The sequence below is a fragment of the Micromonospora sp. NPDC049049 genome, from assembly GCF_040649115.1.
Lineage (GTDB): Bacteria > Actinomycetota > Actinomycetes > Mycobacteriales > Micromonosporaceae > Micromonospora.
The window spans coordinates 57,672-115,342 of sequence record NZ_JBEZEX010000005.1; the positions used below are offsets into that span (position 1 = coordinate 57,672).

The 57,671-nt window shown below is 70.7% G+C and carries 45 protein-coding genes and 2 pseudogenes (2 of these 47 cut by a window edge); 19 read left to right on the top strand and 28 right to left on the bottom strand.

Going from position 1 to position 57,671, the window contains the following annotated elements:
• The 4 genes from AB0B68_RS07525 to AB0B68_RS07540 form a co-directional block, all read right to left on the bottom strand.
• Positions 1-2,627, bottom strand: partial view of a S8 family serine peptidase gene (locus tag AB0B68_RS07525; RefSeq protein ID WP_357258339.1) — the 5' portion only. The gene continues 1,087 nt to the left of window position 1, outside the view; 2,627 of the gene's 3,714 nt are visible here — the first part of the coding sequence; it begins with the start codon at positions 2,625-2,627; its stop codon lies beyond the left edge, outside the window.
• Between the two features lie 290 nt (positions 2,628-2,917).
• Complete coding sequence (locus AB0B68_RS07530; RefSeq protein ID WP_357202874.1) at positions 2,918-3,523, bottom strand: bifunctional 4-hydroxy-2-oxoglutarate aldolase/2-dehydro-3-deoxy-phosphogluconate aldolase; 606 nt, start codon at positions 3,521-3,523, stop codon at positions 2,918-2,920.
• 67 nt (positions 3,524-3,590) lie between these two features.
• Entirely contained in the window at positions 3,591-4,616 is a 1,026-nt protein-coding gene (locus AB0B68_RS07535; protein ID WP_357258342.1) for a sugar kinase, read from the bottom strand.
• A gap of 84 nt (positions 4,617-4,700) precedes the next feature.
• Positions 4,701-5,564 carry a S1 family peptidase gene (locus AB0B68_RS07540; RefSeq protein WP_355006735.1) on the bottom strand — a complete coding sequence of 288 codons (864 nt, stop codon included), beginning with the start codon at positions 5,562-5,564 and terminating at the stop codon, positions 4,701-4,703.
• Between the two features lie 170 nt (positions 5,565-5,734).
• Here AB0B68_RS07540 and AB0B68_RS07545 point away from each other — a divergent pair, with 170 nt between their 5' ends.
• Entirely contained in the window at positions 5,735-6,913 is a 1,179-nt protein-coding gene (locus tag AB0B68_RS07545) for a low temperature requirement protein A (protein WP_357258346.1), read from the top strand.
• A 10-nt stretch (positions 6,914-6,923) separates the two neighbouring features.
• Here AB0B68_RS07545 and AB0B68_RS07550 read toward each other — a convergent pair whose 3' ends face one another.
• The 12 genes from AB0B68_RS07550 to AB0B68_RS07605 form a co-directional block, all read right to left on the bottom strand.
• Positions 6,924-7,496: a nucleosidase gene (locus tag AB0B68_RS07550; protein WP_357202886.1), complete on the bottom strand. Its 573-nt coding sequence runs from the start codon at positions 7,494-7,496 to the stop codon at positions 6,924-6,926.
• Positions 7,497-7,533: 37 nt separating this feature from the next.
• Positions 7,534-10,272, bottom strand: coding sequence for an Hsp70 family protein (locus AB0B68_RS07555; RefSeq protein ID WP_357258349.1), 2,739 nt, complete (start codon positions 10,270-10,272; stop codon positions 7,534-7,536).
• Between the two features lie 102 nt (positions 10,273-10,374).
• Positions 10,375-10,833: a GNAT family N-acetyltransferase gene (locus tag AB0B68_RS07560; RefSeq protein WP_357202892.1), complete on the bottom strand. Its 459-nt coding sequence runs from the start codon at positions 10,831-10,833 to the stop codon at positions 10,375-10,377.
• Between the two features lie 10 nt (positions 10,834-10,843).
• A complete protein-coding gene (locus AB0B68_RS07565) occupies positions 10,844-11,656 on the bottom strand; it encodes a TetR/AcrR family transcriptional regulator C-terminal domain-containing protein (protein ID WP_357202895.1) in 813 nt (270 codons plus the stop codon).
• 42 nt (positions 11,657-11,698) lie between these two features.
• The gene (locus AB0B68_RS07570; protein WP_357258353.1) at positions 11,699-12,250 is read right to left on the bottom strand and encodes a DinB family protein; all 552 of its coding nucleotides are present in this window, start codon (positions 12,248-12,250) and stop codon (positions 11,699-11,701) included.
• Between the two features lie 52 nt (positions 12,251-12,302).
• Positions 12,303-13,025 carry a dihydrofolate reductase family protein gene (locus tag AB0B68_RS07575; protein WP_357258356.1) on the bottom strand — a complete coding sequence of 241 codons (723 nt, stop codon included), beginning with the start codon at positions 13,023-13,025 and terminating at the stop codon, positions 12,303-12,305.
• Positions 13,022-13,714 carry a GTP cyclohydrolase II gene (ribA, locus tag AB0B68_RS07580; RefSeq protein WP_357258360.1) on the bottom strand — a complete coding sequence of 231 codons (693 nt, stop codon included), beginning with the start codon at positions 13,712-13,714 and terminating at the stop codon, positions 13,022-13,024. The genes AB0B68_RS07575 and ribA overlap by 4 nt, the downstream gene beginning before the upstream one ends.
• 58 nt (positions 13,715-13,772) lie before the next feature.
• Complete coding sequence (locus tag AB0B68_RS07585) at positions 13,773-14,711, bottom strand: lysylphosphatidylglycerol synthase transmembrane domain-containing protein (RefSeq protein ID WP_357258363.1); 939 nt, start codon at positions 14,709-14,711, stop codon at positions 13,773-13,775.
• A 67-nt stretch (positions 14,712-14,778) separates the two neighbouring features.
• Positions 14,779-15,597, bottom strand: a complete 819-nt coding sequence (locus AB0B68_RS07590; protein WP_357258366.1) for a class I SAM-dependent methyltransferase — start codon at positions 15,595-15,597, stop codon at positions 14,779-14,781.
• Positions 15,594-16,640, bottom strand: a complete 1,047-nt coding sequence (locus AB0B68_RS07595; protein WP_357258369.1) for a glycosyltransferase family 4 protein — start codon at positions 16,638-16,640, stop codon at positions 15,594-15,596. The genes AB0B68_RS07590 and AB0B68_RS07595 overlap by 4 nt, the downstream gene beginning before the upstream one ends.
• Entirely contained in the window at positions 16,637-17,035 is a 399-nt protein-coding gene (locus AB0B68_RS07600) for a 6-carboxytetrahydropterin synthase (RefSeq protein ID WP_357202916.1), read from the bottom strand. The genes AB0B68_RS07595 and AB0B68_RS07600 overlap by 4 nt, the downstream gene beginning before the upstream one ends.
• 2 nt (positions 17,036-17,037) lie before the next feature.
• Positions 17,038-18,021, bottom strand: a complete 984-nt coding sequence (locus AB0B68_RS07605; RefSeq protein WP_357258372.1) for a zinc-binding alcohol dehydrogenase — start codon at positions 18,019-18,021, stop codon at positions 17,038-17,040.
• Between the two features lie 343 nt (positions 18,022-18,364).
• Here AB0B68_RS07605 and AB0B68_RS07610 point away from each other — a divergent pair.
• Both AB0B68_RS07610 and AB0B68_RS07615 read left to right on the top strand, forming a co-directional pair.
• Positions 18,365-19,333, top strand: a pseudogene (locus AB0B68_RS07610) (choice-of-anchor A family protein); the annotation flags it as partial.
• Positions 19,334-20,059: 726 nt separating this feature from the next.
• Entirely contained in the window at positions 20,060-23,068 is a 3,009-nt protein-coding gene (locus tag AB0B68_RS07615) for a hypothetical protein (protein WP_357258632.1), read from the top strand.
• A 296-nt stretch (positions 23,069-23,364) separates the two neighbouring features.
• Here AB0B68_RS07615 and AB0B68_RS07620 read toward each other — a convergent pair whose 3' ends face one another.
• Entirely contained in the window at positions 23,365-25,188 is a 1,824-nt protein-coding gene (locus AB0B68_RS07620; protein ID WP_357258376.1) for a glycoside hydrolase family 35 protein, read from the bottom strand.
• A gap of 82 nt (positions 25,189-25,270) precedes the next feature.
• Here AB0B68_RS07620 and AB0B68_RS07625 point away from each other — a divergent pair, with 82 nt between their 5' ends.
• The 6 genes from AB0B68_RS07625 (at position 25,271) to AB0B68_RS07650 (ending at position 32,008) form a co-directional block, all read left to right on the top strand.
• Positions 25,271-26,284, top strand: coding sequence for a substrate-binding domain-containing protein (locus AB0B68_RS07625; protein WP_357202925.1), 1,014 nt, complete (start codon positions 25,271-25,273; stop codon positions 26,282-26,284).
• Positions 26,285-26,438: 154 nt separating this feature from the next.
• Positions 26,439-27,761 carry a carbohydrate ABC transporter substrate-binding protein gene (locus AB0B68_RS07630; protein ID WP_357258379.1) on the top strand — a complete coding sequence of 441 codons (1,323 nt, stop codon included), beginning with the start codon at positions 26,439-26,441 and terminating at the stop codon, positions 27,759-27,761.
• Between the two features lie 69 nt (positions 27,762-27,830).
• Complete coding sequence (locus AB0B68_RS07635) at positions 27,831-28,805, top strand: sugar ABC transporter permease (RefSeq protein WP_357200199.1); 975 nt, start codon at positions 27,831-27,833, stop codon at positions 28,803-28,805.
• A gap of 11 nt (positions 28,806-28,816) precedes the next feature.
• Positions 28,817-29,695, top strand: coding sequence for a carbohydrate ABC transporter permease (locus AB0B68_RS07640; protein ID WP_357200196.1), 879 nt, complete (start codon positions 28,817-28,819; stop codon positions 29,693-29,695).
• Positions 29,696-29,714: 19 nt separating this feature from the next.
• On the top strand, positions 29,715-29,894 hold the full coding sequence (locus AB0B68_RS07645; RefSeq protein WP_357200193.1) for a hypothetical protein: 180 nt from the start codon (positions 29,715-29,717) through the stop codon (positions 29,892-29,894).
• Between the two features lie 146 nt (positions 29,895-30,040).
• Positions 30,041-32,008, top strand: coding sequence for a discoidin domain-containing protein (locus tag AB0B68_RS07650; RefSeq protein ID WP_357258383.1), 1,968 nt, complete (start codon positions 30,041-30,043; stop codon positions 32,006-32,008).
• 948 nt (positions 32,009-32,956) lie between these two features.
• Here the strand turns inward: AB0B68_RS07650 and AB0B68_RS07655 are convergent.
• Positions 32,957-33,622: pseudogene (locus AB0B68_RS07655) on the bottom strand (hypothetical protein); the annotation flags it as partial.
• A 9-nt stretch (positions 33,623-33,631) separates the two neighbouring features.
• Positions 33,632-34,495, bottom strand: a complete 864-nt coding sequence (locus AB0B68_RS07660; RefSeq protein ID WP_357200187.1) for an alpha/beta hydrolase — start codon at positions 34,493-34,495, stop codon at positions 33,632-33,634.
• Positions 34,496-34,693: 198 nt separating this feature from the next.
• Here AB0B68_RS07660 and argJ point away from each other — a divergent pair, with 198 nt between their 5' ends.
• On the top strand, positions 34,694-35,854 hold the full coding sequence (argJ, locus tag AB0B68_RS07665; protein ID WP_357258386.1) for a bifunctional glutamate N-acetyltransferase/amino-acid acetyltransferase ArgJ: 1,161 nt from the start codon (positions 34,694-34,696) through the stop codon (positions 35,852-35,854).
• A gap of 66 nt (positions 35,855-35,920) precedes the next feature.
• Here the strand turns inward: argJ and AB0B68_RS07670 are convergent, their stop codons facing one another.
• From AB0B68_RS07670 to argH, 4 genes are read right to left on the bottom strand one after another with little or no spacing between them, the layout of a single operon-like run.
• A complete protein-coding gene (locus AB0B68_RS07670) occupies positions 35,921-36,766 on the bottom strand; it encodes a DMT family transporter (RefSeq protein WP_357200182.1) in 846 nt (281 codons plus the stop codon).
• A gap of 28 nt (positions 36,767-36,794) precedes the next feature.
• Entirely contained in the window at positions 36,795-37,739 is a 945-nt protein-coding gene (locus AB0B68_RS07675) for a methionyl-tRNA formyltransferase (protein WP_357258389.1), read from the bottom strand.
• 22 nt (positions 37,740-37,761) lie between these two features.
• Positions 37,762-38,943: an argininosuccinate synthase gene (locus tag AB0B68_RS07680; protein ID WP_357258392.1), complete on the bottom strand. Its 1,182-nt coding sequence runs from the start codon at positions 38,941-38,943 to the stop codon at positions 37,762-37,764.
• Positions 38,940-40,493 (bottom strand): argininosuccinate lyase, encoded by a 1,554-nt coding sequence (argH, locus tag AB0B68_RS07685; RefSeq protein ID WP_357258396.1) that lies wholly within the window; start codon positions 40,491-40,493, stop codon positions 38,940-38,942. Before argH ends, AB0B68_RS07680 begins: the two co-directional genes overlap by 4 nt.
• 870 nt (positions 40,494-41,363) lie before the next feature.
• Between argH and AB0B68_RS07690 the strand changes: the two genes are divergently transcribed.
• From AB0B68_RS07690 to AB0B68_RS07705, 4 genes are all read left to right on the top strand, one after another.
• Positions 41,364-42,140 (top strand): enoyl-CoA hydratase/isomerase family protein, encoded by a 777-nt coding sequence (locus AB0B68_RS07690; RefSeq protein ID WP_357200170.1) that lies wholly within the window; start codon positions 41,364-41,366, stop codon positions 42,138-42,140.
• Between the two features lie 190 nt (positions 42,141-42,330).
• Complete coding sequence (locus tag AB0B68_RS07695) at positions 42,331-43,602, top strand: asparagine synthase-related protein (RefSeq protein WP_357200167.1); 1,272 nt, start codon at positions 42,331-42,333, stop codon at positions 43,600-43,602.
• Between the two features lie 59 nt (positions 43,603-43,661).
• Positions 43,662-44,480 (top strand): TauD/TfdA family dioxygenase, encoded by an 819-nt coding sequence (locus AB0B68_RS07700; RefSeq protein WP_357258400.1) that lies wholly within the window; start codon positions 43,662-43,664, stop codon positions 44,478-44,480.
• Entirely contained in the window at positions 44,470-45,906 is a 1,437-nt protein-coding gene (locus tag AB0B68_RS07705; protein WP_357200161.1) for a class I adenylate-forming enzyme family protein, read from the top strand. The genes AB0B68_RS07700 and AB0B68_RS07705 overlap by 11 nt, the downstream gene beginning before the upstream one ends.
• 44 nt (positions 45,907-45,950) lie before the next feature.
• Here AB0B68_RS07705 and AB0B68_RS07710 read toward each other — a convergent pair whose 3' ends face one another.
• Complete coding sequence (locus AB0B68_RS07710) at positions 45,951-46,547, bottom strand: helix-turn-helix domain-containing protein (protein WP_357200158.1); 597 nt, start codon at positions 46,545-46,547, stop codon at positions 45,951-45,953.
• A 76-nt stretch (positions 46,548-46,623) separates the two neighbouring features.
• Between AB0B68_RS07710 and AB0B68_RS07715 the strand changes: the two genes are divergently transcribed.
• Entirely contained in the window at positions 46,624-48,198 is a 1,575-nt protein-coding gene (locus tag AB0B68_RS07715; protein ID WP_357258403.1) for a bifunctional NAD(P)/FAD-dependent oxidoreductase/class I SAM-dependent methyltransferase, read from the top strand.
• Between the two features lie 266 nt (positions 48,199-48,464).
• Positions 48,465-50,195 carry a hypothetical protein gene (locus tag AB0B68_RS07720; RefSeq protein WP_357200152.1) on the top strand — a complete coding sequence of 577 codons (1,731 nt, stop codon included), beginning with the start codon at positions 48,465-48,467 and terminating at the stop codon, positions 50,193-50,195.
• A gap of 82 nt (positions 50,196-50,277) precedes the next feature.
• On the opposite strand, the gene AB0B68_RS07725 is transcribed toward AB0B68_RS07720, so the two are convergent.
• Positions 50,278-50,751, bottom strand: a complete 474-nt coding sequence (locus tag AB0B68_RS07725) for a hypothetical protein (RefSeq protein WP_357258406.1) — start codon at positions 50,749-50,751, stop codon at positions 50,278-50,280.
• Positions 50,752-50,962: 211 nt separating this feature from the next.
• Here AB0B68_RS07725 and AB0B68_RS07730 point away from each other — a divergent pair, with 211 nt between their 5' ends.
• Entirely contained in the window at positions 50,963-52,357 is a 1,395-nt protein-coding gene (locus tag AB0B68_RS07730; protein ID WP_357200146.1) for an FAD-dependent oxidoreductase, read from the top strand.
• Between the two features lie 27 nt (positions 52,358-52,384).
• On the opposite strand, the gene AB0B68_RS07735 is transcribed toward AB0B68_RS07730, so the two are convergent.
• Genes AB0B68_RS07735 through AB0B68_RS07745 form a run of 3 tightly spaced genes read right to left on the bottom strand, consistent with a single transcriptional unit; the run spans position 52,385 to position 55,011 of the window.
• Entirely contained in the window at positions 52,385-53,152 is a 768-nt protein-coding gene (locus AB0B68_RS07735) for a nucleotidyltransferase domain-containing protein (protein WP_357200143.1), read from the bottom strand.
• 36 nt (positions 53,153-53,188) lie between these two features.
• A complete protein-coding gene (locus AB0B68_RS07740; protein ID WP_357258409.1) occupies positions 53,189-54,529 on the bottom strand; it encodes a hypothetical protein in 1,341 nt (446 codons plus the stop codon).
• Positions 54,530-54,534: 5 nt separating this feature from the next.
• Positions 54,535-55,011: a hypothetical protein gene (locus AB0B68_RS07745; RefSeq protein ID WP_357258412.1), complete on the bottom strand. Its 477-nt coding sequence runs from the start codon at positions 55,009-55,011 to the stop codon at positions 54,535-54,537.
• Between the two features lie 103 nt (positions 55,012-55,114).
• On the opposite strand from AB0B68_RS07745, the gene AB0B68_RS07750 reads away from it, so the two are divergent.
• Complete coding sequence (locus AB0B68_RS07750) at positions 55,115-55,981, top strand: copper resistance protein CopC (RefSeq protein WP_357258415.1); 867 nt, start codon at positions 55,115-55,117, stop codon at positions 55,979-55,981.
• A 319-nt stretch (positions 55,982-56,300) separates the two neighbouring features.
• On the top strand, positions 56,301-57,671 hold the 5' portion of the coding sequence (locus AB0B68_RS07755) for a ricin-type beta-trefoil lectin domain protein (RefSeq protein WP_357200131.1). Its footprint extends 1,035 nt past the window's final position; the window shows 1,371 of its 2,406 coding nt (coding positions 1-1,371); the start codon lies at positions 56,301-56,303; the stop codon falls past the right edge of the window.

Genomic DNA, 57,671 nt, shown 5'->3' on the forward strand with positions numbered 1-57,671 from the left:
CTCTCCGGGCTCCACGGCGCCTCGTCCCACGGCTGGAGCCGACCGATGCCGTCGTTCACCACGAGCAGCAGCTTCGCCCCGGCCGCAGCGGCGGCCTGCGCCTGGGTGGCGATGTCCACACTGTCACTGCGGCGCACCACCACGGCCCGGTCCCGGACCGGCCGCTTGGCCAGGCCCGTCGCCGACGCGTCGGCGACGTACACCGCGTCCAGCTGACGCCGGCCGGCCGGCAGCGCCGGGGTCGCCCGCTTCACCAGCAGATCGTCGTACGAGCGACCGCCGGCCGAAACGGTCAGGGCCGGCTGCTCCAGCCGCCACCGGGCACCGAACTCGAACTCGCCGTCGGTCACCGGACGGCTCGTCGGCAACGCCCACATGCTGTCGTACGAGTCGTCGGGCAGCACCTGGCTCTCGGTGAGACCGTTCTTCGTGGAGCGGTGGATGTCCATCCGCAGCGCGCTGGCGGCGGCCTCCTGCGGCACCCGGGCCTGCACCTGTCGGGCGGCCCGCGCGTCCAGGGTGACGGTGCGGTCACGGTCCAGGTTCACGTCGGTGAAGCTGAGCATCGCCATGCCCTTGGAGTGCGGCCCGTGCACACCCCGCACGTCCGCGGAGATCCAACCGTTCCACGAGCCCACCGGCAGCCGCAGCGTGGCGGTGCCGCTCTCGGGCAGGTCCACGGCGGTGAAGAGAGTGTCGGCGGTGAGGATGACCTTGCCGACGAGCGGCTTGCCGTCGCGGTCCTTGGCAACCAGCGTCAGGTTCTGCCGCTGACCCTCCTTGCCGGCGCCGATCAGGGTGCGCCCACGCACCGCACCGGTCCCGTCGGTGGCGACGATCATGCCGCTGACCTGCTTCTCCACCGGCAGCTTGTCGTACGCGGCGGTCACCGTCACGGTGGCGGTGCCGCCCGCGGGCACTGTCACCCGGTCGGCGGAGAGCGCGAACAGTCCGGCCGGCGCGGTGGCCGCGTCGAGGGCCAGCCTCAGGTCGACCGACGCGCCGCCGAGGTTGGTGTAGGTGACCGTACGGTCGACGGTCGCGCCCGCCTGCTGCGGCCACGCCTGGAAACCGGAGTAGGCGCTCGGGGTGGCGAAGACGGTGGCGTGCGCGGCGGCGACCGCGTCGACCCGGCCGGCACCCGCCTGGTACGGGGTGTACCCGGGGGTGGCCTTGACCGTGCTGACCAGCGCTTCCTTGATCCGCTGACCGGTCCAGTCCGGGTGCGCGGCGGCGACCAGCGCGGCCGTGCCGGCCACGTGCGGGGTGGCCATCGACGTGCCGCTCATCAGCGTGTAGTCGCCGGAGCCGCCCCGCACGAGGTGCGAGCGGGCCGCCAGGATGTCCACGCCGGGGGCGGTGATCTCGGGCTTGAGCCCGCCGTCGCCGGCGCGTGGCCCCTGGCTGGAGAAGTCGGCGAGGTGATCGGTGTTGTCGACGGCGCCCACTGTGAGCGCGAAGTTGGCGGCACCCGGGCTGCCGATGCTGGCCGGGCCGCTGTTGCCGGCGGCGATCACGAAGAGGGCGCCGGTCTCGGCACTGAGTCGGTCGACCGCCTGGCTCATCGGGTCGCTGCCGTCGGTGGCCTCACCGCCCAGGCTCATGCTGACCACCCGGGCCTTCTGCTCACGGGCCGCCCACTCCATGCCGGCGATGATCCACGAGTCCTGTCCGCTGCCCTCGCTGTTGAGCACCTTGCCGATGTGCAGCCGGGCACCCGGGGCGACGCCCCGCTCCGCGCCACCGGACGCGGCGCCGGTGCCGGCGATCGTCGAGGCGACATGCGTGCCGTGGCCCTTGTAGTCGAGGATGTCGGGCTCTTCGGGGACGAAGCTGCTGGACTCGGCGATCTGCCCGACGAGGTCCGGGTGTTCGGCGTCCGCACCCGAGTCGAGCACCGCGACGTCGACACCGGTCGCGGTGTTGCCCTCGGCCCACAGCTCAGGCGCGCCGATCTGAGCGGTGGATTCGGCCAGGTCCGCGTGCACCCGACCGTCCAACCAGACCTTGGCGATGCCGTTCGCCAGGGTCGGGGCGTCACCCGTACGCCGGGCCGAACCGGCGGTCAGCGCGGTCCAGAACCGGTCGGCGGTGGCGCGCTGGCGGGTCAGCGCCGCGCCCTGCACGCTGTCCAACTGGCGGACCAGCGTGGCGCCGTCGACTAAGGGGCGGGTGCGGTTGCGGGCCGCCGCGTCGGTCATCGTCACGATCAACGGAAGCGCGTCGGTGCGCGCGTCGTCGTAACCGTCGGCGATGAGGTCGGTGACGTTGAACAGTTGCCGGTCCAGCACGCCGCTCGTCACATAGGACAGCGCGGCGTCCGGGTAGACGTAGGTGTCGCCGTCGCGCACGGTGCGGTGGAAGCTCGGGGTGCTGCCGTCCGGCCGACGCACCGTCGACACCGTGCTGCCGTCCGCCGCGGTGGTGACGGTGACCGTGTCACCGGTGATCAGGGTGACGGTGGACGCGCGTCCGGCGGCGGCCGGGGGTATGCCCGCCGGGCGGTCGGGGTTGTTCGGCGGGGCGGCGGACGCTCCCGCGCCGGGTGGGGTGAACCCGGCCGCCAGGGTGAGGGCGGCGCCGAGGGCGATCAGCCCGGATCGGCGGCGCCGGTGAGACAGAGCCACGATGACCTCTTTGTGTCGAGAAGTGGTACGCACCACAGCATCGACGCAGATCCCACCCCAACCACGCCCCACCCCCCGACGCACCTACGCCATGGCACAACCCCGCCACCCCTGGCGCCGCCCTCCCCGCCCCGCACGCGCCCCGACCCACCCTCCCGGCGTCGATCTTGCACTTTCTGTCGCGACCAAAGTCGCGAATCGGGACGCATCGACAACCGCAAGTGCAAGATCGACGCCGGGAGGGAGGGTGCGCGGGAGGGGGCGCGGGAGGGAGGGAGGGAGGGAGGGGGTTAGGCGGGGCGGGTCAGTTTGGCTAGGGCGTCTAGCTGGGTGGGGTCGGAGAGGGCGGAGCCGACGGCCACCACGCGTACGCCCGCTTGCAGGAACGCGTCGGCGTTGCTGGCATCCAGGCCGCCGGTGGCGACGAAGCGCAACTGCGGCAGCGGGCCGGCGACGGCCTTGAACCAGGCCGGCCCGAGGGCGATCGCGGGGAACGCCTTGAGCCAGGTGAGGCCGTGCCGCAGTGCCTGCTGGGCCTCGGTCGGGGTGGCCACACCGGGCAGGTGCGGCAGGCCACGTGCGGCGGCGGCGTCGGCGATCGCGAGGTCCAGGCCGGGCGCGACGGTGAACCGGGCACCCGCGTCGGCCGCCGCGGCGACCTGGTCGACGTCGAGCACGGTGCCGGCACCGACGATCCGGTCGCGCTCGGCCCCCGCCTCGACGGCAGCCCGCAGCGCCGGCACCGCGTCGGCGGTGGCCACCGGAACCTCCACCACGTCGATGCCGAGGTCCCAGGCGCGCTCGGCGAGCCGAACGGTCTCGGCGACCGGCAGGCCGCGCAGGATCGCCATCACCCGGGCGCCGCCGAAGATGTGATCGAAGTCCGGTGCGGTCATGGTGCACTCCATCCGATGTCGCGGTGGGACTGTTGCTGCTGGTCGGGTCGCAACCCGGCGGCCGGGCTCAGGTCGTCGCCCCCGGCTGGGTCAGGTCGAGCGGCGACCAGGCGTCGGCGGGGGCGTCGATGAGTTTCTCGAACCAGGTCCACGGCGGTACGGGGGCGTTGTCGCCGCTGCTCGTCAACGCCTGGGCGGCGAGGAGGTGGCCGAGGCGCAGCCGCCGTACTGGGTCGAGGCCGCGTAGCAGCCCGGCCAGGTAACCGGCGGCGAACGCGTCTCCGGCGCCGACCGGCTCCACCACTGTCACCCGGGGCGCGGGCACGAAGACCGGTTCGGCGTCGCGGACCAGTGCGGTGGCGCCCACCGCGCCGTCCTTGACCACCACCGTCTGCGGATCGGGCAACACCTCGCGTACGGCGGTCGGGTCGGTGGTGCCCCACAGGGTCTCCGCCTCGTCCTGCCCGACGAAGACGAGGTCGCAGCGGTTGGCGAGGTCGCGTAGCACCGGTGCGGCCTGCTCGGCGGACCACAGTCGGGCCCGGTGGTTGACGTCGAAGCTGACCAACGCCTGCGCCAGCGGCCGGTCGGTCACCGCGTGCTCGACAAGCGCCCGGCAGGACGCGGAGAGCGCCGGGGTGATTCCGGACAGGTGCAGCACCCGGGCACCGGCCAGCGCCGGGGCCGCCAGCGTGGCGGGGTCCATCCGGGCGGCCGCCGAACCGGCCCGGTAGTAGTGCACGGCGGTCCCGTCCGGGCCGGGGTCCTTGACGTACAGGCCGGTGGGGGCGGTCGGGTCCACGCAGACCTGGTCGACGCGGACGCCGGCGGCGGCGACGTGCCGGACGACGGCCCGACCGAAAGGGTCGTCGCCGACCCGGCTCACCCAGGTCGTCACGTGTCCCAGGCGGGCCAGGTAACCGGCCACGTTGGACTCGGCCCCGCCGACCGAGATGCCGACCCGCTCGGCGCGCTCCAGCGGCTCACCCGGCGCGGGGCAGAGCACCACCATCGTCTCCCCTACCGCTGCCACCTCGATCGACGGAAGGCCGGCCGGGACACTCGGCTGGTCAGGTCGGGGGGCGGTCGGCATCGGGCACACGTCCTCGCGGCGGGGGTGCTGGGCGTCGCCGAGCCTAGGTGTCCCGCGCGGGACGGGCAAGCGGTGTCCCGCTGGTCAGGGCAACGTCAACCCGTACGCGGCCAACACCTCCGCGATCGGCTGGTAGTAGGTGGTGCCGCCGGCCGTGCAGTTGCCGGTGCCGCCGGAGAGGATGCCGAGGATTTTGCCGGTGGAGGCCACGTAGAGCGGTCCGCCGCTGTCCCCCGGTTCGGCGCAGATGTTGGTGCGGATCAGGCCGTAGATCACGCCGGTGGCGTAGTTGACGGTCTGGTTGAGACCGGTGACGGTGCCGCAGCGCACGCCGGTGGTGCTGCCGCTGCGGCACACCGCCTGACCGATGTACGCGCTGCCGGGGCCATTGATGGTCACCAGGCCGGGGTAGGTGTAGACCGCGCTCGGGTGGGCGATCCGGCCGGTGTAGCGGATCAGCCCGTAGTCGTTGGTGGGGTAGCTGGTTGCGGTGCGGGTACCGAGCACCGTGGTCTGGGCGCTGTCGGTGTACCAGGTGGCGGCGGCGGTGGTGCAGTGCCCGGCGGTGATCACGTAGTAGGTGCTGCCGCTGCGCGCGTTCGCGCCGAGCGAGCAGCGCGCGCCGCCGCCGCCGTAGATGCCCTGCCCGCCGGCGATCAGCGGGCGCAGGGTTCCGGGTTCGCGGCGCAGCAGCACGCCGGCCCGGTCGGTCACCAACCGCAGCGCGGCCACCTCGCTGGGGGCCACTGTGTCGTCGACGGTGAGGGTCATCCGGCCGGTGGCGGGGTCGAGACCCCAGGCGGTGCCCGCGGTGCGTACCCCGGTCAGCGTGGCCGTCGGGTCGGCGGCGGGCGCGGCGGCCCGGTCGGGGACGGCGGCCTGCGCCGCGCCAGGAGCGACGAGCAGCAGGGCGGTCAGGACGAGGGCGACCAGCGGGGAGCGGCGCATCCGAACCTCCGAAGAGATCGAAACTATTGGATGCGGTCAAGCATCGCCCGGCCTCCGACGCCCTGGCAACCTCCGGCCGCCCGCTTCCCCGACCGGCGGGAATCGCCGATCCGGGGACGGGCCGCGCCGGCACCGCCGATAATCCTCGAAGACACGGCGGGAGGCCGGGCATGAGCACCGGAGGCACCGCGGCACTGGTACGCCGGCCGGACGGGTCGACCCGGGCCACGTTGCTGGAGTTGCTCTTCGACGTGGTCTTCGTGGCGGCCCTCGCGCTGACCTCGACGCTGTTGACCGAGAACCTTTCCTGGTCCGGCGGCGCGAAGGTGCTGCTGATGTTGACGGCCATCTGGTGGACCTGGTCGGTCACCTCCACCACCACCGAGTTCTACGACCCGCAGCAACGCCCCATCCAGGCCATTCTGATGATCGCCATGGTCGGCTCGGTGGGGATGGCGGCGTCCCTGCCGATGATCACCGACGGGCACGCGATGATCTTCGCGGTCGCGTACGTCGGTACGCACATCTCTCGCGGGATCATCCTGATCACGACGTTGCTCCGGCAGCGCCACCGGGCGGCCACGATCCGGGCCACCCGGTTCCTGTTCTGGTTCGTGGTGTCCGGCGTCTTCTGGATCACCGGCGGGGTGACCGGCGACGTGAACTGGCCGCTCTGGACCATCGCCATCACGATCGACCTGCTCTCCGCGGCGGCCCGCTACCCGACACCCCGGCTGGGCCGGGTGCCGATCGACCAGTACGAGCGGACCACCGGGCACCTGGGCGAGCGGTACCAGCAGTTCGTCATCCTGGCCCTCGGCGACATCATCCTGGTGCCCACCATGCGGGTCAGCCGCACCGATCTCGACGGCATCCGGGTCACCGCGTTGTTCTGCGCCTTCGGCCTCATGCTGCTGATGTGGCAGGTCTACGTCTTCCGGGCCGGCGAGTTGCTGGAAGCCGGGGCGAGGGCGGGCCGGCCGACGCGGGTGGCCCCGTACACCCATCTGGTGATGCTGGCCGGCGTGGTCGGCACGGCGGCGGCGTTCGACCTGGTCGTCTCGCGGCCGACCGGGACGACACCGGCGCGGTGGCTCCTGCTGATCATCGGCGGCCCGATCCTGTTCGTGGTCGGCCGCGCGCTGTTCACCCTGCTCGTGTCGACGAAGATGCCGTGGTGGCGGTTGAGCTGCCTGATCCTGCCGCTGCTGGTGCTGCCCTGGGCCGGCCACTGGCCGCCGGTGCTGGTCACCGTGGTCGTGGGGCTGGGGCTGGCGGCTCACGTCCTGCTCCCCGGGGCGGCCCGGGAGACCACGCCGGGCCTGCGGTTTCGACAATCCGGCGACTGACCCTGCTCACTCAGGCGACGTGTCGGGCGGCCCACTCGGCGAGGTCCCGGGCGCACGCGTCCACCGACTCCTGCCAGCTCCGGGCCGCGCCGTCGCCCGCCTCGTCGCTGACCTGCTTGACCAGCCGGCACGGCACGCCGGCCTGCGCCGCGGCCCACGCCACCGCGTACCCCTCCATGTCGACCAGGTCGGCGCGCTGCGCCAACCGGTCCCGCTCCGCGTCGTCGGCCACGAAGGTGTCACCGGTCGCGAGCACCGCGCCCTCGGCGGCCAACGTCAGCGGCGCCCCGTAGGTCTCGCCGGTGAGCGTGCGCAGCAGGTCGGTGTCCAGGTCGTGCTGGAGCACCGTGGCGACCTCGTGGATGCCGACCAACCCGGGGCGCAACGCGCCCGCCGTACCCAGGTTGAGCAGCAGGGCAGGGCGCGGCCCGGCGGCCAGCACCGCGGCCACCGCGCTGGCGGCGTTCACCTTGCCCATGCCGGTGAGCAGGACCGGCAGCTCGGGCGGCAGGTAGCGGGCCTCCTCCCCCACGGCAAGAACCACCAGCGGACGATCGGCGCGGACCGTACCTCGAAGATTCACCGGAGCATCGTACGAGCCGACCGGTGGGCCGTCGACGTCAGTCGTCGGTGAAGCGGTACAGCACGAAGTCCTTCTCCGCGCCACAGGCGATCACGCGGGTGTTCCACGAGCAGGAGGAGCTGCGCACGTCCTTCAGCTCACCCAACTCGTCGACCTCCCCGGACTCGGCCCACACCCCGGCCAGCACCCGGTTGTCAGCGACCACGCTGGGCGCCTTGGCGAAGACCAGCAGGTTGCCCGCGTCCAGGCGGACCGCCACCCCGCCCCGGTCCCGCAGCACTGGCTTGCCGGCGGCGTCGAAGACGGTGACGGTCGGCTCCGGCAGCTCCCGTTGGGCGAGCACCTGCTCACCCAACGGGATTAGACCGGTCACGCCCGGCGCCGGCCAGCTGATCATGCGCTCGCCTTCGGTGACCGCCACCACCTCGGTGCGCGCGACGTCATTGTTCGGCACCTGCAACAGGCAGGCCCGCCGCTCACCGCAGGCCACCAGTTCCTTCGGGCGGTACTCGTCGTTGCCGGAGCGGTGCAGCACCACCGGCTCGGCGTCGGAGTTCAGGTCGTACGCGAGCAGCTGGTAACCACCCTCGTTGGCGGCCACGTACAGGCGGTCCTCGTGGGCGACCACGAGGTCATCGGGGTCGGCGACGCTGCCCCACTGGCGCAGCACGGCGCCGGATGCCATGTCGAGCAGCCGCACCGACCGGTCCGCACCCACCTGGACGAGTCGCCGCCCCTTGCTCGCCCACGGGTTGCGGGGCGTGCCGTCGAGAAAGGCCGGCCCGCCCGCCGCCGCGTCGGTGCCGACCGGTCGGACCACGGTACGGCCGCCGGCGTACTGGCCGCGGGGGTTGGGCTCGGTCCACTTCGCCGAGCCGTTGGTCAGGCGCAGACCGACCAGTTCGTCGGCGGTCCGGTCCACCAGCACCGCCGTGTCGTCGGCGAAGTAGACGTCGTCGTCACCACGCAGAACGCGCTGCCAGCGCTGCTCGCCGGTGCGGCCGTCGAGGACGGCCAGCGGTCGGGGGGTGCTGTCGCCCGGCGCGTCGGCGAGGACCGCGACCGCCCCGGGGACGGCGATGATCGCCTCCCAGTCGTTGGCCCGCACGTCGGTCTGCTCGCGCCACAACTCGCGGCCGTTGCCCGCGTCGACGGCCACCACCTCCAGCCGGTCGTCCGGCAGCGCAAACGCCAGGTAGGCCCGGTCGTCGAGCACCGCCGTCCACATGTCGAGCGGCCGTTCGGTGCCGGCTGACAGGCGGGACAGCTCGCGCAGCGAGGCGAACTCCAGGTTCGGATAGCGGTCCCGGGTCAGGTAGAGCGTCGCCGCGGTGGCCACCCCGGCCAGGGCCAGCACCGCGCCGAGCACCACCCAGCGCGCCCGAGGCCAGCGGGTCGCGCCGGCCGGCGGGGTCGGGGTGGCGCCGGCCAGGCCCGGCCCCGGGGGCGGGCCCGCCGGCGGGGTGGATCCCGGCCAGGGCTGCGACGGTACGACCGGCGCGAGGGCTCCGGCCGGGGCGGGCGAGCTGACGGGGCTCGGCATCGGCGGGCTCACGGGGCGCGGCGCGGGCGGGCTCACCGGAGAGGGCGCGGGTGGTGCGAGCGGCAGGCCCGCGTACGCCGGGGCGGGGAGCGGCTTGCGTAGCGGCAGGTCGGTCAGGGCACCCTCGGCCACCGGCAACTCGGGCTGGTCCAGCACCGTCGGCGCGATGCCCAGCTCGGCGTGGAGCATGCGGGCCACCAGCGGGATCCGTGACGACCCGCCCACGAGGAACAGCCCGTCGAGCTGATCGGGGCGCAGCCCGGCGGCGGCGATGACCTCCCGGGCCCGCTGCACCGCCCTGCGCAGCAGGGGCGTGGCCACCCGCTCGACATCCGCCCGGGTCAGCTGGATCGTCTCGGCCACTCCGGGCACCGCGACCGGGGCGACAGCAGACCGGGACAGGGTTTCCTTCGCACCACGTACCTCGTCCCAGAGCCGGACCTGGTCGCGGCGCTGCGCCGGATCAGCCGGTCGGGTGAGCCGGTCCCACTGCCCGGCGTGCCGCTCACCGACCAACTCGCCGACCCGCCGCACCAGCGCGGCGTCGAGGTCCAGCCCGCCCAGGTCGGGCAGGCCACCGTCGGCGACCACGCTGAAGCCTGAGTCGCCCCAGGGGTCCGCGCCCTCGTTGCGCAGCACGGCGACGTCGAGCGTCCCGCCACCGAAGTCGAACACCGCGATCGCCCCACCGACCGGCACCGGACGGTGCAGCACCTGCGTGTAGTACCGGGCGGCGGCCACCGGCTCCCGCAGCAGCCGGGTGCCGGGCGGCGTCGGACCGGCGAGGGTGTGCTCTGCCGCCTGCGGCCAGCCCGCCCGCAGCAGCGCGTCGGCGAGGACCTGCCGCCGCGTCGCGTCCCACGCGGCCGGGCAGGTGACCACTGCCGGCGGCAGGAAACCCACAGCGTTCACCGCCGCCCGGCCGACCGTCGCCAGCACCGCGGCGAGCAGCTCGGCCGGCGGGTAGGCGCGGTCACCGAGCTGCACTGTCGGCTCGTCCACCCGACGCTTGGGGTTCGCCTCGAACCGGGCCGGGTCGGCCTGCGCCAACCGGCGGGCGTCCCAGCCGGTGTGCAGGGTGCCGTCCGGGTCGGCGTAGACGGCGGACGGACTGAGCGGTTGACCGTCCATCAGCAGCGGACGGGTCCGCCCGTCCGGCCAGCGCAGCACCGCCACAGTGTTGGACGTGCCGAGGTCGATGCCGAGGGCGAAACCCTCGTGCTGGCCTGCCATTGCCCGATACCTCCGCCGCGACGAGGGGAACTCGACCCCGCATCGTACGCAGGCCCCGCCGCACCGCTGATCACTCGGTCCGGGGTGGTCGACGGCGTCCGGTCAGTCGGTGGAGTGGACGCCCACCACCTCGTCCTCGCTGGTCTCCCCAGTGAGCTGGAACCCGAGTTTCAGGTAGAACTGCTCCGGGCCGTCCGGCCCCGGCTTCCACGTCGTGTAGACGCGGTCGTGCCCACGTCGGCGGGCCTCGTCGCGGACGGCCTGTACCGCGAAGCGGCCGTACCCCCGGCCCTGGTGCTCGGCGGCGATGTTCAGCCGCCACAGGCCCGAGCGCCTGTCGTCCGACTGGGCCGGATCCCACACGATGTCGAAGAAGCCCATCAGGAAGCCGACGATCTCGTCATCCTCGACGATCAGACGCGGCCACGCGATCTCGGGCTGCACGTACGCCTCGGCGAGGGACCAGGCGACCGGAGAGGAGAACTTCTCCTGGTCGGGCCGCACGCTCACCCGGCACGCGGCCTCCACATTGTCCTGAGTGATCGTCTCCAGTCGCGGCACGCCGGTCAGCCTACCGAGCGGGGCTGTGCAGCAGGCCGTCGAGCAGACCGCGCAGACCGAACTGGAACCAGGTGTCCAGGTCGGTGTCGGGTCTGGTCTGCCCTGCCGCGGCCAGCCACTGTCGGTCCCGGGTACGGCCGGTCCGCTCCAGCCGGGTGCGGGTCGCCGACCACCAGGCGTGGTAGGTGGTGTCCCCGGGGTCACGCCGGATGAGCAGGGCCATGCCCTGGACGTAGCCGCTGAGCGCCAGGTAGGCGCGGAACGCCTCGGCCGGTGCATATCCGGCGCTGGTGAACGCCGCCACCACCCGGTCGACCATGGCGAGTACCGCCGGCCCCGTCGGCGGCCGGTCGGTGGCGAGGATGGCCAGCAGCCAGGGATGGCTGCGGTACATCGCCCACTCGTCCCCGGCCAACCGTTCGAGCCGTTGGCGCGGATCGCGCGGTAGTGGCGCGGTGCCGGGCGGATGAGTGGCGGTGATCCGCTCGGCCATCGCGGCGAGGAGGTCGGCCCGGTTCCGGACGTGCCGGTACACGCCGTGGGCGGGCAGGCCGGCGCGTTGGGCGAGGACCCGCAGCGAGACGGCGTCCAGGCCGCCGGCGTCCGCAAGCTCGACCGCGAGGGCGACCAACCGGTGGCGCGGGTCGCCGCCGGTCGGCGCGGGCAGGTCCCGAATCCGACGCGGGCCGCTGGTGGGGCCGTGCTCACGACGTCTCCGGTACGCGCGGGCCTGACAGCTCCGGGAGCAGTAGCGGCGCGGGCGCCCCCGGCCGGGGCCGACGGGCAGTTCGGCCTCGCACTCGACACACCGGACACTGAGCACGCCGCCTCCACTTTCGTCACGGCACTCCGTGTGACGAAACTACTACGGTCGAGCAGCCGGGCTGTCCGGATCGGTTCGTGTGGCGCGGAGCAGCCGGAGCTGACCGATCTCCGCGACGTTCTTCATCAGCTCCGAGTTGACCCAACCGATCGTGTGCGTGACGGTGTGGTCGGTCCCGTCCGGCCAGGGGAACGTCGCGATGCGGTCGAGGTCGCTGTCGCTGAGCTGGTCGAGAAGCTCCAACCATTCGGTGCGTAGACCACGCAGCCAGGCGACACTCGGCTCGCCCGCGCCCGGCCAGACAACGGCCGTGCGCTGCCGCGCTGATCCACCCCGGAGATGGTCCATCGCCACTGTCCACCACCAGCCGACGTGCCAGGTGAGCCAGCCGATCGTCGGCACCGGGACCGGGTCGGGTTCGGTGTCGGCCCAGTCCGGAGTCCAGGTGCCGTCGGTGCTCTGCCGCACCGACCAGCAGTGTGTGGCCGGCTCCCAGAGGAAGTCAGCGGGATCGAGTCGCTCCAGGTGGTACTCGAACAGCGACCACGTCAGGTCGAACTGCCAGCGCAGGAGGGCCAGAGGCGCTACGGACATCCGGAGATCCTCCCGGAACCCCACCCCCGCCGGCCACAGATTAACGCCAACCTCATGATCGACCGATGGGGTCGGCGGGGCAGCGGTCGGAGAGGGCGTAGCGGAGCAGCACCACGTCGCCGATCTGACGGGCCTCGGCCAGGCGGGCACGTCGACCCGGGTGCCAGGGGAAGCTACCCTCCCCCACGAACCGGGGCGCCCGACCGTCGCCGACGAAGAACGGGGCGACCACCAGGTGCAGTTCGTCGGCGAGACCGGCGGCGAGGAACTGGGCGTGCACCGTCCCGCCGCCCTCCACCATCAACCGCTGTACGCCCCGCGCGGCCAGGTCGGTCAGCAGCCACCCCGGGTCGACAGGCTCACCCGCGTCGATCACGGTGGCCAGCCGGCCGACCCGCTCCTCGGTCTTCTCGAGCGCGCCCGTGGCGCAGTAGACGAGCCGGGCCGAATCACCGGCGGTGAAGAAGCGGGCGGTCGGGTCGAGGTCACCCTGTGCGGTCAGGGTGACCTTGGTGGGTGAGGCAGGCCGACCGGCCGCCACCCGCTCGTCGCGGCGACTCGGCGAGCGCACCAGCAACCGAGGGTCGTCTCGTCGGACGGTGCCGGCGCCGACCAGAATGGCGTCGCAGCTGGCCCGAACCGCATCGACACGGTCCAGGTCCTCCTCGTTGGACAGCAGTAACCGCTGCTCGGAGGCATCGTCGATGTACCCGTCGATGGAGGCGGCACAACTCAGCAGCACGTACGGCCGCGTGTGCCCCGGCCGCCAACTCATCGGGAGACGGGCCGCTCAGGAGTACGACCCGCGAGCACATCGGCCGCCTCGACCGCCTCGACCTCCGCTGCCTTGGCGGCCTTGGCCGCCAGGTAGCCCGCGTTGGCCGGCGAGAGGAAGACGCTGGTGAGCACCCGTTCGGCGACGTCCACGCCCAACCGGGTCAACTGCTCGGCCTTGTCCGGGTTGCTGCTGAGCAGTCGGACCCGCGGCACACCCAACGTGGCAAGCATCTGCGCGGCGACGGTGTAGTCCCGCTCGTCCTCGCCCCGGCCCAGCGCGACGTTGGCCTGGTAGGTGTCCAACCCGGCGTCCTGCAACGCGTACGCGTCGAGTTTGGCGTACAGGCCGATGCCCCGGCCCTCCTGGCGGAGGTAGAGCAGGAAACCGCCGGTCTCGGCGATCCGCTGGACCGCCTCGCGCAGTTGCGGCCCGCAGTCGCAGCGTTGGCTGCCGAACACGTCGCCGGTCAGGCACTCGCTGTGCGGGCGGACCAGCGGGGCTGCTCCCCCGGCGGTGACCTGGTCCAGGGCGCCCGCCCAGTCGCCGAGGCCGAGGGCCAGGTGCTCCCGGCCGTCCACCAGACCCTTGAAGGTGAACACCCGGGCCGTCGTGGTGTAGCCGTCCGGGAACGCCAACGGCACCGTGACCTGCGTGCGGATCGTGGCAACGGGCAATGCTTCGGGCATGGGACTCCTCTGTCCGGCGCCACCGTCGTCCGGCGACGCAAACCGTCTCACAACCGACTCAACATCCGCCGCCGGAGGCGGCTTCCCGGGCGGCGACCGGAATTCGACGTCGACGGGCCAGCAACACCGCAGCCCCGGGCAGGCTGGCCACCAGGATCAGCGCGCCGTAGACGGTGGCGGTGGCGACGCCCTCGGCCGCGCTGAGACCGGCCGCGCCGAAAACCCATGCCGCCACCCCTTCGCGGGGCCCGAAACCGGCCACGTTCAACGGTAGGCCCATCGCGAGCAGGGCGAGCAACGTCAACGGCAGCAGGCGGGACAGCGGGGCGTCCGACCCGGCGGTGCGCGCCGCCACCAGGAAGGTGGCCAGGTGACCGGCGACCATCACGGCCGAGGCGACCAGCACTCCGAACCAGGTACGCCGCGCCAGCAGCCCCGACCGTACGTCCGCCACGGCGGTGCGCAGTGCCGTCGCCCAGCGCGAGCCGCCACCGTTCGGGAGGAGCCGAGCCAACAGCACGACGGCCAGCCCACCGGCGACGAGCAGCGCGGCGGCGACCGGCAGGTACGGGCGGACCGGGGACGGGAAGGCGGCGAGCACCACCAGCGCGACCCCGACCAGGACCACCTGCCCGGCGGTGCGTTCCCAGACCACCGCGCGGATGCCCCGGCTGACGTCACCGGCGTCGCGGCCGTGGCGTACCGCGCGGTGCACGTCGCCGAGCACCCCGCCGGGCAGTGTGGCGTTGAGGAAAACGGCCCGGTAGCAGTGCGCCACAGCGGTCGCCAGTGGCAGGCGTACGCCGAGACCGCCGGCGACCAGGCTCCACCGCCACGCCGCGCAGACCGTGGTGAGCACACCGATGACCAGCGCCGCTGCCAACGCCGGCGCGTCGATCAGTCGTACTCCGGCGAGGAACGGGCCGGTGCCCACCTGCCACAGCAGGACGGCGAGCAGACCCACCCCGCCGACCACTCGTGCCCAGGCCCAGAACATCGGCGCCGGCCCTCCCCTTTGAAGATCGTCCACTTGCCCTAGTCCACGTACCCAGGGCGTGAACGGTTCATCCACCGGCGAGGAGGTCAGTGTGTTCGACGAGCACCGTGAGCCGGCCGGCCGCCGCGTCGGCCAGCCGACGGCGGGCGTACGCCTGGGCGGGTCCGGCCAGGTCGGGGCGCTGCTCGCAGGCGGCCCCGACCCATCCTCGGAACCATTCGGCGGTCAGGTCGGCCTGTTCCGGGCCGAGACGCCACGGGCTGGGCCGTTCCCGCACGTCGACGCCGCGCCGGACGAACGCGGCGGCGGTGGCGGCGGCGGCATCCGGGCCGAGCAGCCGCCGGCCCTCGACGGTACGCCGCTGGTGGTCGTTGAACGCGGCCTCGACCGCCTCGTCGAGCGGGTCGGCCGGGGTGAACCGGACCCGCCCGGTCACCGAGATGGCGAACAGGGCCGGTCGGCCGACACACGCCGCCACCACCCGCTCGACCTCCTCGGCGGTGAGCATGTCCAGCAGCGCGGACGCGGTGACCAGGGAACCGTCCGCGAGGTCGGCGGCGGTCAGCCGGGTGAGGTCGCCACAGCGGGTGTGGACGGTGACCGGGGCGCCGTCGGCGGCGGTCACTCCCCGCATGCCCTCGGCGGCCCGGGCCAGCAGGTCGGCGTCCCGGTCGTGCAGCACCCAGTGCTGAGGTCCAGGTAGCCGGGTGGCCAGCCAACGACTCATCGACCCGGTGCCGCTGCCCAGGTCGTGGATCACCGTCGGGGTGTCCCCGGTCAGCCGGGCCCGGACGGCATCGACCAGGTCCTCGGCACGCGCCGCCGCGTCGGCGGGTTCACGCAACCGCAGCCAGTCGGCGAACGGCAGGGTCTCCTCGGCGGTCATTCCGCCACCTCCTTCAGCACTCCGGCCAGCAACGCGGTGGTCACCGGCCAGTCGGTCAGGGTGTCGCGCCGGGCGAGAGCGGCACGACGCAGCCGGGCGCGCAGCCCGTCATCGTCGAGCCAGCGGATCAGAGCGGCGGCCAGCGCCGCCGGGTCACCGGGTGGGACCAGCAGTCCCGGGCGTTCACCGTCGGGCGCGTGACCGAGCGCCTCCGGCAGCCCGCCCACCTCGGTGGTCACCACCGGCAGGCCGCGGGCCAGCGCCTCGGTGACGACCATGCCGTACGTCTCGCCTCTCGACGGCAGCACCAGCAGGTCGGCGGCGGCGTAGGCGTCGTCCAACGCCGCGCCGGTCACCGGGCCGACCAGTCGTACCCGCTCGGTGAGGCCCGCCCCGGTCAACCTGTCGCGCAGCCGGTGCACGAGATCCGGTTCCCGGGCCAGAGAGCCCGCGCAGACCATCGTCCAGGACCTGCCGACCAGCGTGGCCAACGCGTCGACCAGCACGTCGTACCCCTTGTGGTGGGTGACCGCCGCGACGCAGAGCAACCGGTTGCCGGCCACCGAGCCGACCGCGGGCGGCGCGGGTCGCACCCCGGGCGGCGCGGCCCGGACCCGGCCGGCGAGGGCCGGGTGGCGGGCCAGCAGGGCGCGGCGGGTCCACTCGCTGGTGGTGACGACGGCCCGGGCGGTGGCCAGGGCGCGGGCTTCCGGCTCGTCGTCCAACGGCAGGTGCACCAGCAGCACCAGGCGCAGCCGACGGGCGTGCGGGGTGAGCAGGTCCGGCACGGCCGAGGCGATGAGGCCGTCGATCAGCACCACGGCGTCGTCGGGCGCGGCGGCGAGCACCGCGCCCAGCGTCGCCCGGTCGGGCGGGTCGGGGTGCGGCCACGCACCGGGCACCGGATGCTCGCGCACCGACCACCCGCGCTCGCCCAGCCCCGCGCAGATCCGCCGGTCGTAGGAGTTGCCGCCGCTGGGCGTGGCCGGATCGTCGATGTCACCGGGCAGGACGACGTGCACCGCCCGGCCCGCATCGGTCACAACGACCGCTCGTAGCTCGCCCAGGCGATGTGCGACTCGTGCAGGGTGACAGTGATGCCGCTCAGATCACGCGCCCCGGCGCCCAGCTCACCGGCGTGCACCCGCTCGACCAGCCGGTCCGCGACCGTACGGGCCAGCACCTCCGTGGTGGTGTTCACCCCGGCGAAGGCCGCCTCGTCGTCAAGGTTGCGGTAGGTCAGCTCGCTGAGCACGGCCCGCAGCTGCTCGGTGGCCAGGCCGATGTCCACAACGATCCCGTCGGCATCCAGGTCGGGCCGGCGAAACGTCGCGTCGACGACGAACGTCGCGCCGTGCAGGCGTTGGGCGGGCCCGAACACCTCGCCTCGGAAACTGTGGGCGATCATCATGTGGTCCCGAACGGTCACGCTGAACACTGTCACTCTCCGTCTTCGTAGGTGATGAGGTGGCAGAGCGCGGGCAGGTCGCCCGAGGTCAGTCTGGCGAGCACGTCGGGCAGCTCCGCGAAGCGCGACGCGCCGGTGATCAACGCGTCGAAGGCAGGGTCGTCGAGCAGGTCCAGGGCGAGCGCCAGTCGGTCGGCGTAACTGCGCCGTCCCCGTCGGGCGGGTGCCACCATGCCGACCTGGCTGCTGCGGACGCTGAGTCGACGGGAGTGGAACGCACCGCCGAGTGACACCTGCACCGGGCGGTCGCCGTACCAGCTCAGCTCGATGACCGTGCCCTCCGGGGCGAGCAGGTCCAGCGACTGTTGCAGGCCGGCCGCGGTGGCGCTGGCGTGCACGACCAGGTCCCGGTCACCGCGGGCGTCGGCCGGGCTGGCGAAGTTGACACCGAGGGCCCCGGCCACGCCGGCCCTGCGCGCGTCGGTGTCGACCAACTCGACGTGCACGCCGGGGAACCGGGCCAGCAGCGTCGCGACGCAACAGCCCACCATGCCCGCGCCGATCACGGTGACCCGGTCGCCGACCAGCGGCGCGGCGTCCCACAGCGCGTTGACGGCGGTCTCCACAGTGCCGGCGAGCACCGCTCGGGCGGCCGGCACCCCCTCCGGCACGGGCACCACGGCGGTGGCGGGCACGACGTACGCGCTCTGGTGCGGGTGCAGGCAGAACACCGTTCGCCCGAGCAACTCCGGCGGGCCCTGCTCGACGACGCCGACACTCAGGTAGCCGTACTTGACCGGGCCGGGGAACTCGCCCTCCTGAAACGGCGCGCGCATCGTGTCGTACTGGTCGGCGGGCACCCGGCCGGCGAAGACCAGCGTCTCGGTGCCCCGGCTGACACCGGAGTACCGTGCCCGGACCAGCACCTCGTCGGGGCCCGGGGCGGTCAGCGACACCGGCTGGATCTCGGCAACGCCGGGTTCGCGCACCCAGCAGGCGGACGCCTCGCGGATCACCGTCGCGCACCTCAGCTCTGCTCCGGGGCCGAATCGATCGGCCGTGTCGGGCCCCCGGTCGGGGGTTGTCGATCATAAACACGGAAGTTCGGTACGCACAGTTCGAAGCTCGCCCACCCCGTCCGCCATTCGGACAAAACCGATATAGGGGTGCTTTTGCCCCTATACGCTCCCCTGGCACATTCGAACCAACGGGGGCGTGATGAGTATTTCGTGGTGGGGTAGCCGCAGATCACGGGCGACGGCGCTGACAGCTGTCGCGGGTGTGCTGGCGCTCAACGGTCTGCTGGTGCCGGCTGGCCCCGACCGGATCAACCCGGTGCTGGCCGCCGTCGACGAGGCCGTCGGGCCGGTCGACCCGGTCGCCGAGGCGCTGAGCTTCGGCGTGATGACCGAGGGCAACGCCATTGTGAACAACGACGAGAACGAGGGAACCCTCGCCGTCGGCGGTGACCTCACCTTCGGCAACTATCAGCTCGCCGGGGCGACCGCCGGATCGTTCGTGGTGCCCGGCGACGCCAACCCCAGCGCCCTGGTCGTGGGTGGACGGGTCAACTTCGCCGGCAGCGTCGGCGGCAGCCGCCTCCAGGTGCTCTCCAACGGCTACGCCAAGGTCGGCAACCTGACCGGCACCTTCGTCCGCAACACCGACAACAACGGCGCCCAGGTCAACACCCGGATCCTGCCGACGAACGACTACGACGCCTCGCCCCGGGTGGAGCTGGTCACCCGGCAGCCGGTCCCCAGCGTCGGGCCGACCTCGCCGATCAACTTCGCCGGCGCGTTCACCGCCTTCCGGAACACCACGGCCGGCCTCGCCACCTGCGACAACACGGTCGTGCTGCGGACGCCCAACGGTGACGTGCTGCCCCGACCGATCCCGCCGGGCAGCAACGCCGTCGTCACGTTGACCCCGGGCGTGACGAACGTGCTCAACCTGAGCGCCGCCGACCTGGCCAACATCCAGATCCTGACCTTCGCGAGCCAGCCGACCGCCGCCACGCCACTGCTGGTCAACGTGGACACCAGCGGCGTCGGCAACACGTTCGCCTGGACCGCCCCGAACTTCGCCGGGATCGGCGGGCAGCAGGCGCGCTACGTCCTGTTCAACTTCCCGACCGCCACCGCGCTCACCCTCACCCCGAACGCCGCCACCGTCGAAGGCACCATCTACGCCCCCAACGCCAGCCTCACCGACCTCTCCTCCAGCAACACCGAGGGCAGCGTCATCACCCGTACACTGGACCACCGCGGCGGCGAGATCCACTACTTCCCGTTCAGCACCACGCTCGCCTGCGAGGGTGCCACCCCGGCCGACATCGCCCTGATCAAGTCGTCGACCACCGCGCTGATCACCAGCGTTGGCCAGCAGGTGCCGTACTCATTCCACGTGGTCAACACCGGCGGAGTCCCGCTGACCACCATCTCCGTCACCGACGTGCAGACCCCACCGTCGTCGAACGCCAACCTCGGCCCGATCACCTGCGCCGCCACGACACTGGCGCCCGGAGCGCAGACCGCCTGCACGGCCACCTACACCGTCACGCAGGCCGACCTGGACAACGGCGGGGTCACCAACGTCGCCACCGCACAGGGCAACCCACCGACCGGTCCACCTGTCGTATCCGACCCGAACTCCCTGACCATCCCGGCGCAGGCGCTCACCGCCGCCGTCACAGTGGTCAAGTCGTCCCCCACCACGTCGATCACCACGGTCGGGCAGCAGGTGCCGTACCGGTTCCTGGTCGCCAACACCGGCGGCCTGACCCTGACCAACGTCGCCGTCACCGACGTGCAGACCCCGCCGTCGTCGAACGCCAACCTCGGCCCGATCACCTGCGCCGCCACCACCCTCGCCCCCGGCGCGAGCACCACCTGCACCGCCACCTACACAGTCACCCAGGCCGACCTCGACAACGACGGGGTCACCAACGTCGCCACCGCGCGGGGCACCCCGCCCCGCGGCGGTACGCCGGTCACGTCGCCGCCCTCGACGCTGACCATCCCCGAGGCCGGGCTGCTGGCGTCGATCGCCATCATGAAGACCTCGACCACCACGTCGATCACTGCTGTCGGCCAACAGGTGCCGTACCAGTTCCACGTGCTGAACACCGGCGGGTTCACCCTCACCGGCGTGAACGTGACCGACGTGCAGACCCCGCCGTCGTCGAACGCCAACCTCGGCCCCATCACCTGCGCCGCCACCACCCTCGCGCCCGGCGCGCAGACCCTGTGCACGGCCACCTACACCGTCACCCAGGCCGACCTCGACAACGACGGCGTCACCAACGTCGCCACCGCACACGGCACCCCGCCCAGCGGCGGCCCTGTCGACTCGACGCCAGCGACGCTCACCATTCCGGAAAGCGGTCTGCTCGCCTCCATCGCGATCCTGAAGTCGTCCACCACCACATCGATCACCACTGTCGGGCAGCAGGTCCCGTACCGGTTCGACGTGGTCAACACCGGCGGGTTCACCCTCACCGGCGTGAACGTGACCGACGTGCAGACCCCGCCGTCGTCGAACGCCAACCTCGGCCCCATCACCTGCGCCGCCACCACCCTCGCGCCCGGCGCCACCACCACCTGCACCGCCACCTACACCGTCACCCAGGCCGACCTGGACTTCGGCTCGGTCCGGGACAGCGCGACAGCGCAGGGAACACCGCCCGGCGGTCGGCCGCCCGTGCAGTCGCCGCCCGCGACGCTGACGATTCCGAGCGACGTGGTCGTCCCCGGCATCTCACTGGTGAAATCGTCCACCACCACGCAGATCAGCAGCGTCGGCCAGCAGGTGCCCTACCGGTTCCTGGTCGCCAACACCGGCGGCGTGACGCTCAACGGCGTGAACGTGACAGACGTGCAGACCCCGCCGTCGTCGAACGCCAACCTCGGCCCCATCACCTGCGCCGCCACCACACTGGCACCGGGCGCGAACACCACCTGCACCGCCACCTACACCGTCACCCAGGCCGACCTCGACAACGACGAGGTCACCAACGTCGCCACCGCACACGGCACACCGGCCGGCGGTGAGACGCCCATCGACTCGGCACCCTCGACGCTGACCATCCCGGCGGCAGACCTGATCCAGTCGATCTCGCTGCTGAAGTCGTCCACCACCGTCTCGATCAACACGGTCGGGCAGCAGGTGCCCTACCGGTTCCTGGTCGCCAACACCGGCACCGTGACGCTGTCCAACGTGAACGTGACAGACGTGCAGACCCCGCCGTCGTCGAACGCCGACCTCGGCCCCATCACCTGCGCCGCCACCACCCTCGCGCCCGGCGCGAACACCACCTGCACCGCCACCTACACCGTCACCCAGGCCGACCTCGACAACAACGGGGTCACCGACGTCGCCACCGCACACGGCACACCGCCCGGCAGTGAGACGCCCATCGACTCGGCGCCGGCGACACTGACCATCCCGGACGCGGGGATCGTCGCCAGCATCCAGGTGGTGAAGACCTCCACCACCGTGTTGATCAATGCGGTCGGGCAGCAGGTTCCGTACCGGTTCCACGTGGTCAACAACGGTGGGCTCACGCTGACCAACGTCAACGTGACAGACGTGCAGACCCCGCCGTCGTCGAACGCCGACCTCGGCCCGATCACCTGCGCCGCCACCACCCTCGCCCCTGGGGCGAGCACCACCTGCACCGCCACCTACACGGTCACCCAGGCCGACCTCGACAACGACGGCGTCACGAACGTCGCCACCGCGCACGGCACACCGCCGGGCGGGGGTACGCCTGTCGACTCCCCGCCGTCGTCACTGACCATCCCGCAGTCCGGGCTCGTCGCCAACATCGAGGTGATCAAGGCGACCAGCACGGTGGCGATCGCCGCGCCGGGTCAGCAGGTGCCGTACACCTTCCTGGTCGTCAACAGCGGCGGTCTCACCCTCACCGACGTGACAGTCAACGACACTGTGCTGCCGCCGTCCGTCCGCGGCGTGCTCGGGCCGATCACCTGCGGTCCAGACAACATCCCGAACGGCGCGGTGACGTTGTCGCCGGGCGCCTCCATCCAGTGCCGGACGACCTACACGGTGACCGCCGAGGACTTCACCGGCTCGTCGCTGCGCAACGTGGCCACGGCCACCGGTACGCCGCCGTTCGGGCCGCCGCCGGTCTCCCCGCCGTCGCCGGTGGACATCCCGATCCCGCACCCGGCGATCGCCATCACCAAGTCGGTGACGCCCACGGTGGTGTCCGCGGCCGGTGACGTGGTCACGTACCGGTTCGTGGTGAGCAACACCGGCACCACGTCGCTCAGCGCGGTGACGGTCGACGAGACGGACTTCTCCGGCACCGGGACGCCCGGGGCCATCACCTGCGGCACGCCGCCGGTCGCCAACGGCACTGTCACCCTGGCCGCCGGGGAAAGCACCACCTGCACGTCGACCTACGCGGTCACCGCCGCGGACATCGAGACCGGCCGGATCACCAACACCGCGGTCGCGGTCGGCACGCCCCCGACCATTCCCGGCCAGGAGCCACCCGCACCGGTACGCTCCGCGCCGGCCTCAGCAGAGGTCACGGCCACCCGGGGCGCAGCGATCACGGTGGTGAAGTCGAGCAGCACCAACAAGATCGTCCGGCCGGGGCAGCACGTGCCGTTCCAGTTCGTGGTCACCAACACCGGTCAGGTGCCGCTGACCGGCGTGACGATCACCGACGCCCTGACCGCACCGGCCTCGGCGGCCAACCTCGGCCCGATCACCTGCGGTCCGGAGCGGACGCCGAACGGCACCGTCACCCTCGCCGCTGGCGCGGCCGTGACCTGCACGGCGACGTACACGGTCAGCAAGGCGGACTACCACCACGGGTCGCTGCGCAACACCGCGACGGCGACCGGCACTCCGCCGGACGGACCGGCGCCGATCTCACCCGAGTCCACGATCACCATTCCGGTGAAGGGCAAGCTCCCGGTTACCGGAACGTCGTTCCCGGCCGGACTCTGGATGGGTGCCGGCGTGCTGGCGGTGCTCCTCGGCGCGGCCCTGCTGCTGGTCGTCCGGCAGCGCAGACTCCGCGCCTGACGCGGACCTGATCGCGGGGGCCGGACCGGAGGGGAACCGGTCCGGCCCTCGCGGCACGTCACCCCCACGGCGGCAAGCAATCCGCTCCACCGCGCGATCAGTGAGCTCGGCTCCGCAGAGCTCACCGCCGCCGGCGGCCGCTCGACCACCCTGCCGCTCGCCGCCGCCGGCGGTGCCGTCCTGCTGGCGGCCGGCGTGGGGGTCCTCCTGCTGAAGCGTCGCCGCAAGCGCGCCTGACCGGCCTGTCGGGCCCCGGTCGCCCGCTCGCACGGCGGGCGACCGGGGCGGTCAGACGGTCATTCGAACTCCTCCACGTACTCCTCGGTGGGGCCCAGCTCGGGCTGGTCGCGCAGCTCCAGGACCGGGCCGAGGCGGTCGGTCTCCAGTACGACGATCGTGTTCTCGCCGGTCCGCAGCAGTGGCGCGGGGCAGTAGAGCGTCACCTGCGGGCCGATGTCCCAGTAGCGGCCGAGCAGGAATCCGTTGACCCAGACCAGGCCGTGCACCGAGCCGGGCAGTGCGAGGAAGGTGTCGGCCGGCTCCTCGATGTGCATCCTCGCCACCGCGAAGCCGGCACCGGTGCTGGCCGGTCCGGCAGCGGTGGCGAGGCGCAGGTCGTCCGGTGTCCACTCGGCCAGGGCGATCGGCGAGCTGGTCCAGCCGTGCACGATCCGGCGGTCGACGAGCACCGGCCCGAGCAGACCCTTGTGCTGGCCGACCAGTGGGCCGTAGTTGATCCGGCCGAGATTCTCCACCAGGATCTCCAGGCGCACGGCCGCGCCGGTGCCGTTGATGGGTATCTCCGGATGCTCGGCGTCGGCGACACCGATCGGTACGCCGTCGGCGAGGACGATCGCCCGGTCACGTACGTCGGTGAGGACGATGGTGTGCGCGCCCGTGGGGATTTTCGGGTGAGCGGTGAGCAGCACCATCCCGGCGTCCAGGCCGAGCTGCTCGAAGGTGGCCGGCCGTGGACCGGTCGACTCCGGCGTGCGCACGGCGCGCAGGCCGCTGATCAGGTCGGCGCGGTGGGTCAGCGGCACCTGCGTCGGCGGGAGCACCGGCATCCGTTCGGGCACTCGCAGCTGCCCGGTCGCGCCGAGGGCCGCGCGCATGGCGTGGAACTTGGCGGTCAGTGTTCCGTCCTCGGCGATCGGCGCATCGGAGTCGTAGCTGGTGATGGTGGGCTGAAGCCGGCCTCGGTCCGCGTTGGCACCGGCCCACAGGCCGAAGTTGGTGCCGCCGTGTGCCATGTAGAGGCTGACGCTTCCGCCCTCGCCGATGATGGCGTCGAAGGTGCGGACGGCGCTGTCCACCGAGCGGACGTGGTGCCGCTCGCCCCAGTGGTCGAACCAGCCGTTCCAGTACTCGGCGACCACGAATGGTTCGTCGGGCCGGCGCTTGGCGAACAGGGCACGGGCGGCCTCGGGCTTCGAGCCGAGGGTGGCCGCGGCGAGCGTCCCCGGCACCGTGCCCGCGTCGTGCATCAGCTCGGTCGGGCCGTCGGCGGTGAACAGCAGTTCGGTGATGCCGCGCTCGAGCAGGGCGGAGCGAATCCAGGGCAGGTACGCCCCGTCGTCGCCGTAGCTGCCGTACTCGTTCTCGACCTGCACCGCCACGACCGCCCCGCCGGCATGCGTCTGTTGCCGCGCGATGCGGGGGATCAGCTCGTCGAACCAACGTTCGACCGGCCCGGTGTACGCCGGATCGGAGCTGCGCAGGACCACGTCGCGGGCGGTGAGCCAGGCTGGCAGGCCGCCATTCGACCACTCCGCGCAGATGTACGGGCCGGGACGCAGGACGACGTCGAGGTCCTCATCACCGGCGAGTGCGATGAACGCCTCAAGGTCGCGCCAGCCGTCGAAGCGCGGCGCGCGGCCCGCGTGCGGCTGGTGGAAGTTCCAGGGCACGTACGTGTCGAGGGTGTTGAGGCCGAGGTCGGCCAGCCGCCGGATCCGGTCGCGCCACAGCTGCGGGTGGACCCGGAAGTAGTGCAGGGCGCCGGAGAGGATGCGGTGCGGGACGCCGTGCCGGTGGAGCTGACTGTCGCTCCAGCCGAGCGCGGGCGAGGGCGTGGTCGACGGTGTCACTGTGTTGCCCGGCCGGTTCGTCTCGATCATGGCGGAAGCCTATGTTACCCGTGCCATCTGTAACAATGGCGCTAGGATGCCGCCGTACCGGGTTCTCAGGAGGGCGGGGCGGATGACCGAGGCGACGATGCGTGGCAAGCAGCCGAGCATGACCGACGTGGCACGCGCCGCCGGTGTGTCCGCGCAGACGGTCTCGCGCACGCTGCGCGACTCGCCGAACGTCAACGCGGAGACCCGACGTCGCGTGCTCACCGCGGTCGAGCAGCTCAAATACCGGTACAACGGCGCCCCGCGGCTGCTCTCCTCGGGGCGGAGCTTCACCCTCGGCCTGGTCCTGCTCCAGGCCGGCGGGTACTACTCCCGCTCGGGGGTCACCGCCGGGGTGGAGGCCGCGGCCGGTCAGGCGGGCTACTCGGTGAGCATCGCGACCATCGCCGAGCTGGACACCGCGTTGATGGAGAAATCCCTGCTCAAGCTGTCTGATCAGGGTGTCGACGGCATCATCATCGCGGTCCCGCTGATCTCCGTGACCCAACGGATGGAGGACATCACCCGGGACATCCCGACCGTCACGGTGGACGGCTCGCGCACCACCGGCGCGCGGGTGCTGGGCATCGACCAGCACGAGGCGGGGCGCGCGGCGACCCAACACCTGCTGGACCTGGGGCACCGCCAGGTGTGGCACGTGGCCGGGCCGGATGAGTGGATCGAGGCACGGCAGCGTCGGCAGGGCTGGCAGGAGTGCCTGGCCGCCGCCGGGATCGACGCGCCGCCAGCCCTGGAGGGCGACTGGTCACCCGAGTCGGGCTACCGCCTGGGGCAGGTTCTCGCGATGATTCCCGAGGTCACCGCCGTCTTCGTGGCCAGTGACGAGATGGCCTTCGGTGTGATCAAGGCGCTGCGGGAGCGCGGGCGGTCGGTGCCGCAGGACGTGTCGATCGTGAGCGTGGACGACATCGAGCTGGCCTCCTACTGCCACCCACCGCTCACCACCGTTCGCCAGGACTTCTACCGCTCCGGGTCGGCCGCGGTCGCACTCCTGCTCGACACCCACGCAGAGGGCGAATCGCTGACGCCGGCGACCCTGATCGTCCGGGAGTCCACAGCGGCGCCGCGGACCCACTAACCGTCGTGCCGTCGGTAGATCGTTCTTGACGGGTCATGTTACGGGTGCCACAGTAACAACGCGCGGCCCACCTCAGTGATCTAGCGGACCGCGCCTCGTGCACGCCGTCAACTCCCGCACCGTTGTGCGCACCCGCCCACGGAGGACCACCCCCATGTTGAGAAAACCCATCGTCCTGGCTGTCGCCGCAGCGACAGCGATCAGTTTGCTCGCGGGTTGTTCCGGAGGCGACGACAGCGCCGACGGTAAGAAGACCCTGAAGGTCGCCGCCTTCGAGGGCGGCTACGGCCGGGACATGTACCTCCAGGTCGTCGAGGCCTACCGGGCGAAGCACCCCGACGTGGACGTTCAGCTACAGCTCTCGAAGACCCTTGAGGACGAGATCAGCCCCAACATGAAGGCTGGCAAGTTCCCCGACGTCGTGGTGCTGCCTCAGGGCCGCAAGGCCGCGCTCGCCGAGACGCTGGTCAAGGACAAGGCGCTGGAGGACCTCACCGGAGTCCTGGACATGACAGTGCCGGGCGAACAGTCCACCGTGCGGTCCAAGCTCGCCGACGGGATCGTCGGCAACCTCAACACCAACCCGTATAACGACGACAAGACCTACCTGATGCCGATGTACTACGCGCCGACCGGCCTGGTCTACAACAAGGGCCTCTTCGCGCAGAAGGGTTGGCAGGTCCCGACCACCTGGGACGACATGTTCAAGCTCGGCGACGCCGCCAAGGCCGAGGGCATTGCGCTGTTCACGTACCCGACCGCCGGCTACCTGGACTCGTTCTTCTTCGCGCTGCTCGCTGACGTCGGCGGTGAGCAGTTCTACAAGGACGCCATGACGTACTCCGAAGGTGTCTGGAAGACCCCCCAGGCGCGTCAGGTCCTGGACATCACCGCCAAGCTGCTGACCTACGCGTCGAAGACCACCGTCGGGTACGCGAACGAGCAGGACTTCACCAAGAACCAGCAGTCTCTGCTCGACAACAAGACCCTGTTCATGCCGAACGGCACGTGGGTCGTCGGCGAGATGAAGGACGCGCCGCGCGCCACCGGCTTCGAGTGGGCGATGGCCCCGCTGCCGGCGGTCAGCGCCGGTGGCAAGCGCTACCTGACCACCATCGTCGAGTCGGTCTGGGTCCCGAGTGGCGCCCAGAACAAGGACGCCGCGAAGGACTTCGTCGCGTACCTCTACTCCGACGAGGCCGCCGGCATCTTCGCGAAGGCCAACGCGATCCAGCCGATCAAGGGCAAGGCCGCGACGCTGGCCGCCGAGATCGCCCCGTTCTACCAGCTCTACGAGGACCCGACCATCTCCGCCCTGGTCGGTGGCTTCGCCAGCACCGCGCCGGTCGAGGGCGTGAACATCAAGGGCACGCTCTTCGACACCGCGAACAGCATCATCAGCGGCGACAAGACCGTCGACCAGTGGCAGACCGCACTGAACGACGCCAGCGAGAAGTTGCGGCAAGCGGGCAAGTGACGCCCTGGCGGCAGCCCGGGGACGGGCTGCCGCCGATCCTTCCCCGCGAGAGCCAAGGACTCATCAACGGTGACGACGACCCTCACTCCCCCAACCCCGGGCGCCAACAAGCGAGCGCCCGGTCGATCCCCAACGCCGAGGCGCGGTACCGCCGCCCGCGGTCGGCCCGGCGACGGCCGGTTCGTCGCCGTCTGCCTGCTACCGGCGTTGGCACTGTTCGCGCTGTTCATGATCTGGCCGACGGTGAGCGTGTTCCGGATGTCGCTCTACACCTGGAGCGGCTATTCGGCACAGATGCGGTTCGTCGGCCTGGACAACTTCAGCAAGCTGATCGACGACGAGCAGTTCCTGCGCGCATTCCAGAACACAGTCGCGCTGCTCGTGGTCGTGACCGTGGTGACGATGGGGATGGGCCTGTTCCTCGCGGCCGTCATGACCCGCCAGAAGCTGCGCGGCCACACCTTCTACCGGTTCGTGCTCTACATCCCGAACGTGCTCTCGGTCGTCGTCATCGCGGCCATCTTCTCGGCCGTCTACGACCAGGAGAACGGCCTGCTCAACGGCACACTCCGGGCGCTCTCGCTGGACGGCCTGCAGCAGGTGTGGCTGGGTGACCAGAAGCTGGTGCTCTACTCGGTCGCGATCGCGATGCTGTGGCAGTCACTGGGCTACTACATGGTCATCTACATGTCCAGCATGGCGAGCATCCCGGAGGAGTTGTACGAGGCCTCGGCGCTCGACGGCGCGGCGGCCACCCGGCAGTTCTTCGCCGTCACGCTGCCGCTGATCTGGCAGAACCTGCGCACGACGCTGACCTTCTTCATCCTCAGCGCGGTCAACCTCAGCTTCGTACTGGTTCGGGCGATGACCGGTGGCGGCCCGGACGGCGCCTCCGAGGTGCTGCTCAGCTACATGTACAAGCAGGCGTACACGAACTCGGCCTACGGCTACGGCATGGCCATCGGCGTGGTGATCTTCGCTTTCTCGTTCCTCGTGTCGCTCCTGGTGAGCCGCGCGACCCGGCGTGAGCCCCTCCAGTTCTAGAGGACACTCCCATGACCACGATCAACAAATCCGGTCCGCGGCCCGGCCGTGGCCTCACCCACCTGCTCGTCGGTGGGATCACCCTGCTCATCATGATCCCGGTCGGCTGGGTGCTGGTGGCCTCGCTGAAGCGCAAGAGCGAGTTCTTCGGCAGCCCCTGGACCCTGCCCGAAGGCCTGCACCTGCAGAACTACGTCGACGCGTTCGGCGGCGCCCAGATGGGCCGCTACTTCGCCACGTCGGTCCTGGTCACCCTCCTCGGCCTGGTCTTCGTGCTGGCGGTCTCGGTGCCGGCGGCGTACGTCGTCGCCCGGTACGAGTTCCGTGGCAAGAGCATCGTCGAGGTGGCGTTGCTCGCCGGACTCTTCGTCAACGTCAACTACATCGTGGTGCCGATCTTCCTGATGCTTGTCGACTGGGACCGTGCGTTGGTCGACGTGTTCCCGGACGGGTTCTTCCTCGACAACCCGGCGGTGCTCTCGCTGGTCTACGCGGCGACCTCGATCCCGTTCACGATCTACCTGTTGAGTGCGTACTTCCGGTCGATTCCAGGGGACTTCGAGGAGGCCGCACTGCTGGACGGGGCATCCCGGTTCCGGATCATGACGCGGGTGATGCTGCCGATGGCCCGACCGGCGGTCACCACGGTGATCCTGTTCAACTTCCTGGCCTACTGGAACGACTTCGTCATCGCGCTGACGCTGCTGCCCGGCGAGGGCAAGACGTTGCAGGTCGGCCTGCTCAATCTGATGGCCGCCCAGAAGGCGGCTGCGGACCCTGGGCGGCTCTACGCCGGCATGGTCATCGTCATCGTGCCGGTGCTCCTCCTGTACGCGCTGATCCAGCGACGCCTGATCCAGGGCATGGCCGCCGGTGGTGTCAAGGGCTGAGGCCCGAGAAAGGGATGTCATGAAGGAACCGACACGTGCCGCTCTGCTCGTCGTCGCCCGGCTGCTGCTCGCGCTCGCCTGTGTCGTCACCGTGGTGGTCGTCCGACCCACGGTCGGGTGGGGCAACCTCGCGATCATGCTCGTGGCGCTCGCCGTCCTGATCGGTCTTCTCGCGGACTACAACAGAAAGTTCCGGTGAGCCGCGGCGTGCGGCGGGCCCGAGCTCCGCCGGGGGCGTTCCCTCCCGGCGTACGAACGAGACAGCGCAAGGAATTGAAAGACTCCCCCACCCCCCGACCACGCCCACGGTTAGGACTCTCGATGCGCCTGTTCAGGTCCTCGTTGGTGGCTTTGACCACGCTAGCCACCGCAGTACTGGTCGCCGCGCCCCCCGCCGCGGCAGCCGCCACGAACTACTACGTCGACTGCTCCGCGAGCACATCGGGCAGCGGCACCCAGGCCAGCCCCTGGAACAGCTTCACACCGGTGAACGCCAAGACGTTCGCCGCCGGAGATCAGATCCTGATCCGGCGGGGCACGACCTGCGTCAACCAGCAACTCTTTCCCAAGGGTTCCGGCGCGGCCGGCGCACCGATCATCATCGACGCGTACGGCAGTGGCGCCAAACCGGTACTGGCCGGCAACGGGGCTGTCGTCGACGTCGTGAAGCTCTACAACCAGCAGTACTGGGAGATCCGTAACCTGGATATCTCCAACAAGGGGTCGGCGATCGCCACCCGCCGCGGCGTGCACATCATCCGCGAGAACTCCGGCACCGGCACCTACTACCGGGTGACCGGGCTGAGCGTCCACGACGTCAACGGTAACCAGACCAAGAAGGACGACGACGCCAGCGCCGGCATCTTCTTCGAGGTCCTCGGACACACGGTGCAGACGAAGTTCGACGACGTGCTGATCAACAACAACACGATCGCCACCGTCGACCGCTACGGCATCCACTTCTGGACCCGCTGGATGGTCCGGCCGGAGCTGGCCAATCCCAACTGCGGCTCCACCTGCGGCACCTGGCTTCCGCAGACCCGGGTCGTCGTCCGCGGCAACACGGTCACCGACATCGGCGGCGACGCCATCGACGTGCACCACACCCAGAGCGCCCTGGTCGAGAACAACCGGGTCGACGGCTTCCGGGTCCGCGAGCCCGCGCAGTGCGCCGCCGGCATCTGGGGCTGGAACATCAACGACGCCCTGTTCCAGTTCAACGAGGTCAGCGGCGGCCGGAGCACCTGCGACGGGCAGGGCTTCGACCTGGACGAGGGCAACATCCGCACCATCTACCAGTACAACTACAGCCACGACAACGAGGGCGGCTTCATCCTGCTCTGCAACGGTGGGGGTTCGACCACCAAAGACAACATCGTGCGCTACAACATCAGCCAGAACGACAGAGGCCAGATCTTCGACCTGGTCTGCGGCAAGCTCACCAACACGAAGATCTACAACAACGTCTTCTACGTGGGCCAGGCGGCCCAGATCATCAACAACAGCAACGGCTCGACGGGCGCCAACGCCGAGTTCTACAACAACATCTTCTATGTGACCACGACCCAGGCCAGCTACAACGCCGGGGGGCTGCTGTTCGACTCCAACGTGTTCTACGGCCAGCACCCGGCCGGCGAGCCCGCCGACCCGAACAAGATCACGGCCGACCCGCTGTTCGTCGCGCCGGGCGCCGCCACCTCGATCGGTGACGCCGGCGGCTACCGGCTCCGCGCCGGCTCGCCGGCGCTGGCCAGTGGCCAGGTCATGACCAGCCCGGGCAGCCGCGACTACTTCGGCAGCACCGTCACCCCGGGTTGCCGTCCGGACCGGGGCGCACACCAGCTGAGCACCGTCTGCGTGCCCAGCGCCGGCGTCATTCCCCGCACCGGCTGGTCGCTGAAGTACGTGGACAGCCAGGAGACGGCCGCCGAGAACGGGGCCGCGACCAACGCCTTCGACGGCAACCTCAGCACCATCTGGCACACGAAGTACACCGGCGGTAACGCCCCGATGCCCCACGAGATCCACATCAACCTCGGGGCGAGCTACTCCGTCTCCGGCATCCGCTACCTGCCCCGGCAGGACGGAGGCTCCGGCGCTGCCAACGGACGCATCGGCCAGTACGAGGCCTACGTCAGCACTGACGGCGTCAACTGGGGAACCGCCGTGGCCACCGGCACCTTCGCCAACAACGCCAGCCAGAAGGAGGTCCGGTTCACCGCGAAAACGGGCCAGTATCTGCGACTGCGCGCCCTGAGCGAGGTCAACGGCAACCCGTGGACCACCGCCGCGGAGATCTACGCCCTCAACTGACCGGCACATCAGGGAGCCTCCGGCATCACACCGGAGGCTCCCTGGCGTACCCATGGTTGGGCTCACCACCTCGGGGTGGCGCAACCGCCTCGGTCACCGCCAGACCCTGTCCGCGATGTCGTAGACCATCGTGCGGTCGACCTGCTTCGGAAGCGACTGGCCGAGCCGCCACGACCCGGACGTGGCGTGTAGATCGACAGTCACCGAGCCCGCCGTCGCGGCGCCCAACTGGCCGACCCAATGCCGGCTCTCCTCGATCAGCCTCTGCACGGCCTCGACGTCGGGCGCCGTCACCTCCACCACCGTGGTGTCGACAAGCGCCGAGCCGACCAGCAAGGCCAGGAGCCGGCCGAGGACCGCCGCGGGCACCGCGCGGTCCGTCGTTTCGACGAGCACGTAGCAGTCGTCGTGCCCGGAGAACAGCAGGCGTGAGCCTGCCAGCGTGGGCAGGACCGGCTCGTCGTACGTGGCCGTTCCGATGACGACGATCATCTCGTCGACCCGCTCGGCGGAAGGCGTACCTGGCACGTCGACAAGTGTCAGCTCGTAGGGGTACCAGCCGGCCAGGAACCGGGGCAGCTGCTCCCGGCGGATCAGCAGGGTCTCTTCGCTGAGGCCGACGACCCCGGCCGCCAGCGCAGCGACCTGGTGCGTCTCGAAACTGACGCCCTGCTCCGCCGCGATCCGCGACGGCCGCCACTGCTGATACTCCTCGTCCAGGAAGCTGTTGGTCTCCAGGCCGACTACCATGATGGTGTCGTTCCCGGCGAGCATGAGCACGTCGGCCAGCTCGGCGGCCTGCGCCGCGGTCGCGGTCACCATCCAGGAGCCGCCTGCCTCGCGAACGCTGAAGCTCAACGGAAAGGGCGCGCGTTCCAGTCCCACGCTGTTGGTGGAGAACGCGCCGTGGGGTCCGACCTCTATCGTCGCGGCGCCGTCCCCGGCGATCGGGTAGCCGATCTCGGTGAGGTCCACCCGCAGGTCGGCGACGGTGAGCTGCGGGTTCAGGGCCCTTGTCACGGTGTCGGTGAGCGGTCGATGGGCAACGACGTGCTCGACTGCCGCCCGGTCCACCGCCATCTCGTAGTAGTCGGCGGCGAACTCCACGAAGCGGTCGACGATGTCGTCGAACAGGATGTCGAGCAAGCCGGACCCGTCCGGGCCGGCGTCGTCGTACGGCCCGCTCGGTGGTGGGAAGGCGATGCCGTCGCCGGCGTGCCAGCGATCGTCCCCCGCGAGCCGCCACAGCACGGTCGTCGCGACGAGTTGCCCGTCCTCGTCGCAGAAGGCGGGTTCCGTCAGCTGTGGACGCAGCACCTCCGGTACCCCGTCGACCAGGGCCGGCCACAGCTCGTGGTTCGGATGACAGTACGGCGACATCGCCGACTCATGATCGAAGAGTCGGATGAATGCGCCGTCGGCGGTGAACACGACGGCCCACTCGTCGCCGCTGCCGTTACTCATCGACGCCGCCTCGTCCGGGCCCCAGTTCGACATGTAGGCGTAGTAGGGATCCCCGCCGTCGATGATGCGCTCGAGCACTGCCAGCGCCTTGCAGCGCTGCCGCAGCAGATCGATGTCGGGAAGTTTGGCGGCGACGTCGTAGGCGGTCACCGGGTCACCCTAGTGAGGCGGCAGCACCCCGGTCCCGGGGGCGAGGACCCGGGTGAAGAACGCCAGGGTGTCGCGGATCAGCGGCTCCAGCGGCACCCCGCCGAAGCAGTGGTCGGCCCCCTGCACCACCGACAACTCGACCTCGGCACCCGCCTTGGTCAACGCTGCGGCAAGTTCTTCGCTCTGCCCCACCGGTACGACCAGGTCCTGGTCGCCGTGGATCAGCAGCATCGGTGGGGCCTGGCCGGTGACGTAGGTGATCGGACTTGCCGCCCGGCCCAGCCCCGGGTTGCCTGGCAACGGGGCGCCGATCAGGAGCGACTCGGGTGAGTCGTCCGCGTCGTGGTCGATCGTCCCGGACGGGTGCGCCTGCGACTGCATGGCCAACAGGTTCGACGGCGCGTACCAGCAGACCGCTGCCCGAACGCGGGTGTCGTCCTGGTCGTCCCCCGTCAGCGCGACCATCGACGCCAGGTGACCACCGGCCGACTCGCCCCACACCCCGATCCGCTCGCCGTCCACGCCCACCGTGCCGCCGTGCCGGCGCAACCAACGCACCGCCGCCTTGACGTCGTCGAGTTGGGCGGGGAAGTGCGCCTCGCCGCTGAGCCGGTACTGCACGGAGGCGACAGCGAACCCGGCCCGGATGGCGGCGGTGAACGGATCCACAGTCATCAACCAGTCCGGCGGCTGCTTGGGCGAGCCGAACAGCCACGCGCCGCCGTGGATCCACACCAGGACCGGGGCCGGTCGGGGTGCCGTCACCGGCACGACGAGGTCCAACGTCAGCGGGCGGAAGCCCGGGACCTCGTGCACGACGAAGTCACGGTGCTCAATCCGGTCGTTCCAGCGCGGGGGTTCCGACTCGGTCATCGCGTCATCGTCGCACCGACGGTCCGGGCGTGCCGACCAGCCGACCATCCCCGGACCGGAACCACCAGCGTCGGTACGCTCCGCGCCGGCCTCTGCCGAGCTCACGGCGAGCCCGGCAGACAGCCAGCCCATTGATACCGTGGGTTACGAGGCGTGTCTGTTGCGTTCGAGGGCCACGACCGGGCCGAGATGAGAAGGATGGAGCAGCACATGATCGTTCCGCAGGGGTTCCGCGCGGTGGTCGCGAACGCCGGGCTCAAGGACGACGAGGACGACTTCACCGCCCTGGTCTCCGAGGTGCCTGCGGTCAGCGCCGCGGTATTCACCCGCTCCCGGTTCGCCGGCCCCAGCGTCGTGCTCAGCCGTTCGGCGGCGTCGACGTCGTCTGCCCGCGGCGTCGTGGTGCTCTCCCGCAACGCGAACGTGGCCACCGGCAAAGAAGGGCTCGAAAACGCCCGGGAGGTGCGGTCCACTGTGGCTCGCGCCGTCGGGCTGGACGACGACGAGCTGCTCATCGCGTCGACCGGGGTGATCGGCAAGCAGTATCCGATGCCGAGGGTCCGGCAGCGCCTGGCCGAGCTTCGGTGGCCCTTTCCGCCTGCCGATTTCGACCGGGTAGCGCGGGCGATCATGACCACCGACACCACGCCCAAGGTGGTGCGGGTCAGCTGCGGGGCGGCGAGCATCGTCGGCGTCGCGAAGGGCGTCGGCATGATCGAACCGAACATGGCGACCCTGTTGACGTTCTTCTGCACGGACGCCCGCATCGAGCCGGCCGACCTGGACCGGGTGTTCCGGTCGGTCATCGCTCGCACGTTCAACGCGGTCAGCATCGACACCGACACCTCCACCAGCGACACCGCTGCCATCTTCGCCAACGGCCTGGCCGGGCCGGTCGATCTGGACGAGTTCGAGCAGGCGTTGTACTCCGTCGCACTGGACCTGGTGCGGATGGTCGCCCGCGACGGTGAGGGTGCCAGCAAGCTCATCGAGGTCCGGGTCAGCGGTGCCCGCGACGGCGAGCAGGCCAAGCGGGTGGGCAAGGCCATCGTCAACTCGCCGCTGGTCAAGACAGCCGTGCACGGCGCGGACCCGAACTGGGGTCGGGTGGCCATGGCGATCGGCAAGTGCGAGGACGACGAGGACATCGACCAGGAACGGGTACGGATCGGTTTCGGCGGTATCGAGGTCTATCCGGCGCAGGCCACTGAGGAGACCCTGGTTCGGCTGCGGCGCCACCTCGAAGGCGACGACGTCGTGATCGAGGTCGACCTGGGTATCGGCGACGGCGCTTTCACCGTGTACGGGTGCGACCTCACTGACGGATACATCCGGATCAACGCTGACTACACCACCTGAGTGCCGACGCATCCGGGCGGTACCCCACGAGGTACCGCCCGGATGGTCGTGGCCGAACCGCGCGGGTCAGCGGGACGCCAGCAGGAACACCCCGACCAGCGCCAGGACGACACCTGCCCACTGCACCCGGGTGGCGCGTTCGCGCAACACGACCCGCGCGAGCAGGAGCGTGCTGACCGGGTAGAGCGATGCCAGCAGGCCCACCACGGACAGGTAGCCCTCACGGACCGCCAGCAGATACAGCACGCTCGACAGCATGTCCAGACCACCGGAGAGCAGGGCCAGCAGCACCGTGTTCCGGGGGGCTCTGATCGGCCAACGACCGATCGGCCAGGCGAGCACGAGCAGTGTCAACGAGGCGCATCTGGCGGCCACCAGTGGCCACAGCCCCGACCCGTCCCCGGTACGGGACAGCAGCACGAAGAACAGGCCGAAGCCGGCACCGGCCGCCAACGCACCGGCCACGGTCCGCAGGTGCGATTGTCGACCCGGCCGGTCGCCGCCCGAGGTGACCGAGACGCAGGGGATGGCGATCAGTCCGCAGGCCAGTCCGGCCGCCCCGATCACCGACACGGTGTCCCCACCGGCCAGGCCGACGAGGACGGGCAGGATCGCGGCCATGGCGGCGGTGGTCGGAGCGACCACGCTCATCACTCCGTGGGCGAGGCAGTGATAGAGCAGCATGGCGCCGACGCTGCCGGCCAACCCGGCCAGTGCCCCCCAGCCGGCGTCGGCGGCCCGGAGGTCTCCGCCGCCAACGGTCCCGACGAACACCACGGCGGTCGCCAGCCCTGCCATGTTCGACCAGAGCACGACGGTCACCGCCGCGGCGCGCTTGGTGGCGAAGCCGCCGACGAAGTCGGCGGCTCCCAGAACCGTTGCCGAAGCCAGCGACATCAGAATGCTGAACATGTTCCGCCTTGGGTTGTCGGTGGCCGGATCAGTGAGATGTCAGATAGCCCCCCATTGACGTGAAGTAGGCGCGCGCCGGCAGCTCCGTGCCATCGTCCGTGCGCACCTGGAGGATCCTCAACCCCTGCTCACGTCCGGTGTGGGCATCCGGTCCGCACACCACGACCACGCCGTTTCCCTCGGGGCAGAAGATCCGGCCCGGCGTCCCTCCGTAGCGCTTGGACGACACAGCCGCTGCGGTAACTCGCAGCCGGACACCGTTGTGGTAGGCAAAAGCGTTCGGGTAGGGGTCGCTCTGCGCCCGGATCAGATTGGCCAACCGGTCGGCTGGCCACGTCCAGTGGATTCGGCTGTCCTCCACCGATCGCTTGTGGAAGAACGTCGCCTGGGCCGGGTCCTGGCTGATCCACTGCCCGGTGCCGCTCTCGATGAGGTCCAGCGCCGACAGGGTGATCTCCGGGAAGATCTCGATGGTGCGCTCGAACAGGTTCGTCACCGTGTCCTGGTCGCTCACCTCGACCCGGCGCTGCAACACGATCTCGCCGAGGTCGAAATCATCATTCATGAAGTGCACGGTGACCCCGACCTCGCGTTCACCGTTGATCATCGCCCAGTTCAGTGGGGCGAAGCCGCCGTAACGAGGCAGCAGGGCGTCGTGGACGTTGATCGCCCCGTGCCGCGCCAGGCCGTACACGGCCGGCGACAGCCAGGTCCGCCAGTCCGACGACACGATGATGTCCGGGGCCAGCTCCCGCAGCCGTGCGGCGACCTCGTCGTCATTGGCGTACTGACGGACCAGGATCGGCAGGTCGTGCTTCTCGGCCAGGTCGACCACCGAGTCGTTCCAGATGGTTTCGTACTCGTGCCCGCTGTCGGGATGGGTGATGACCTGGACGACCTCATGGCGGGAGTCCATCAGCGCCTGCAGCACTCGATGCCCCCACGTCTGGTAGCCCATGAACACTACTCGCACGGGTGTCGCTCCTCTCTGCTTCTCAGGCCCGGTGGCCGGCGGTCAGCGGCAGTGACCACACGTAGGCGAAGCCGGCACCCGCCTGGTGATCGAACTGGTCGCCGGCTTCGTAGGTGGCCATCGCCCGGCTGTAGCGGGAGTTCGGTGAGGACCGACTGACCACCGTGCAGTTCCCCTTGAACATGTCCACGGCGATCTCGCCGGTCACCGCCGGCTGAAGGGTCGCCACGAATCCGTCGAGGGCCCGACGCAGGTCGCTGAACCAGTACCCGTAGTAGACGAGTTCGGCGTATCGCAGGGCGATGGACTGCTTGTGGTGCAGTGTTTCGCGGTCCAGCACCAGCGACTCCAACTCCGCGTGCGCGGCCATCAGCACGGTTGCCGCCGGCGCCTCGTAGATGCCCCGGGTCTTGAATCCGACGATCCGGCTCTCGGTGATGTCGATCCGACCGATGCCGTGCGGCGCCGCGAGCGCGTTGAGGCGGCCGACCAGAGTGCTCAGACCCAGCGACTGACCGTCGAGGCTCACCGGAACACCCCCGGTGAAGCCGATCCGTACGCGGGTCGGCTCGTCCGGTGCCTGGCGAGGATCACCGGTCAGCTGCCACGCGTCGGCCGGCGGCGGCTGGGCGACGTCGTCGAGGTCGCCACACTCGATACTGGTCCCCCAGACGTTCGTGTCGATGCTGTAGGGCTTCTCCTTGCCGACAGGCACCGGGATGCCGTGCTTCTCGGCGTAGGCCAGCTCGTCCTCGCGGGTCTTCAACTCCCAGTCGATCACCGGTGCCAGCACCGTCAGCGACGGGTCGAGCGCCGCCACACTGGTGAAGAAGCGGACCTGGTCATTGCCCTTGCCCGTGGCGCCGTGCGCCACCGCGTCCGCGTCGACGGCGTGCGCGATCTCGACCATCCGCTGTGCGATCAGGGGTCGGGACAGCGGCGCGGCCAGCAGGTACTTGTTCTCGTACCGGGCGTGTGCCTGGAGGGCGGGCAACGCGAAGTCGGTCAGGAACCGATCGGTCAGTGGCTCCGCCCGCACCTCGGACGCGCCGGTCCGCAGGGCGCGCTCGCGCACGTCCGGTACGGATTCGAGCTGCCCGATGTCGGCGCAGAAGGCGATCACCTCGGCGTCGTACCGGTCGCGCAGCCAGTGCAGCGCCACCGATGTGTCCAGGCCACCGGAGTAGGCGAGAACGATCTTCATGACTGCTCCTGTCCAGGGTGGTCGTGCGCGAGTTCGTCGAGGACAGCGGCGAGTGTCTTGTCGATCGGGGCGCCGCCCGCCACGTCGTCGGCACCGCGCAGCGTGCCGGCGCGGGCCGCGGCCAGGCCGTCGCGACGGGTACGGCTCCAGCCACGGTGTGCGGTGGAACTGGTGCGCAGCTCCGCAGCGACGTCCATAACGCTGGCGGTGGAGGTGCCACCACCACTGGTGTAGCCGTTCACGGCGTTCAGTGGCGCGAGCAGCTCACGGAGCACGTCCACGGCGACCGGATGGCCCTCTTCGGCCAGCATCGACGACACCAGTTCGAGGTCGCGCAGCGTCGCCTGCCGGCTGATCAGCTGACCGACCACCTTGCCGACGATGTGATGCGACTGGCGGAACGACACTCCGGCCGCCGACACGAGATAGTTGGCCAGCTCGGTGGCGCTCGAGAAGTTGTCCCAGCACAGCTCCTCGCCGCGCTGCGGGTCGAAGCGAAGAGTGCGGGTCTGGCTCTCCACCACGCGAAGGGTGGACAGGTACGAGTCGATGCTCTGCCACAGGAACGGCTTGTCCTCCTGCAGGTCGCAGCTGTACCCGAGCGTGACACCCTTGACCGCTGTCAGCAGCTGCACCAGCACTCCGGTGGCCCGGCCGGACCGTCCGCGTACCAGCTCGGCGACCACCGGGTTCTTCTTCTGCGGCATGATGGAACTGCCCGTGGTGAAGGCGTCCCCCACCTCGCAGAGCCGGTACTCGTGACCGCTCCACATGACGATCTCCTCGGCCATGCGTGACAGGTTGTTGCTGCCGAGGGCGAAGGCCGCAGCCGCTTCGATCATGTGGTCGCGGGCGCTGGTGGCGTCCAGGGCGTGGCTGAGCACCCGGTCGAAGCCCAGGAGCTGTGCGGTCGCGTCGCGGTCGAGCGGGAAGGAGGTGCCGGCGAGCGCGCAGGCTCCGAGCGGTGACTCGTTGACCCGACCGAAGGCGTCCCGCAGACGGCGCACATCACGCAGCAGCGCGCTGGCGTGTGCTGTCCGCCAGAAGGCGACGCTGATCGGCTGGGCGGCCTGGCTGTGGGTGTACCCCGGCAGCACAGTGCGGAAATCCTGATCGGTGAGCTGCGTCAGCCGGTCGATCAGGTCGAGGTTGGCGTCGATCGCCTCGAGGAGGACGTCGCGGAGGTACATCCGGGCGTCGGTGGACACCTGATCGTTGCGGGACCGGGCCGTGTGCATCCGGCCACCGACGTCCAGCCCCAGCTCCTCGATGACCATCTGCTCGACGTTGAGGTGGACGTCCTCGTACTCGGCTCGCAGCGTGAGCGCGCCGTCTCGATGTTGCTGGTCCAGCTTGACCAACGTCGCGACGATGGATCGCGCCGCATCCTGCGGGACGATGCCCTGACGGGCCAGCAGCAGCACGTGTGCGATGTTCTGCCACAGGTCGTGTGGGATCAGCCGGACGTCGATGTCAACAGTGAGCGTGTAGTCGAGCACCTCGGGTGTGATGTCTTCCTCGAAGCGACCGCCCCAGAGCTTCTGGGTCATCGGACACGCCTTTCCGGGCCCGTCGGGACCTCATGTCGCAACGCCATGGCTTTTGTTTTGCGCAGGCGTCATCCATTCTGCGGCCAATTGAGCGCAGAATTGTCGAACAATTGTTTTCTATTGAGGCGGTGCAGCCCGGCTCACCGGCCAGTGCGGATTAGGGCAGCGACTACCACAGGTCGACGACAAAGGCGACCGGGATATGCTGCGAATTTCGGGAGGAGGTCGCGTCGGATGCTCGTGGCTTTATGGCGACCGCCTGTTTCCGTTTGTCACAACCCCGACATCTGGCGGGCCGACCCTCCATGCAGTCGACCAACATCCCGGGACCGAGTGGGGACCGGCGCAGGCAATGGCGTCGACGAAAGCAGCGCTTCCGTCGAGCTGATCACTCTTTGTCTGATCTCAAACACCCCGCGTATTGTTCACGTCTCTGACCTGCCGATATGCCCGAGCCCCAGCCCGCACTGACCGTCCACGTGCGACCACACTATGTCAGAGGGCGTTGGGGCGGGTGCCCCTTCTCGCCATCTGGGAGCGATTCTCGATGCGGTGGGGACAGCACCCCCGACGGTGAGTAGAAATTGACCGAAACATGCGCTGATCGCCAGCTGGGCCGGCGTTGAACGAACAACAAAGCTTCGAAATTGCGGCTATTGACATTGAGCGCGATGATGCACAAAATGAGGGTTATCTGAGCAAGGCCGGCGCAGCAATGGCCCGCCATTGCCACCAGCCGCGCTCCTGTCGTACTGTGCTTGACGATCCCGCCGCTCTTCGCCGTACGCCGGCGTGTCTTGAGCTGCCCGGCCGGTCTTGCGGCACCGCTACGCCGGGAGCGACACCAACCAGTCGGAAGAGCGGAAGCGAATGTCAGCGGAATTGAGCACGCAGACCTATTTCAGCCTCGACGTCTCCGAGGGCGTGGCCGTGGTGGAGTTCTCCGAGGGCCACCGGCACAACATGTGGTCGATGCCCCGGATGCGGGCGCTGACCGAGACGGTTCGCGAGCTCGACGCCCCGGACGTCCGTGCGGTCGTGCTGTTCAGCGGCGTCGACAGGTCCTTCGGCGTGGGGGGCGACTTCCACGAGACGTCGACGTTCCGAGGCGGCGACGAGGTCGATGAGTGGATTGATCACATCACCGACCTGTACGTCGCCTGTCTACAGCTCAACCGCCCACTGGTGGTGGCGATCGACGGCTTCGCGATCGGTATCGGGCTACAGATCGCGCTCACCGCGGACTACCGGGTGGGCAGCGACCGCTGCGTGCTGAAGATGCCGGAGTTCCAGGTGGGCATCGCCTGCACCTTCGGTGGATACATGCTCGAGCGGTCCGTGGGCCGCAGCGTCATGCAGCAGATGCTGATGTCCAGCGCGGACTGGTCGGCCGAGCGGAGCCTGCAGGACAAGTTGCTTCACGACGTGGTCCCGGTGGATCGGCTGTTGTCCGTCGCCGTGCAGCGGGCCCGGTCCTTCGCGGCCTACCCGACGGCCGGTTTCCGGAGCACCAAACCGTACCTGAACAGGGGGTTCGTCGACGGGCTCGAACAGCTTCGAGTCATCGGCAAGCAGGCGCACCGCGCGGCATTCGCCGCCGGTGAGGCGCAGCGCAACATGCGACAGGTCATCGACAGCAGTCGGTGACGTCGCAGACCATCGACGCGGAAGGAACACCATCATGGCGGCCAGCAGGTGGGCGGCGGTTGGAAACTGCGATCTGACCCCTCTGGAACGGATAAGACCCGCTGTCCACGTCGGTGACCTGAGAGTTCACACCAGCGGGTTCGCGGGTGACAGCCCACGCGCCACGCCGTTGGAGATCGATGTGCGGACGATGTCGGTCCGGACCGCGAACGGCGGTGCCACACCCGCCCCGACCGAGCCCGACAGGGCGCGGATCTTCGTCGACGAGGACCGCGTCGTCGTGCGGACCACAGCACTGAACGAGGATGCCATCTACCTGGCGGTCAACCGGTCTCAGGGCAAGCTCGCCTACTTCACCGACCTGTTCCTGGCCCCGCTGATCCTGCCCGCGCTCGGTCTGCCCGTCGAGGTCCGCCCGGAGGGACCTCAGCCGCTCAGCGACGAGACCGCACTGCTGCACGTCAGCCGGATACCGTTCGGCGCGGTGCAGGAGGGCAGGCGGCTGCGCGACGGATGGACCCTACACACCACAGTGGCCGACGATCCCCTGCGGCATCTGCGTCGTCCCGGGCGTACCGACGCGCTGCAAGCCGGAGAGGATCAGGTCAGTGCCCTGCAGGAGCAGATTCAGTCGATAGCCCGAGACCGACCGCTCGACCGGTTCGCGACCCTCCTGTCCGGCGGCATCGACTCCGGCACTGTCACAGTGCTCGCCGCCTCGGAGGGGCTCGCCTTGACGCCGTACAGCGCCGGCACTCCCTGGGGTGACGAGTTCGACGACGCCGCGGAGCTGGGCGATCACCTGGGTCTCTCCGTGCGCCGGGTCGAGCTGTCCGAGGAACGCATCCTGGCTGCCGTCCCGCAGGCCATCCGAGGGCTGGGTGTCACGGAGCCCGAGGTGGTGGAGGTCGCGCTGACCGCGACGGCGCTCTACGACGGGACCGAGATCCCGCGCGACGAGGTGCTGCTGACCGGATATGGGAGCGACCTCATCAACGCCGGCATCTACCGTCCGTTCAGCATCCCGGAGGAGCTGATCGATCAGACGATCGCGGCCATCCACCAGACCCGGTTCACCAACGAGTTGTCCAGCCGGCTGCCGTTGGCGTACGGCCGGGAAGTCCACCACCCGTTCTGGGCGTGGCCGGTGATCCAGGTCGCCCTGGACACGGCGCCGGACTGCAAGGTGCGCGACGGGAGGGAGAAGTTCCACCTTCGCCAGGCCATGAGCCGACGGGTGTCGCACGACATCGCCTGGCGTCGCAAGATCGCCGTTCATCACGGCGGCGGTCTTCAGCGAGGGGTCGTGAAGCGACTCGAGGCGGATGCCCCCGGCGTCGACCGTTCCGCGATCTACCTTGCCTGTTTCCGCGCACTGGTGAACCTGGCGCAGGAAGGGTCGATCGACGACTGGGACCCACTTCAGGTGTACGAGCGCGGCATCGCCGACGCCCGGCGCTGACCACCCCGAAGCCCGCTCACCGCGGCCGCGTCACCCATCCCAACGCCACACCTCAGGAGATGACCTTGAGCCTCACCCCGTCAGGTCTCGGGCTGGTACTCGACCCCGCCCCCACGAACAATCTGGCGAGCGCCTGCCGCAGTGCCGCGACCCGGACCGGCGCGGCCCTCGTACGAGGGCTCGATCTCGACGAACCAGCCTTTCAACGCCTGGTGCATGAGCTCGGCGACACCGTTGAGCACAAGTTCGGCGAGGGCCGCGCCGACCTGCTCAAGTTGAACGCCTCAGCAGACGAGGGGAAAGTGGTCACCGGGCGCGGCCCACTCCCGCTGCACACCGACGGCATCCTGGTAGGAGAGCAGACGGATCTGATCGTCCTCTACGCCAGCGAGTTCCGCGACGAGCCTGGATCCGGCGAGACGACAGTCTGTGACCAGTTGGCGGCGTGGGCCGAGATGCCGGACGACCTGCGGCAGACGATCGAGACCGTAGGGCTGGAGTATCTGGTCGAGGACCGGGGTTACTTCCCGACGGTCCCTGACGACTGGTACGAGATCCCCACCGTCCGCGACTACGGTCGGGTTCGGTCGCTGAACCTGACGTTGCCGTTCCCCGTCGGCGCCAACCATGGCTGGCAGGTACGGGTCAAAGGCGGCGACCAGACCACCACCGACACCTTCTTCACCCAGCTCAGTGACTTCCTGCACCGCCCCCGATTCCTTTACCAGCACCGCTGGCAGGTGGGCGACCTTCTCGTGATCGACAACCAGCGCACCCTGCACGGACGCACCGCGATCGGTGCCGACGGGGTGCGGCTGCTTCTGCGCGGACAGGTCACTCTGAACACGGCACGCCGGGATGATCTGCATGCTGCATGAGGCGTTCCAGGAGGTGGTTCGGACCCACCCGGACGGGGTGGCCGTACAGGCAGTCGACGGCGAGGAGCTCACGTACGCCCAGCTGAGTGACCTCGTCGACCGGGCGTCCGTCGGCCTGCTCGGCGTCGGGGTACAGCCTGGTCACCACGTCGCCACCCGTCTGCACAACGGCCCCGCGTACGTCGCGACCATTCTCGCCCTGGCTCGGCTCGGCGCGGTGCACCTGCCGATCAGTGTGCAGTCGGACCGGGATCGGCTCCGCTGGTCGCTGGCCCAGGTCCCGGTCCGATTCCTGATCCACGAGCAGGATGACGACCTGTTCGAGACCCCGGTCGACACCCTCGCCGTCAACACGCTCCTCGCCGAGCCCGCCCCGCGCGCCGTCGAGGCGCTGCCGGCCGGGTCTCGGGCCGGCGTCTTCCGGTTGCTGGAGACCACCGGATCCACCGGGGTCCCCAAGCTCGTCGCCTGGCGTCAGGAAGACCTACTGGCCGACCGGCGGCAGTGGCTGTCCTATCTCCAGGTGACCGCTGAAGACGTCTTCCTGACCATGCATCCGTTGGACGTGGCCCATGGTGTCGATGTGCACATGTTTCCGGCGCTCCTGGCCGGCGCCCGGCTCGTGTTCTCCGACCCTGCCGCGCCGCCGGACCGGCTGCTGCGTGCTCTCGCCGAATCGGGCACGACGATCTTCAGCGCCCTGCCACGCCACTATCAGCTGCTTGCCGACAGCAGCTCCACAGCTCTGCCGTCGCTGCGGCTCCCGCTCTGCGGCGGGGCCTATCTCAGCCCGGAGGTGATCACGCAGGCACGCCGACACCTCGGGATCCGGATCCGTCGCATCTACGGGTCGACCGAGTTCGGCATCGTCCTGGGCAACATGGACGACGTCGCGCAGGAGTCCCGCGGCATGTATCCCCTACCAGGGGTCGAGGTGGCGCTGGAACCGCTCTCGGCGCAGACGCCGGCGCTCGGTGAGATCCTGGCCCGTTCGCCACACACCAGCATCGGATACGAGGGCAACCCGGTCGAGACGGCACGTGCCTTCCGGGGCGGCTGGTACCGGACCGGCGACGTGGGCGAGCGGACGGATTCCGGCGAGTACCGCGTGCTGGGCCGGGTCGCCGACGTCCTGGCCACCACGTCGGGACGACTGGTCTTCGCACCTCAGCTCGAAGGCGCGTTGGAGGCCGACGCGGCGGTGCGGGAGGCGGCGGTCGTGCCGTCGACGGCGGCGGATGACGGGGCGGCTCCGCTGGTGGTGGTGACGCCGGCAGACGGAGCCCCGGCGTCGGACGTCGCCACCGCGGCGCGCCGCCTCCTGCGCGAGCACGGTGTGGCTGACCGGGTACGGGTGGTCGACGAGCTTCCGCACACCCCGGTCGGAAAGCTCGACAAACCAACAATCCTGCGACGGTGGGGCTGAGCAGTTCCTGGACACTCCACGGCCGACGGGGTCGGGCTCGACGACTACTGCTGCTTGTCGGGCGTGGCCGGGCGGGCGCGGACGTGCAACCGCTCCCCCTGCGGGCCGAAGAGACTGAGGGCTTCGGCGGTGCCGGGGCCGGGGTTGAAGAACAGGTGCGGGACGCGGGTGTCGAACTCGGCCACCTCCCCCGGGGCCAGCGTCAGATCACGATCACCGAGCAGCAGGCGGAGCCGGCCGGAGAGCACGTAGAGCCACTCGTACCCCTCGTGGGCCTGCGGGATTCGGCCCCCGGCGGACGGGTCGGGCGGGAAGATCTGCTTGAACGCCTGGACGCCGCCCGGCCGGCGGGTCAGCGGCAGGTACGTCACGCCGTGGATGACGATCGGTTTGGGGCGTACCCGGGGGTCGTCGGTGGCGGGAGCGTCGACCAGTTCGTCCAGCGCCACCTGGTAGGCCCTCGCCAGCGGAAGCAGTAACTCCAGGGTGGCGCGACGGCTCCCGGACTCCAGCCGGGACAGGGTGCTCACCGAGATGCCGGTCAGCTCGGCGAGCTGGGTCAGCGTGATCCCACGTTGGTGACGCAGGGCACGCAGCCGGGGGCCGACGGCCGCCAGCGCGGCGTTGTCCTCGTTTGCCATAACGGCAAGGATAGTTGCCACATTGCCGACGGCGACGGATGGTGGGCGCAGCCGACAGAGCAAGAGGGAGATACCGGTGGACGAGACATACGACGTGGTGGTGGTGGGCGGCGGCGCCGCAGGGCTCAGCGGAGCGCTGGCGCTGAGCCGGGCCCGACGGTCGGTACTGGTGATCGACTCCGGTGAGCCGCGCAACGCGCCGGCCGACCGGGTGCACAACTACCTGGGCCGGGAGGGGACGCCGCCGGGCGAGCTGCTCGCCATCGGACGAACCGAGGTGTCCGGGTACGGCGGACAGTTCCGCACCGGACGGGTGCAGGCCGCGACCCGGGACGACGACGGGTTCCGGCTCAGCCTGGACGGCGGGGATTCGGTACGGGCCCGCCGGCTGCTGGTGACCACCGGTCTGACCGACGAACTGCCCGACGTGCCCGGCCTCGCCCAGCGATGGGGGCGCGACGTGCTGCACTGCCCGTACTGCCACGGCTGGGAGGTTCGGGACCGCCGGATCGGCGTCCTGGCGACCAGCCCGCTGAGCGTGCACCAGGCCGAGATGTGGCGACAGTGGAGCCCCAGCGTGCTGCTCTTCCTGCACGACGCGCCGGCGCCGGACGCGGAGACCGCCGAGCGGCTCGCCGCCCGCAGCATCGCGGTGGTGCCCGGCCCGGTCGCCGCCGTGGAGGTGACCGACGACGCGCTGACCGGTGTACGGCTCGCCGACGGCCGGGTGGTGGCGCTCGACGCGATCGTGGTGGCGACGCGGCTGACTCCCCGCTCCGATGTGCTGGTGGGGTTGGGTCTGGCCCCGGAGGAGGTGACGATGGGCGAGCACGTCATCGGCGCCCAGATCCCGACCGACGCCACCGGCGCGACGACTGTCCCGGGCGTCTGGGTAGCGGGCAACGTGGCCGACATCCGCGGTCAGGTGATCACGTCCGCCGGGGCCGGCCTGACCGCGGCGGCGGCGATCAACGCCGACCTCATCGCCGAGGAGACCCGCGACGCGGTGGCCGCGTACCGGCAGTTGGTGGCCACGACGTTCGAGGAACCGGCGTGGGAGGAGCGCTACCAGTCCCGCCCTTCGGTCTGGAGTGGCCGGCCGAACCCGCAACTGGTCGCCGAGGTGACCGACCTGGCCCCGGGGCGCGCCCTGGACGTGGGCAGCGGCGAGGGTGCCGACGCGGTGTGGTTGGCCGGGCGCGGCTGGCAGGTGACCGCGGTGGACATCTCCACCACGGCGTTGAGCCGGGCCGCCGCGCACGCCGAGACCGCGGGCGTGCGCGACCGGATCGAGTTCACCCACGCCGACCTACGGGACAAGCCGCCCACCGAGGAGGCGTACGACCTGGTGTCCGCGCAGTTCATGCACCTGCCGCCGCAAGAGCGGCGGGAGTTGTTCGGCCGGCTGGCCGCCGCGGTGGCACCCGGCGGGGTCCTGCTGATCGTCGGGCACCACCCCTCGGATCTGTGGGGGTCGGCGCACCGGATGCACATGCCGGACATGATGTACACCGCGCAGGACGTGGCCGCCGATCTGGAACCGGCCCACTGGGAGGTACTGGCGGCCGAGGAACGCTCCCGCCTCGCCACGAACCAGAACGGTGAGGACATCACCCATCACGACGCGGTCCTGGTCGCCCGCCGACGCTGACCCCGCGCGCGTCGCCGTGCGGTCACCACGTCGACCCGCGTCGATCATGGACTGATGCGGGATGACAAAGGGTGGTGGAGCACCACCTTTCCGGCAGCATGAGTCCATGGTCGGCGCGGGAACGGAGCAACGCGGGACGGCAACGTGAGAGGTGGTGGGGCAGGACTTCGCATGAGGTCGGGTCAGCGGTAGCGTTGCGCCACACTGACGGCCCGTGGGGCAGGCGATCGCCGACCCTGACGCCCCGATCGTACGGAGGATGGTGCATGTCCATCGGCGCTGAGCCGCACGCAGCACGCGACGATGCGGCCTCCCGGCCGAGCTTCGAGCTCGCCCTTCGCGGATACGACAAACGCCAGGTGGACCGGCACCTGGAGCAGCTCGACGGCCAGATCGCGATGCTGAGCGGAGAGCACGGGCGCTCCGCCGTCCGCGTCCGTGAACTGACCGCCGAGGTGCAGCGACTGCGCGCCGAACTGGCCGAGCTTCAGGAGCAACCTGTGCAGGTGGACCGCGCCTCGTTCCACGATCTGGGCCCGATGGTCGGCGAGATCATGGCGCTCGCCGAGAAGCAGGCCGGCATCATCACCGAGTCGGCCACCGACCGGGCCAACGAGCTGCGCAGCGAGTCCGAGCGGATCCTCGCCGACACCCGTGAGCGGGCCGCGCAGGCACGTCAGGACCTGTCGGAGGAGTTGGCCACGCGGCGGGCCGAGCAGGAGCAGGCGCACGAGGAGCGGCGCGCCCACGCCGAGGCCGAGTTGACAGCGATCCGCGAGCACGCCGAGCAGTTGCGGGCCGACGGTGAGGCCGCGCACGAGCGCGCCCAGCACGAGGCCAAGCGGATCACCGAGCAGAGCGCGCAGCAGCTCAACCAGACCAGGGTCGCCGCCGACGCGCTGATGAAGTCGGCCCGTACCCAGATCCAGCAGGAACTCCAGTCGGCCCGCTCCAAGCATCAGCAGGAGATGGCCCAGTGGCAGGCCAGCGTGGAGCGAGAGGTCAACGAACGGCGTACCGCCGCCGAGCAGGACATCGCCGAACAGCAGGCCGCCGCCGAGCAGGAGCTGGCCGAGCAGCGCAGCGCGACCGAGCAGCAGATAGCCGCGCTGCTCGCCGAGGCGCAGCAGCACGTGACCGAGCTGCGCAACCGCGCCGACGAGCAGGCCGCCAGCCATCAGCAGCAGCTCGCCGCCCTGCAGAAGGAGCTTGAGGAGCGCCGGCAGGAGGCCGCCGACCTGAACGCGGAGCTGGACACCGGCCGTCAGCAGCTCGCCGAGATCCGCCAGGAGGGCGAGACGCTGGAGAACGAGCTGTCCCGGATGCAGCAGCGACTCAGTGAGGTCCGTCGGGACCTGACCGCCGAAAGCGCCCGGTTGGACGAGGCCCGGCGGGCCGGCGACTCCGCCGAGCGGCACGCCAAGGAGGTCCGCGCCCGCGTACAGCGGGAGGCGAAGCGGGTGGCCGACCTCGCCGCCGCAGCGGTCATGGCCGCGGCAGCCGGCGGTACGGAGACCGCCGAGTACCCGATGGTGGGCTCCCGCTCCAGCGCCGACCGACCCGCCCCGGAGCGCGTCGAGCGGCTCACCGTCGACCGCGTCGACCGGTACTCCGCGGAGCGCCCGACAGTGGACGACGCGGACACCGATCGCGCCACTGCCGACCGCGCCCTGCTCAGCGTCGCACCTGCCGATCGGGGCTCGGCCGAGAACGGCTACGCGGACCTGACCCCGGTGGACCAGGCCAGTGGCGACCAGGCCCCGGCCGAGCACGCGAACGGCGACCGGGCACCGGTGGAGCAGGCAGACGACGCGCATGCTGGCGCTGCGGCGGTTGCGGAGGAGTCGACGACGTCCGACCGTACGGCGGCCCGGGAGGTCAGCGCCGACGACGCCGACCGGACCTTCCCTCGGCACATCGGCACTGACGCACCGACGCCCGTGCCGTTCCTGGCCTTCGGGCAGCCGGTCAGCGAGAACGGCGCCGCCCGACACTGACCTCAGCCGCGGTTGCACCCGGGCCCGGAGCGGATCCGCACGGGCCCGGGCCGAGCGTCCGGCCGGTCGACGACCCAGCCACTCACGAGGGAGATTGAGCTGAGCGAGCGAGGTACCTCCGCAGCTCGGCGACCTCCTCGCCCGTGACGGTAGGGGCGAAGTCGAGGTATTCGCTGGGATAGATGGCGGTGCCGGAGCCGGCCACCGTGACGAACCAGGCGCCCTCGTGGCCGAACCAGTGCGCCTGTCCGACCTTGCCGAGGTCGACGAGGTCGTCCGGCGCGGCGGATTCGCCTGCCGCGATGATGCGCACCCACTGCCCGTCGCGCCCATACGGAGGCTGAGGGATCACCATGTCCAGGTACTCCTCGTCGACCCGCTCCGCCGTCACCCCGTACAGCCGAGCGGCACCCTCGCGTGCCACAGTGCGCACCTTCCTCAGACTGCCGGTGGCGCCGACCAGCACCTCTCCGTCAGGTCCGTCGACCAGCACCGCGTACGAGCGATCCGGCTCGTGGCGAACCCGTGCACGGAACCGCGGCGGGATGTCAGGCATCCAGCAATGATCCCCCACCGGGCTCGCCACGTGGGTACGCCGACGAAGCTCATGGACGATGGCTGACCAGCGGTGATCAAGGAACGGGTGATGGCTCGGGCGAATTCTGCGAGGAACCGGGTCGCCTCGCAGGTCGGAGCTGGCAGGCTGGGCTGGCCGCCGCGCACCAGCGGTGGCCGCCGGCCCGGCCGGTGACCGAGAGGAGCGCCCGGTGACCGACCAACCGGAGGAGTTCGACCTGCTCGTCGTCGGTGGCGGCAAGGCCGGCAAGACGTTGAGCATGGACGTGGCCCGATCCGGTCAGCGGGTCGCCATGGTCGAGCGCGGCATGATCGGCGGCAGCTGCATCAACGTCGCGTGCATCCCGACGAAGGCGCTGGTGACCAGCGCGCGGGCCGCCCGCCAGCTGCGGGACGCGTCGGCGCTCGGCCTGACGGTGGAGGGCGGCCGGGTCGACATCGACCTGTTGCGCGAACACAAGCAGGACGTGGTGGAGGGGATGGTCGCCGCCAACCGGCAGCAGTTCCTCGACTCCGGGCTGCACCTGGTGATCGGCGAGGCCCGGTTCGTCGGCCCACGAACCGTACGGGTGGTACTCGCCGACGGCGGCGAGCGACTGCTGCGCGGCAGCGACGTGGTGATCAACACGGGCACCCGCCCCCATCTGCCGTCGGTGCCCGGGATGGCCGAGGCCGGGGTGCTCACCAGCGACGAGCTGCTGCGCCTGGACCGGCTGCCGGCCCGGCTGGTGGTGCTCGGCGGCGGCACCGTCGGGGTGGAGTTCGCGCAGATGTTCGCGTTGTTCGGCAGCGCGGTGACACTGGTCGAGGGTGGTCCACGGCTGCTCACCCGCGAGGACCCCGACGTCAGCGACGCGGTGATGCGCGTCTTCCTCGACGATGGCATCGACGTACGGGTGGGTGTGGCCGTCGCGCGCGTCGACCGGGAGGCCGACGGATCGCTCCGGGTGACGCTGGACGACGGCAGCGTGGTGATCGGGGACGACGTGCTGGTGGCGGCCGGGCGGGAACCGGTCACCGACGGGCTCGGCCTCGACGTGGCCGGCGTACGGCTCAGCGAGCGGGGCTTCGTGGACGTCGACGAGCACCTGCGTACCAGCGCCGAGCGCACCTGGGCGGCCGGGGACGTCGCCGGGAGCCCGCAGTTCACCCACATCTCGCTGGACGACTACCGGATCATCCGGGCGAACCTCGCGGGAGGCCAACGCAGCACCGCCGACCGGCTGATCCCGTACACCGTCTTCACCACCCCGGAACTGGCCCGGGTCGGCCTGACCGAGACCGAGGCGCGCCGCGCCGGATACGACATCCAGGTCGCCCACCTGCCGGTCGCCGCCATCCCCCGGGCACGCACCCTCCGACAGACCCAGGGCATGTGGAAGGCGGTCATCGACACCAGCAGCGACCGGATCCTCGGTGCGTCGTTACTCGGCGCCGAGGCCGGTGAGGTGATCACCTCGGTGCAGCTGGCCATGCTCGCCGGAATGCCGTGGACCGCCCTGCGGGACGCGGTCATCACCCACCCGACCATGACCGAGGGTCTCAACCTGCTCTTCGCCTCGCTGGTGTCCAGCCCGGTCCGCTGAGCGCCGCGGGGCCCGCCCAGGCGACCGCTACCCGGCGATCTCGTCGCGTACCCCTTGTTGGAAGGCGCGGGCCTGCGCCCCGGTGGGCGGGGGCCCGCCGTGGCGTGCGGCGACCGCCTGACGGATCACCTCGGCCCGGTCGTCGGCGTCGAGCAGCCGCTGGCCGGCGGCCACCTTCGCCAACCAGACGCCGTCGCGGTGGCGCACCAGTGAGCGGCAGGCGCCGAGTACGGCGTCCTCAGTGCCGGGCGCGGGTTGGTCGGCCGGCGGGGTGGGCAGGGCGAGCCACCAGGACAGCGCCTCGATGAGCAGCCGGCGCAGGTCGGCCGGGGCGAGGTCGGCGAAGGCCTCCCCCGCCGGTGGCCCGAGCAGTGGGAGTCCACTCTGGTGCAGGATGCTGCGGTCGAGGCCGTACCAGAATCGGCCGTCGGTGAGCGGACGGTCGGCGGGGTCGAGGGTGCGGCGGAACGGCATGGCGGCCCCGGTGTTCAGTTCGACCTCGAAACCGGGGTCGGGGGTGCCGGAGGCGGCCACCGCGCGGTCGTAGACGACCAACTCCAGCCCGCGCGCGGGGCAGGGCAGCGCGTCGTGTCGCAGCCGGGCGACCAGCGTCTGCTTGATGGTGCGGGTGAGCGGCCCGGCGCTGAGCAGCGCCACGTCGACGTCGCTGCGGCCGGGCTGGTACGCCCCGAGCCCCACCGAGCCGGCCGCGTACGCGCCGACCAGGTCGGCGCCGAGCACGTCCCGGGCGGTGTTGACGAGGTCGTCGAGGTAGCGCTGAAGATCGGAGTCCACGGGCCATGATGGCGCACGGGTCGGAGCCGGGCGGGATCACCCCGCGTAGAGCAGCAGCAGACCGGCGACGGTGTAGGCGACCATCAGTGCCAGCAGGGGTAGTTGGCCGGCCACCGCCCGGGCCCGGGGGAACAGGTACAGCGCGCGGTCGTGGGCGAGCAGCGTGCCGAGCAGGTGCCCGAGGATGATGACGGTGATCTGGACGCTCGCCACCCCGGAGGGCGTGATCAGCGCGGTCCGCGGCTCCCAGCCGGCGGTGCCGAGCCAGTTGGCGCCGGTGCCCAGGGGGTCGGAGAGCAAGGCGGCGGTGCGCTGGCCCTCCAGGATCAGCAGCGAGTAGTAGTGCGCCACCACGTACCCCACGGCGATCGGAACGATGGAGTGGGCGATCTCGCCCGGCACCTGACGGGCGTCGGTCGCTTCGGCGCGACCGATCCGCGCCGCAGCGCCGGTCGCGGCGAGGTACGCCGCCGCGACGGCGGCGATGACGAGGCTCAGACCGGCGCTGCCGGTGACCGCCGGGTGCAGGCCGTTCTCCTGGCTGAAGCGCAACCAGCCCGGCGCGTTGGAGAGGCTGTCGTACATGGTCGAGCCGAGCAGCACGATCACCACGGCGACCAGCCCGGGGCGGGGTCGCAGGCCGGCGATCCCGTCGAGCGGGTTACGCCAGACCAGCACGCCGTCGGCGGCCCGGCCGAGCGGGGCGAGGCGACCGATCAGGGTGCTGTACGCCTCGAACGGGTCGGCGTGGTCGAACCAGCCGGCGCCGAACAGCACGGCACCGGCCAGCAGGACCACCGCGTACCCGGTCAGCCAGGCGGTGATGACCGGCAGGGTGGCCCGGTCGGGGGCGACCAGTTCCAGCCAGACGAACCCGAACAGGGTGGCGGCTGCCGGCCACCAACCGACGCTGTCGGGCAGCTCACGGAACCCACGGTTGGGGTCGCGCCGCGCCGCCAGCGCCACGAGCAGGTGCACGGTGCGCAGCGGGTTGACCGCCCGCCAGATCGGGCCGAGCAGCAGCGACAGCGGGGCCAGCCCGACCCAGAGCAGCACGTAGAGCGCGCCGGCGGTCGGGTTGTCAGCGGTGTCGGGCCCGCCCAGCAGACCGAGGCAGAACCAGGCGGCGGCGAGCAGGCCGAGCCCGCGCAGCGCCCACCGGAACCAGGGCGCGTCGACGAGTCGGGCGAGCCGGTGCGGCACCGGGCGACCGCCGGTGGCGTCCCGGTCGAGCCGGGGTTCGCGCCAGAGCAGGCCCAGCGCCACGAACGTGACGACGAGGGTCAGCGCGGCGGCGACGACGAGCTGCGGCAGGGTGATCGGTAGGTCCTGACGGCCACCGACCCCGTGTGCCAGCAGCGTGGGAGCGGCCGTCATGTCGTTCAGCGGACGACGAGCTGGAAGAGCACCAGCTCGGACTCGTGCGTCTCCACCTCGAACAGTCCGGTCTTGTCGGCGCGGAACTCCACCGAGCCGGGCGTGCCGGCCGGCAGCCGGGCGCCCAGGTCGTAGCCGTGCACGTGCAGCTCGTCGGCCACGTCGGAGGTGACGGTGATCCGGACCGACTGCCCCTTACTGACGGTGACCCGTCCGGTCGGCGGGTCGACCCGCTTCTTCGCGATCGTGACGGTGATCTGTTGGTCCACAGCGGCGGTGCTGGCGGAGGCGCTGGGCGTGCTGGCCGCCGTCGGGGTCGGCCCGGTGGAGGTGACGCTCGACGGGGCCACGGACGTGGGAGTCGGCGAGGGGGCGGCCACGGAGGGGTCGTCGTCCTGCCCGCAACCGGCGAGGAGCAGGGCGCCGAGGGTGGCGGCGGCGAGGGCGGCGGCGGTCCGGGCAGCGGGGGTACGGACGAACACGGGCGGACTCCGAACGACGCGAGGGGGACGGGTGTCGGGTTGATCGTCGGGGAGGAGAACTCTACGTCTTGTTCGGTGCCGGGGAAATGACCATGATGAACGAATGCGATCGAAGCTGGTCACTGTGCGTAAGGCCCTCAGCCGTGTCGTGGCGGCGCTGGCGGCGACCCTGGTGGTGTCGCTGCTGCTGCCGGTCGCCCCGGCGTCCGCGCACGGTCAGCTGGCGACCTCCACGCCTCTGAAGGGCACCGTCGTCCGCGAGCCGCTGCCCCAGTTGGCGTTCTACTTCACCGAGAAGCCGGCGTCCAACGCGCACTTCACGATCAGCGGCCCGGACGGGTCGCGAGTGGACAACGGGTGGTCCTACGGTGAGCCGAAGCGACTGGACAAGCCGGTGACCGAGTACTTCATGGTCAATGGCGTGTTCGAGCCACGGCTCTACCACACCGGCTTCCCGGCCATGGTCACCGTCGCGCACTGGCCGGCGAAGGGCCGCTACACCGCGAGCTACCTCTCGGTCGCCTCGGACGGTGAGGCGGTGCGGGGCGAGGTGACCTTCGACTACCAGGGCCCGGGCACTGCGGCCCCGGCCGGCTGGTCGGCGCCCACGGCGGGGCCGGATCCGGCGCTGCTCGCCCAGGCCGAGGGCGAGGGCGCGGCCACCTCGGGGGGCACCGGCAGCCCGGTCGCTCCTACCGGCGCTGCGACGGGCGACCCGGTCGGTGCCGCGAAGGAGCAGGGGGACGGCGGGTTCCCGGCCTGGTTGGTCCCGGCCCTGATCGTCGTGGTGGTCTCCGCGATCGTGCTGGTGGCGGCCCGCCGTCGACCCGCCACGCCGGGAGCCACCACACGAAGCGGCCGGCCGGCCGCCTCGGCAGGCAAGGGCGGCACCCCGGGCCGCAAGGCCGCCACCCCGGCCCGCAAGCCCGGCGAACGATCCGGCGGCCCGGCCCGGCGCGGACGGCGGTAGGCCAGCGGCCCGGTCCGGCACGTGGCAGTGGGCGTCAGGGCCCGTCGGACGGCACCGTTGACTGCCCAGCGGCAGGCCGATCGGCCAGACATTCTTCGCGTAACATGGCGAACTTTCGCATGGACATCGGTAACTTTTGATGCATCGGAGCGAAGCCATGGACAGTTCAATCGAAACGCCTTAATGTTCCGAGCCATCCACCCGGTGTTTCCGCAACGTCACTCGTCGGCGTCGAGAACGTTACGGAGCCGGGCCGACGGTCATCCTCACCACTGATCCACGCCGGCCGTCGGACACTCCACTGCCTCCTGGAGGAACGATGGGCACACGCCTGCTACGCCGACTCCACCATCCCGTCCTGGGTGCGCTGGCACTCGTCCTCGCCGCCGGTCTCTGGGCCGCCCCCGCCAACGCCGCCCCCGCACAGGAACCGGGCGTCACGCTGCGCGTCTTCGACGTGCAGGTGCCACTGTCCGAGTTGTGCACCCTCAAGCCCGCCCAGACCCCGAACGTGGACAAGCTGATGTCCACCATCAACTGGACCTCGGCGGCCGACTTCGGCTTCGAGGACAACTTCGTCTCGCAGGTGCTCGGCAACATCACCACCACCCAGGCCGGCAGCTACACCTTCCGGCTCAGCAGCGACGACGGCTCCAAGCTGTCGATCGACAACGCCGTAGTGATCAACCACGACGGCCTGCACGGCGCGACCCCGCCCAAGGAGGGCACCGTCACCCTCACCGCCGGCCTGCACGCTCTGCGGATCGACCACTTCGAGCGTGGCGGCGGGCAGCAGATCACCCTGGAGTGGAAGACGCCCGGTTCGTCGACCTTCGTGGTCGTACCGAACTCGGCGCTGAGCACCGACGCAGGCGTGGTCCGGGTGACCGCACCCGGACGCAAGGAGTGCGAGGGCGTCTCCGACACCCCCGGTGACGGCCTGCCGCTGACCGGCGTGCACCCCGGCTACACCCTGACCAACCTGCGGCCCAGCGGCTTCCAGCCGAAGGTCACCGGCATGGACTGGCTGGCCGACGGCCGACTGGTCATCAGCACCTGGGGCGGCAGCGACCAGTCCGGCACCTCCCAGGACGGCGAGGTCTGGATCCTCGGCAACACCGGCGGATCGACGAGCCCGGGCAACGTGACCACCAAGAAGATCGCCGGCGGCCTCAAGGAACCGATGGGGCTCAAGGTCGTCGACGGGGTGGTCTACGTGACCGAGAAACAGCGGTTGACCCGGCTGGTGAACACCGGCGGTGACGAGGCGGCCGAGCGCCTGGAGACCGTCGCCACCTGGCCGTACGGCGGCAATTTCCACGAGTTCGCGTTCGGCCTGCTCTACCAGGACGGGTTCTTCTATCTGAACCTGTCGGTGTCGATCAACTCCGGCGGTGCCACCACCAACCCGCAACCCGCCACCAACCGCGGCACCACCCTCAAGGTCAACAAGGACACCGGCGCGGTCAGCTACGTCGCCGGCGGTCTGCGTACGCCACACGGGATCGGCTGGGGCCCGGAGGGCGGCATCTTCGTCACCGACAACCAGGGTGGCTGGCTGCCCTCGTCGAAGCTGGTGCACATCAAGCAGGGCCGGTTCTTCAACCACTTCACGAACCCGGCGGGTCCGTTCGACACCGCACCGGTCACGCAGCCGGTGCTCTGGATGCCGCAGAACGAGATCGCCAAC

Coding starts and splice junctions, on each gene's coding strand:
- AB0B68_RS07630 (WP_357258379.1), top strand. CDS start 26,439: ATGTTGAGAAAACCCATCGTCCTGGCTGTCGCCGCAGCGACAGCGATC.
- AB0B68_RS07640 (WP_357200196.1), top strand. CDS start 28,817: ATGACCACGATCAACAAATCCGGTCCGCGGCCCGGCCGTGGCCTCACC.
- AB0B68_RS07615 (WP_357258632.1), top strand. CDS start 20,060: ATGAAGACCTCGACCACCACGTCGATCACTGCTGTCGGCCAACAGGTG.
- AB0B68_RS07680 (WP_357258392.1), bottom strand. CDS start 38,943: ATGAAGATCGTTCTCGCCTACTCCGGTGGCCTGGACACATCGGTGGCG.
- AB0B68_RS07705 (WP_357200161.1), top strand. CDS start 44,470: ATGCTGCATGAGGCGTTCCAGGAGGTGGTTCGGACCCACCCGGACGGG.
- AB0B68_RS07670 (WP_357200182.1), bottom strand. CDS start 36,766: ATGTTCAGCATTCTGATGTCGCTGGCTTCGGCAACGGTTCTGGGAGCC.
- AB0B68_RS07660 (WP_357200187.1), bottom strand. CDS start 34,495: ATGACCGAGTCGGAACCCCCGCGCTGGAACGACCGGATTGAGCACCGT.
- AB0B68_RS07700 (WP_357258400.1), top strand. CDS start 43,662: ATGACCTTGAGCCTCACCCCGTCAGGTCTCGGGCTGGTACTCGACCCC.
- AB0B68_RS07540 (WP_355006735.1), bottom strand. CDS start 5,564: ATGCGCCGCTCCCCGCTGGTCGCCCTCGTCCTGACCGCCCTGCTGCTC.
- AB0B68_RS07585 (WP_357258363.1), bottom strand. CDS start 14,711: ATGTTCTGGGCCTGGGCACGAGTGGTCGGCGGGGTGGGTCTGCTCGCC.
- AB0B68_RS07750 (WP_357258415.1), top strand. CDS start 55,115: ATGCGATCGAAGCTGGTCACTGTGCGTAAGGCCCTCAGCCGTGTCGTG.
- AB0B68_RS07725 (WP_357258406.1), bottom strand. CDS start 50,751: ATGCCTGACATCCCGCCGCGGTTCCGTGCACGGGTTCGCCACGAGCCG.
- argJ (WP_357258386.1), top strand. CDS start 34,694: ATGGAGCAGCACATGATCGTTCCGCAGGGGTTCCGCGCGGTGGTCGCG.
- AB0B68_RS07695 (WP_357200167.1), top strand. CDS start 42,331: ATGTCGGTCCGGACCGCGAACGGCGGTGCCACACCCGCCCCGACCGAG.
- AB0B68_RS07570 (WP_357258353.1), bottom strand. CDS start 12,250: ATGTCCGTAGCGCCTCTGGCCCTCCTGCGCTGGCAGTTCGACCTGACG.
- argH (WP_357258396.1), bottom strand. CDS start 40,493: ATGACCCAGAAGCTCTGGGGCGGTCGCTTCGAGGAAGACATCACACCC.
- AB0B68_RS07645 (WP_357200193.1), top strand. CDS start 29,715: ATGAAGGAACCGACACGTGCCGCTCTGCTCGTCGTCGCCCGGCTGCTG.
- AB0B68_RS07710 (WP_357200158.1), bottom strand. CDS start 46,547: ATGGCAAACGAGGACAACGCCGCGCTGGCGGCCGTCGGCCCCCGGCTG.
- AB0B68_RS07545 (WP_357258346.1), top strand. CDS start 5,735: ATGAGCACCGGAGGCACCGCGGCACTGGTACGCCGGCCGGACGGGTCG.
- AB0B68_RS07690 (WP_357200170.1), top strand. CDS start 41,364: ATGTCAGCGGAATTGAGCACGCAGACCTATTTCAGCCTCGACGTCTCC.
- AB0B68_RS07720 (WP_357200152.1), top strand. CDS start 48,465: ATGTCCATCGGCGCTGAGCCGCACGCAGCACGCGACGATGCGGCCTCC.
- AB0B68_RS07740 (WP_357258409.1), bottom strand. CDS start 54,529: ATGACGGCCGCTCCCACGCTGCTGGCACACGGGGTCGGTGGCCGTCAG.
- AB0B68_RS07575 (WP_357258356.1), bottom strand. CDS start 13,025: ATGAGTTGGCGGCCGGGGCACACGCGGCCGTACGTGCTGCTGAGTTGT.
- AB0B68_RS07625 (WP_357202925.1), top strand. CDS start 25,271: ATGACCGAGGCGACGATGCGTGGCAAGCAGCCGAGCATGACCGACGTG.
- ribA (WP_357258360.1), bottom strand. CDS start 13,714: ATGCCCGAAGCATTGCCCGTTGCCACGATCCGCACGCAGGTCACGGTG.
- AB0B68_RS07555 (WP_357258349.1), bottom strand. CDS start 10,272: ATGGCAGGCCAGCACGAGGGTTTCGCCCTCGGCATCGACCTCGGCACG.
- AB0B68_RS07620 (WP_357258376.1), bottom strand. CDS start 25,188: ATGATCGAGACGAACCGGCCGGGCAACACAGTGACACCGTCGACCACG.
- AB0B68_RS07590 (WP_357258366.1), bottom strand. CDS start 15,597: ATGACCGCCGAGGAGACCCTGCCGTTCGCCGACTGGCTGCGGTTGCGT.
- AB0B68_RS07535 (WP_357258342.1), bottom strand. CDS start 4,616: ATGCCGACCGCCCCCCGACCTGACCAGCCGAGTGTCCCGGCCGGCCTT.
- AB0B68_RS07530 (WP_357202874.1), bottom strand. CDS start 3,523: ATGACCGCACCGGACTTCGATCACATCTTCGGCGGCGCCCGGGTGATG.